This window comes from Vibrio sp. B183 (assembly GCF_000740665.1).
Lineage (GTDB): Bacteria > Pseudomonadota > Gammaproteobacteria > Enterobacterales > Vibrionaceae > Vibrio > Vibrio coralliilyticus.
The window spans coordinates 230686-286646 of record NZ_JPQB01000026.1 but is presented as its reverse complement, the minus strand read 5'-3'; the positions used below and the strand labels follow the sequence as shown (position 1 = coordinate 286646).

At 46.6% G+C, this 55961-nt stretch carries 66 protein-coding genes (2 of these 66 only partly in view); 17 read left to right on the top strand and 49 right to left on the bottom strand.

What is annotated here, in order from left to right; genetic code table 11:
- On the bottom strand, nt 1-192 hold the 5' portion of the coding sequence (gene pspG / locus IX95_RS23345; RefSeq protein WP_006963183.1) for an envelope stress response protein PspG. Its footprint begins 18 nt before the window's first position; only the first 192 of its 210 coding nucleotides appear in the window; it begins with the start codon at nt 190-192; its stop codon lies off the left edge, out of view.
- 170 nt (nt 193-362) lie between these two features.
- Entirely contained in the window at nt 363-1364 is a 1002-nt protein-coding gene (gene dusA, locus IX95_RS23340) for a tRNA dihydrouridine(20/20a) synthase DusA (RefSeq protein ID WP_038164372.1), read from the bottom strand.
- A 1132-nt stretch (nt 1365-2496) separates the two neighbouring features.
- On the opposite strand from dusA, the gene IX95_RS23335 reads away from it, so the two are divergent.
- From IX95_RS23335 to IX95_RS23320, 4 genes are all read left to right on the top strand, one after another.
- Nucleotides 2497-3534 (top strand): response regulator, encoded by a 1038-nt coding sequence (locus IX95_RS23335; protein ID WP_019276764.1) that lies wholly within the window; start codon nt 2497-2499, stop codon nt 3532-3534.
- A 21-nt stretch (nt 3535-3555) separates the two neighbouring features.
- Nucleotides 3556-7173 (top strand): response regulator, encoded by a 3618-nt coding sequence (locus tag IX95_RS23330; RefSeq protein WP_038164370.1) that lies wholly within the window; start codon nt 3556-3558, stop codon nt 7171-7173.
- A 166-nt stretch (nt 7174-7339) separates the two neighbouring features.
- On the top strand, nt 7340-7798 hold the full coding sequence (gene zur, locus IX95_RS23325; protein WP_029236218.1) for a zinc uptake transcriptional repressor Zur: 459 nt from the start codon (nt 7340-7342) through the stop codon (nt 7796-7798).
- Nucleotides 7799-7813: 15 nt separating this feature from the next.
- Nucleotides 7814-8275 (top strand): chemotaxis protein CheX, encoded by a 462-nt coding sequence (locus tag IX95_RS23320; protein WP_006963190.1) that lies wholly within the window; start codon nt 7814-7816, stop codon nt 8273-8275.
- Nucleotides 8276-8325: 50 nt separating this feature from the next.
- Here IX95_RS23320 and cysC read toward each other — a convergent pair whose 3' ends face one another.
- From cysC to cobA, 5 genes are read right to left on the bottom strand one after another with little or no spacing between them, the layout of a single operon-like run.
- Nucleotides 8326-8943, bottom strand: a complete 618-nt coding sequence (gene cysC / locus IX95_RS23315; RefSeq protein ID WP_038164368.1) for an adenylyl-sulfate kinase — start codon at nt 8941-8943, stop codon at nt 8326-8328.
- Nucleotides 8944-8953: 10 nt separating this feature from the next.
- Complete coding sequence (locus tag IX95_RS23310) at nt 8954-10678, bottom strand: SLC13 family permease (RefSeq protein WP_038164366.1); 1725 nt, start codon at nt 10676-10678, stop codon at nt 8954-8956.
- A 23-nt stretch (nt 10679-10701) separates the two neighbouring features.
- Entirely contained in the window at nt 10702-12114 is a 1413-nt protein-coding gene (cysN, locus tag IX95_RS23305) for a sulfate adenylyltransferase subunit CysN (RefSeq protein ID WP_038164365.1), read from the bottom strand.
- A gap of 18 nt (nt 12115-12132) precedes the next feature.
- Nucleotides 12133-13065 carry a sulfate adenylyltransferase subunit CysD gene (cysD, locus tag IX95_RS23300; protein WP_227495665.1) on the bottom strand — a complete coding sequence of 311 codons (933 nt, stop codon included), beginning with the start codon at nt 13063-13065 and terminating at the stop codon, nt 12133-12135.
- Between the two features lie 34 nt (nt 13066-13099).
- Complete coding sequence (cobA, locus tag IX95_RS23295) at nt 13100-13963, bottom strand: uroporphyrinogen-III C-methyltransferase (protein WP_038164363.1); 864 nt, start codon at nt 13961-13963, stop codon at nt 13100-13102.
- Between the two features lie 262 nt (nt 13964-14225).
- Here cobA and cpdB point away from each other — a divergent pair, with 262 nt between their 5' ends.
- The 4 genes from cpdB to IX95_RS23275 all read left to right on the top strand — a co-directional run bounded on the left by cpdB (nt 14226) and on the right by IX95_RS23275 (nt 18266).
- Nucleotides 14226-16187, top strand: a complete 1962-nt coding sequence (gene cpdB / locus IX95_RS23290; protein WP_038164361.1) for a 2',3'-cyclic-nucleotide 2'-phosphodiesterase — start codon at nt 14226-14228, stop codon at nt 16185-16187.
- A gap of 120 nt (nt 16188-16307) precedes the next feature.
- On the top strand, nt 16308-16877 hold the full coding sequence (locus IX95_RS23285) for a Crp/Fnr family transcriptional regulator (protein WP_021455194.1): 570 nt from the start codon (nt 16308-16310) through the stop codon (nt 16875-16877).
- Between the two features lie 70 nt (nt 16878-16947).
- Nucleotides 16948-17400 (top strand): GNAT family N-acetyltransferase, encoded by a 453-nt coding sequence (locus IX95_RS23280; RefSeq protein WP_021455195.1) that lies wholly within the window; start codon nt 16948-16950, stop codon nt 17398-17400.
- 2 nt (nt 17401-17402) lie between these two features.
- Complete coding sequence (locus IX95_RS23275) at nt 17403-18266, top strand: DMT family transporter (protein WP_038164359.1); 864 nt, start codon at nt 17403-17405, stop codon at nt 18264-18266.
- Here IX95_RS23275 and IX95_RS23270 read toward each other — a convergent pair whose 3' ends face one another.
- Complete coding sequence (locus IX95_RS23270; protein ID WP_038164357.1) at nt 18267-18836, bottom strand: LysM-like peptidoglycan-binding domain-containing protein; 570 nt, start codon at nt 18834-18836, stop codon at nt 18267-18269.
- Between the two features lie 234 nt (nt 18837-19070).
- On the opposite strand from IX95_RS23270, the gene IX95_RS23265 reads away from it, so the two are divergent.
- Nucleotides 19071-19691, top strand: a complete 621-nt coding sequence (locus IX95_RS23265; protein WP_006963202.1) for an FKBP-type peptidyl-prolyl cis-trans isomerase — start codon at nt 19071-19073, stop codon at nt 19689-19691.
- Nucleotides 19692-19786: 95 nt separating this feature from the next.
- Complete coding sequence (locus IX95_RS23260; protein WP_038164355.1) at nt 19787-20266, top strand: DUF2780 domain-containing protein; 480 nt, start codon at nt 19787-19789, stop codon at nt 20264-20266.
- Nucleotides 20267-20337: 71 nt separating this feature from the next.
- On the opposite strand, the gene rplQ is transcribed toward IX95_RS23260, so the two are convergent.
- The 30 genes from rplQ to rnr all read right to left on the bottom strand — a co-directional run bounded on the left by rplQ (nt 20338) and on the right by rnr (nt 37663).
- On the bottom strand, nt 20338-20718 hold the full coding sequence (rplQ, locus tag IX95_RS23255; RefSeq protein WP_005383141.1) for a 50S ribosomal protein L17: 381 nt from the start codon (nt 20716-20718) through the stop codon (nt 20338-20340).
- Between the two features lie 26 nt (nt 20719-20744).
- Entirely contained in the window at nt 20745-21737 is a 993-nt protein-coding gene (locus tag IX95_RS23250) for a DNA-directed RNA polymerase subunit alpha (RefSeq protein ID WP_004410407.1), read from the bottom strand.
- A 24-nt stretch (nt 21738-21761) separates the two neighbouring features.
- Nucleotides 21762-22382, bottom strand: a complete 621-nt coding sequence (gene rpsD, locus IX95_RS23245) for a 30S ribosomal protein S4 (protein WP_006963204.1) — start codon at nt 22380-22382, stop codon at nt 21762-21764.
- Between the two features lie 27 nt (nt 22383-22409).
- Nucleotides 22410-22799 (bottom strand): 30S ribosomal protein S11, encoded by a 390-nt coding sequence (gene rpsK, locus IX95_RS23240; RefSeq protein ID WP_001118870.1) that lies wholly within the window; start codon nt 22797-22799, stop codon nt 22410-22412.
- Nucleotides 22800-22817: 18 nt separating this feature from the next.
- Complete coding sequence (gene rpsM, locus IX95_RS23235; RefSeq protein WP_005450559.1) at nt 22818-23174, bottom strand: 30S ribosomal protein S13; 357 nt, start codon at nt 23172-23174, stop codon at nt 22818-22820.
- Nucleotides 23175-23321: 147 nt separating this feature from the next.
- Nucleotides 23322-23435, bottom strand: a complete 114-nt coding sequence (gene rpmJ / locus IX95_RS23230) for a 50S ribosomal protein L36 (RefSeq protein WP_000868186.1) — start codon at nt 23433-23435, stop codon at nt 23322-23324.
- 27 nt (nt 23436-23462) lie between these two features.
- The gene (gene secY / locus IX95_RS23225) at nt 23463-24797 is read right to left on the bottom strand and encodes a preprotein translocase subunit SecY (protein ID WP_006963205.1); all 1335 of its coding nucleotides are present in this window, start codon (nt 24795-24797) and stop codon (nt 23463-23465) included.
- Nucleotides 24798-24817: 20 nt separating this feature from the next.
- Nucleotides 24818-25252, bottom strand: coding sequence for a 50S ribosomal protein L15 (gene rplO, locus IX95_RS23220; RefSeq protein WP_006963206.1), 435 nt, complete (start codon nt 25250-25252; stop codon nt 24818-24820).
- 5 nt (nt 25253-25257) lie between these two features.
- A complete protein-coding gene (gene rpmD / locus IX95_RS23215) occupies nt 25258-25434 on the bottom strand; it encodes a 50S ribosomal protein L30 (RefSeq protein ID WP_006963207.1) in 177 nt (58 codons plus the stop codon).
- A 7-nt stretch (nt 25435-25441) separates the two neighbouring features.
- Nucleotides 25442-25945 carry a 30S ribosomal protein S5 gene (rpsE, locus tag IX95_RS23210; RefSeq protein ID WP_006963208.1) on the bottom strand — a complete coding sequence of 168 codons (504 nt, stop codon included), beginning with the start codon at nt 25943-25945 and terminating at the stop codon, nt 25442-25444.
- A 14-nt stretch (nt 25946-25959) separates the two neighbouring features.
- Entirely contained in the window at nt 25960-26313 is a 354-nt protein-coding gene (gene rplR, locus IX95_RS23205) for a 50S ribosomal protein L18 (protein WP_006963209.1), read from the bottom strand.
- Nucleotides 26314-26322: 9 nt separating this feature from the next.
- Nucleotides 26323-26856, bottom strand: a complete 534-nt coding sequence (gene rplF, locus IX95_RS23200; protein ID WP_004745892.1) for a 50S ribosomal protein L6 — start codon at nt 26854-26856, stop codon at nt 26323-26325.
- A gap of 12 nt (nt 26857-26868) precedes the next feature.
- On the bottom strand, nt 26869-27261 hold the full coding sequence (rpsH, locus tag IX95_RS23195) for a 30S ribosomal protein S8 (protein ID WP_004745890.1): 393 nt from the start codon (nt 27259-27261) through the stop codon (nt 26869-26871).
- Nucleotides 27262-27290: 29 nt separating this feature from the next.
- Nucleotides 27291-27596, bottom strand: a complete 306-nt coding sequence (rpsN, locus tag IX95_RS23190) for a 30S ribosomal protein S14 (protein ID WP_006963211.1) — start codon at nt 27594-27596, stop codon at nt 27291-27293.
- A 17-nt stretch (nt 27597-27613) separates the two neighbouring features.
- Nucleotides 27614-28153 carry a 50S ribosomal protein L5 gene (gene rplE, locus IX95_RS23185; protein WP_004745887.1) on the bottom strand — a complete coding sequence of 180 codons (540 nt, stop codon included), beginning with the start codon at nt 28151-28153 and terminating at the stop codon, nt 27614-27616.
- Nucleotides 28154-28176: 23 nt separating this feature from the next.
- The gene (gene rplX / locus IX95_RS23180) at nt 28177-28494 is read right to left on the bottom strand and encodes a 50S ribosomal protein L24 (RefSeq protein ID WP_004745885.1); all 318 of its coding nucleotides are present in this window, start codon (nt 28492-28494) and stop codon (nt 28177-28179) included.
- A gap of 13 nt (nt 28495-28507) precedes the next feature.
- Nucleotides 28508-28879, bottom strand: a complete 372-nt coding sequence (gene rplN / locus IX95_RS23175; protein WP_004745883.1) for a 50S ribosomal protein L14 — start codon at nt 28877-28879, stop codon at nt 28508-28510.
- A 164-nt stretch (nt 28880-29043) separates the two neighbouring features.
- Nucleotides 29044-29298: a 30S ribosomal protein S17 gene (gene rpsQ, locus IX95_RS23170; protein ID WP_006963213.1), complete on the bottom strand. Its 255-nt coding sequence runs from the start codon at nt 29296-29298 to the stop codon at nt 29044-29046.
- Nucleotides 29298-29489, bottom strand: coding sequence for a 50S ribosomal protein L29 (rpmC, locus tag IX95_RS23165; protein WP_004410456.1), 192 nt, complete (start codon nt 29487-29489; stop codon nt 29298-29300). The genes rpsQ and rpmC overlap by 1 nt, the downstream gene beginning before the upstream one ends.
- Nucleotides 29489-29899, bottom strand: coding sequence for a 50S ribosomal protein L16 (rplP, locus tag IX95_RS23160; protein ID WP_004410459.1), 411 nt, complete (start codon nt 29897-29899; stop codon nt 29489-29491). The genes rpmC and rplP overlap by 1 nt, the downstream gene beginning before the upstream one ends.
- An 11-nt stretch (nt 29900-29910) precedes the next feature.
- Nucleotides 29911-30609: a 30S ribosomal protein S3 gene (gene rpsC / locus IX95_RS23155; RefSeq protein WP_005471060.1), complete on the bottom strand. Its 699-nt coding sequence runs from the start codon at nt 30607-30609 to the stop codon at nt 29911-29913.
- A gap of 19 nt (nt 30610-30628) precedes the next feature.
- Complete coding sequence (rplV, locus tag IX95_RS23150; RefSeq protein ID WP_006963216.1) at nt 30629-30961, bottom strand: 50S ribosomal protein L22; 333 nt, start codon at nt 30959-30961, stop codon at nt 30629-30631.
- Nucleotides 30962-30971: 10 nt separating this feature from the next.
- Entirely contained in the window at nt 30972-31250 is a 279-nt protein-coding gene (gene rpsS, locus IX95_RS23145) for a 30S ribosomal protein S19 (RefSeq protein ID WP_004745876.1), read from the bottom strand.
- A gap of 21 nt (nt 31251-31271) precedes the next feature.
- The gene (rplB, locus tag IX95_RS23140) at nt 31272-32096 is read right to left on the bottom strand and encodes a 50S ribosomal protein L2 (protein WP_038164341.1); all 825 of its coding nucleotides are present in this window, start codon (nt 32094-32096) and stop codon (nt 31272-31274) included.
- Nucleotides 32097-32112: 16 nt separating this feature from the next.
- Nucleotides 32113-32415 carry a 50S ribosomal protein L23 gene (gene rplW / locus IX95_RS23135; RefSeq protein ID WP_004398471.1) on the bottom strand — a complete coding sequence of 101 codons (303 nt, stop codon included), beginning with the start codon at nt 32413-32415 and terminating at the stop codon, nt 32113-32115.
- Nucleotides 32412-33014 (bottom strand): 50S ribosomal protein L4, encoded by a 603-nt coding sequence (gene rplD, locus IX95_RS23130; protein ID WP_006963218.1) that lies wholly within the window; start codon nt 33012-33014, stop codon nt 32412-32414. The genes rplW and rplD overlap by 4 nt, the downstream gene beginning before the upstream one ends.
- A 17-nt stretch (nt 33015-33031) precedes the next feature.
- On the bottom strand, nt 33032-33661 hold the full coding sequence (gene rplC, locus IX95_RS23125; protein WP_006963219.1) for a 50S ribosomal protein L3: 630 nt from the start codon (nt 33659-33661) through the stop codon (nt 33032-33034).
- Between the two features lie 14 nt (nt 33662-33675).
- Complete coding sequence (rpsJ, locus tag IX95_RS23120; protein WP_001181007.1) at nt 33676-33987, bottom strand: 30S ribosomal protein S10; 312 nt, start codon at nt 33985-33987, stop codon at nt 33676-33678.
- 460 nt (nt 33988-34447) lie between these two features.
- Complete coding sequence (gene rlmB / locus IX95_RS23115) at nt 34448-35185, bottom strand: 23S rRNA (guanosine(2251)-2'-O)-methyltransferase RlmB (protein ID WP_038164335.1); 738 nt, start codon at nt 35183-35185, stop codon at nt 34448-34450.
- Nucleotides 35186-35197: 12 nt separating this feature from the next.
- Complete coding sequence (gene rnr, locus IX95_RS23110; protein WP_038164333.1) at nt 35198-37663, bottom strand: ribonuclease R; 2466 nt, start codon at nt 37661-37663, stop codon at nt 35198-35200.
- Between the two features lie 249 nt (nt 37664-37912).
- Between rnr and IX95_RS23105 the strand changes: the two genes are divergently transcribed.
- Nucleotides 37913-39316, top strand: a complete 1404-nt coding sequence (locus IX95_RS23105) for an amidohydrolase (RefSeq protein WP_038164331.1) — start codon at nt 37913-37915, stop codon at nt 39314-39316.
- A 77-nt stretch (nt 39317-39393) separates the two neighbouring features.
- Here the strand turns inward: IX95_RS23105 and motX are convergent, their stop codons facing one another.
- The 7 genes from motX to kefG all read right to left on the bottom strand — a co-directional run bounded on the left by motX (nt 39394) and on the right by kefG (nt 46127).
- Nucleotides 39394-40032: a flagellar protein MotX gene (gene motX / locus IX95_RS23100; protein ID WP_019276779.1), complete on the bottom strand. Its 639-nt coding sequence runs from the start codon at nt 40030-40032 to the stop codon at nt 39394-39396.
- Nucleotides 40033-40304: 272 nt separating this feature from the next.
- Entirely contained in the window at nt 40305-41621 is a 1317-nt protein-coding gene (locus tag IX95_RS23095; protein ID WP_006963225.1) for an adenylosuccinate synthase, read from the bottom strand.
- 133 nt (nt 41622-41754) lie between these two features.
- Nucleotides 41755-42696 carry an isoaspartyl peptidase/L-asparaginase family protein gene (locus IX95_RS23090; protein ID WP_038164328.1) on the bottom strand — a complete coding sequence of 314 codons (942 nt, stop codon included), beginning with the start codon at nt 42694-42696 and terminating at the stop codon, nt 41755-41757.
- 126 nt (nt 42697-42822) lie between these two features.
- Nucleotides 42823-43389, bottom strand: coding sequence for a peptidylprolyl isomerase (gene slyD, locus IX95_RS23085; RefSeq protein WP_038164326.1), 567 nt, complete (start codon nt 43387-43389; stop codon nt 42823-42825).
- 96 nt (nt 43390-43485) lie between these two features.
- Nucleotides 43486-43680: a YheV family putative zinc ribbon protein gene (locus IX95_RS23080; protein WP_029236219.1), complete on the bottom strand. Its 195-nt coding sequence runs from the start codon at nt 43678-43680 to the stop codon at nt 43486-43488.
- A gap of 67 nt (nt 43681-43747) precedes the next feature.
- Nucleotides 43748-45544, bottom strand: coding sequence for a glutathione-regulated potassium-efflux system protein KefB (gene kefB / locus IX95_RS23075; protein WP_019276782.1), 1797 nt, complete (start codon nt 45542-45544; stop codon nt 43748-43750).
- Nucleotides 45534-46127 carry a glutathione-regulated potassium-efflux system ancillary protein KefG gene (gene kefG, locus IX95_RS23070; RefSeq protein WP_038164404.1) on the bottom strand — a complete coding sequence of 198 codons (594 nt, stop codon included), beginning with the start codon at nt 46125-46127 and terminating at the stop codon, nt 45534-45536. Before kefG ends, kefB begins: the two co-directional genes overlap by 11 nt.
- Before the next feature lie 167 nt (nt 46128-46294).
- Here kefG and IX95_RS23065 point away from each other — a divergent pair, with 167 nt between their 5' ends.
- From IX95_RS23065 to crp, 6 genes are all read left to right on the top strand, one after another.
- Entirely contained in the window at nt 46295-48217 is a 1923-nt protein-coding gene (locus tag IX95_RS23065) for an ABC transporter ATP-binding protein (protein ID WP_021455206.1), read from the top strand.
- Complete coding sequence (locus tag IX95_RS23060; RefSeq protein ID WP_038164324.1) at nt 48214-48690, top strand: TIGR02444 family protein; 477 nt, start codon at nt 48214-48216, stop codon at nt 48688-48690. Before IX95_RS23065 ends, IX95_RS23060 begins: the two co-directional genes overlap by 4 nt.
- Before the next feature lie 11 nt (nt 48691-48701).
- A complete protein-coding gene (locus IX95_RS23055) occupies nt 48702-49679 on the top strand; it encodes a hydrolase (protein ID WP_019276786.1) in 978 nt (325 codons plus the stop codon).
- A gap of 39 nt (nt 49680-49718) precedes the next feature.
- On the top strand, nt 49719-49931 hold the full coding sequence (locus IX95_RS23050) for a YheU family protein (protein ID WP_019276787.1): 213 nt from the start codon (nt 49719-49721) through the stop codon (nt 49929-49931).
- A gap of 87 nt (nt 49932-50018) precedes the next feature.
- A complete protein-coding gene (locus tag IX95_RS23045) occupies nt 50019-50888 on the top strand; it encodes a phosphoribulokinase (RefSeq protein WP_019276788.1) in 870 nt (289 codons plus the stop codon).
- Between the two features lie 242 nt (nt 50889-51130).
- Nucleotides 51131-51763 carry a cAMP-activated global transcriptional regulator CRP gene (gene crp, locus IX95_RS23040; protein ID WP_004410522.1) on the top strand — a complete coding sequence of 211 codons (633 nt, stop codon included), beginning with the start codon at nt 51131-51133 and terminating at the stop codon, nt 51761-51763.
- Between the two features lie 127 nt (nt 51764-51890).
- Here the strand turns inward: crp and IX95_RS23035 are convergent, their stop codons facing one another.
- The 4 genes from IX95_RS23035 to IX95_RS23020 all read right to left on the bottom strand — a co-directional run.
- The gene (locus IX95_RS23035; RefSeq protein WP_006963236.1) at nt 51891-52682 is read right to left on the bottom strand and encodes a DUF1338 domain-containing protein; all 792 of its coding nucleotides are present in this window, start codon (nt 52680-52682) and stop codon (nt 51891-51893) included.
- 178 nt (nt 52683-52860) lie between these two features.
- Nucleotides 52861-54318 carry a succinylglutamate-semialdehyde dehydrogenase gene (astD, locus tag IX95_RS23030; protein WP_038164321.1) on the bottom strand — a complete coding sequence of 486 codons (1458 nt, stop codon included), beginning with the start codon at nt 54316-54318 and terminating at the stop codon, nt 52861-52863.
- A 17-nt stretch (nt 54319-54335) separates the two neighbouring features.
- Nucleotides 54336-55355: an arginine N-succinyltransferase gene (astA, locus tag IX95_RS23025; RefSeq protein WP_006963238.1), complete on the bottom strand. Its 1020-nt coding sequence runs from the start codon at nt 55353-55355 to the stop codon at nt 54336-54338.
- Nucleotides 55356-55583: 228 nt separating this feature from the next.
- Nucleotides 55584-55961, bottom strand: the 3' end of a protein-coding gene (locus IX95_RS23020) for an aspartate aminotransferase family protein (RefSeq protein WP_038164319.1). The gene runs 837 nt beyond the window's last position; 378 of the gene's 1215 nt are visible here — the last part of the coding sequence; the start codon falls outside the window, past its right edge; the stop codon is at nt 55584-55586.

Here is a 55961-nt window from a genome sequence, read left to right as displayed (position 1 = left end):
GTAGTTTTTGAAAAACCAAATACCCACAGCAATAACAATCAACCACGGGATAAGTTTAATCACCGCCCCGACCATACCGAGTAAAACCATCACCATCAAAGCAAAACCCGCCGCAGCAAACACCGTGAACATAGTAAGACCCGTCACCAGCAGCGTTGCAATAAAGACCAATACAAAGATGAGTTCAAACATATCTTTCTCCTTAGTTACCTTTCGCTTTGCAGAAAGTAAGCCAAGTTAAAGAAAAACATATAAGCATCTGATTTTAATAAAATAAAAAAGAGACACTTTATAAAGCGTCTCTTTTATTGATTATCTTAGTTGGTTAAATTCACTAACCAAATACTATTAGGTGGTGAAATTTACACATTCAGCTCTTTAGGAATTTTACTCAGCGCCGTCTCTACAACTTCGATACCTGAACCAGGCTTGTGAGCATTCTCACTGATGTAACGACGCCATTGACGCGCCCCCGGCATATTCTGGAACAAGCCCAACATATGACGAGTAATGTGACCGAGATACGCCCCTTTCTCCAGCTGGCTTTCAATATACGGATACATCTCTTCCACAACTTGAGTACGCTTCTTAACAGGCTTATCTAATCCAAAGATCTGCTGGTCAACTTCCGCCAGAATATATGGGTTCTGATAGGCTTCACGACCAACCATAACGCCATCTAGGTGCGTCAAATGCTCTTTGGTGTCCTCAAGTGTCTTAACGCCACCATTAATAGCAATATTAAGGTGCGCAAAATCTTTCTTCAGTTGATAGGCACGCGGGTAATCAAGAGGTGGAATCTCACGGTTCTCTTTCGGGCTTAAACCAGACAGCCAAGCTTTGCGCGCGTGAATAGTAAATTGATCACAGCCACCCTTCTCGGAAACAATCGATACAAAGTCGGTCAGAAACTCATAAGAGTCTTGGTCATCAATACCGATACGGGTTTTCACCGTAACTGGCACATCCACCACATCGCGCATTGCCGCAACACATTCAGCCACCAGCAGTGGCTCTGCCATCAGACACGCACCAAAGCGACCGTTTTGCACACGGTCAGACGGGCAGCCAACGTTGAGGTTGATTTCATCGTAGCTACGCTCTTGTGCCAATTTCGCACACGTTGCCAAATCCTGAGGGTTTGAGCCACCTAACTGAAGTGCCACTGGGTGCTCTTCCTGGTTATAGGCCAGAAAATCACCTTTACCGTGAATAATCGCGCCCGTCGTCACCATTTCGGTATAGAGCAAAGTTTCGCTCGTCAGCAGTCGATGGAAGTACCGACAGTGTCTGTCAGTCCAATCGAGCATGGGTGCAATGGAAAAGCGGTTGGCCGCGTATTTACTAGTATTGTCAGGTTTCATAAGGTGTTACTCGAAATCTTACTACCACAGCTATATATGAATATTCACGCCCACAGATCCTAGCAATCTTGCGCTAATGCGATACTCATCATGGAGTGGTCAAAAATAATCCGGCGATTATACACAGAGAATCAAAAACATTCAGGAAAAAAGAACTCGCTAGAACCTACGGAAATAGAAGGGTTAGAGAGTTCGTACACCCGAGCTCACACCAAAACAATCCGCAGCAAGATACTTACTTCTCGATAGATTTATTGAAGAGACTGATCTGTGGGAAGAAACAATCAGCACATCGTTAGACTGTTTTTGGCTGCGGCGCTGCCAAAGTCGAAAGTCACCATCTAAGAACGAGTAACCTAGTCAAACGCTGTTAGACAAAAAAAAGCTGGCCCAAAAGTGAGTTGGAGGCCAGCACCGTTCCATGAAGCAAATGAAATGATTGACAAATTACCCATAGGGACTTTTATCGTAGATGAATAAAATATGAAATCAATTTCATATTTTATTTTTCCTGTACACATCGCAAGCTTTTGCGTGCCGCCCCTAGGTTTAGAGTAATTAGCCCACACTCACCACTTTCGATATGTGATCTGGTTCAATCCAAACTATGTTTAAAATTCACGCAAAAAAAAAGCTGGCCCTTGGAGTTGGCAGCCAGCGTAAATGTTTGAATTGAAAATGAAAGATACATGAATGTTACAGTTTCATATCGTCCCGGTTAAGGACAGATGCAACCATACGGTAAGGAAAATACTAACTCAAGTGCACATGAGAGGATATTTAGTTCAGAAACGATGTTTTTGCCGTTTTCACTACTCATCACACAAATCAGGTGGTATTTAACTGATTGAAAACATTAGATTAATACAAACAGACTTATCTATTAAGGCCTTGAGAAATAACCACTTTTGAGCTGTTCTCTACGCATTTCGTAAGCTCGAAAATGGGAAATGTACTAATAGGGTAATCTTCCAAACTCTGAACAAGACTTTGATCAGCAAACTTGTACGTACATCACTGTTCAATGATTAGACTCATCTGATTAGCAGATTAACGCTGCAACTATTTATAAATATTCACTATTCTATCTGTTGAAACATATTAAGAGCGCATAGTAGAAGGATTTACGCGTATGGCCTCTGATCCATTAGACAAACCAACCATACTGGTGGTCGATGATATCCCAGACAATATCCATACTTTGTCTGGCATTCTTTCCGATGAATTTAAAATCAAAGCAGCCACCAGCGGCGCGAAAGCTCTCAAGATTGCCAACAGCTCTCCTCGTCCTCATTTGATCTTGCTCGATATCATGATGCCGGAAATGGACGGCTACGAAGTGTGCTCGATTCTAAAGTCCAACCCTTTGACTTCCGATATCCCCGTGATCTTTGTAACAGCCAAGGCAGAAGTGGTCGATGAGCAAAAAGGCTTCGAGATGGGAGCAGTCGACTACATTACCAAACCTGTCAGCCCACCAATCGTTAAGGCTCGAGTGAAAACACACATCGCGCTGTACGATCAAAACTTGGCGTTATCGGTTCAAGTAAAACAAAGAACCGAACAATTGGAGCGCAGCCGCCTCGAAATCATTCAACGCCTAGGCAGAGCTGCTGAGTACAAAGATAATGAGACAGGCATGCATGTTGTTCGCATGAGTCATTACTCGCGCATTCTTGCTGAGCAGCTGGATGTCAGTAAACGTTGGGTCGAACTTGTCTTCCAGGCTTCTCCCATGCATGACATCGGAAAAATCGGTATCCCCGATAACATTTTAGGCAAGCCCGGTAAGCTAGATGGTGATGAATGGACGGTGATGCAAAAGCACGTCAACTTCGGCGCAGACATTATCGGAGAAAGTGATTCACTCCTGTTGCAAATGGCGAAAGAGATTGCTCTTTATCACCATGAAAAATGGGATGGCAGTGGCTACCCTCATGGTACTCAAGGAGAAGCAATCCCTTTAAGTGCTCGCATTGTGGCCATTGCGGACGTGTTCGATGCCCTAACCAGTGAACGCCCATATAAAAAAGCGTGGCCAGTTGAAGATGCCGTGGCACTGCTTAAAGAAGGTGCAGGCGCACATTTTGACCCCAACTTAGTGCCCATTTTCATCAGTCAGCTAGATGAAATCCTCAAAATCAAAGAATCCTTTAAAGACGAATTTTAAGTGCTTCGGCTAAGGTAGAGAATGAATCAAGTACAGAACTACGCGCTCGACTCTAAGCGCATTCTTACCGGCTTTGTTATTGCTTCTGTGATGTTACTGATTGCCGGTAGCATTGGCTGGATGAGCCTTAACCAGCGCTTTAATACAGTCGATCAGTACGCGAGTAATGCCCAGCTATTATCGACCTTAGACAGCGTTAAGATGCTCGAGCAAAGCTATATTCGTCTGCCTCAGGATGAGATCTCTGATGACATTTATCGCCAGATAGATAAAGCTCAGACGATATCAGACGTTGTCATCGCCAATGGTATTGATGCACAGATTACCGACTTGCTTGCGGATTATCGTCAGGACTTTACCCAGTACATAGCGCTCAGTCAGAGTGAAACCACAACTCGTGAAGAAATGACCATCATTGCCGAGGAGGCTGCCGATACCATAGATGTCATTCAGCAGTTGCATGAAGACTTCGTTGAAAACGGTATCATGAGTATTGAGGAGCTTAGAGAGCAAGTAGATGAAGATTCTGATAACGCGATTCGTGCTCACTGGCTTGTGGGATTAATTGCAAACTCACAAAACCACCAGAAATCATACGTGCTTAGTAAAGACCAACAGGAGCTTAACCAAGCACAGTTTGAACTGAAGAAAATCGACCAACTCATCACCTTACTCGATGGCAAGCTGACCGAGCAAACCAGTGTGAATAAACTGATTCTGGTCAACAATGCTAAAAATCGTTATCTCACCTCACTCGTCCAGCTAAGAAGCTGGTCTAATATTGGTGAAAAGCTCCAGCAAAGCATTCTCAATCAAGTAAATCGTTCTGGGGACGAGTTGGCACGCTCAGCCACCGACTTACGTAATCATCTTCAGGATATTCTCCGAGCATCGCAGCAAGCCGTTTCCAGTACTCAAATCGCTATTAGTGAGCGTCTGGCTGTCAGCTCTAATCTACTTGTTCTTCAATCTTCAATCAGTGAAGCACAACAACTCGATCGCGACTATTCACTGTCACTTTCACCAACGCGCCAGCAGGCGATTGCTGACCAAGTAAATGATTATCTGGAATACTCACTGCGCCTTCTCGATAGCCTGTCAGCTCAAGTACCGACCGATGAAGAAAAGATCAATGTCGACAAAATACAAACACTGACTAACAGCTACTACACGCTGTTCAATCAATTAACTTCAGCACGCAGTATTACCTCACAGCAGATCGCCCAGTTGGAAACAACATACGACCAACTACAATCGTTCATTCAACCCGTTTACCAAGAGCAGCTCAATACGGTAGAAAATTCCGGTGCGATTACCAGCTATCTAGCGATTGGAGGCGGTATCTTTGCGGTGACTTTACTGCTGCTGGGGTTGCTAGCCAATAAATCTCACGCAGCGCTGGAGCGTTTTGCCGATAAGCTGGCATTAGCAAGAGATGACGCCGATGCAGCAAACAAAGCAAAGTCAGACTTCTTGGCTAACATGAGCCACGAGATCCGCACACCAATGAACGCCATTATCGGCATGAGCTATCTTGCACTCAAAACGGACCTTTCCAAGGCTCAACGCAATTACATTCAGAAAGTGAAGCTTTCCGCCGATTCCCTGCTCGGTTTGATCAACGATATCTTAGACTTCTCAAAGATCGAAGCGGGCAAACTGGATATCGAAAACGTCGACTTCCACCTAGAGAATGTTCTCGACAATATTTCCAATCTAGTTGGTTTACGCGCGTCTGAACGCGGGTTGGAATTATTGATCCATATTGATCGCGACGTACCAACTGCGCTAGTTGGCGATCCTCTCCGCCTGGGGCAGATCCTAATTAACCTAGCCAACAACGCGGTGAAATTTACTGAACAAGGTGAGATCAAAGTTAGCATTGCTCTGGAAAAGAAAGACGGTAACGATATCACCCTCAAATTCTCGGTGACTGATAGCGGTATTGGCATGACACCAGAGCAGTGTAATAAGCTATTCAACAAGTTTACTCAGGCCGATAGTTCAACCACACGCAAATATGGCGGTACCGGACTTGGGTTGGCGATCAGCAAAGAGCTTTGTCAGTTGATGGGCGGTGACATTGGTGTCACAAGCGAACAAGGTAAAGGATCAACGTTCAGCTTCACCGTTCAATTAGGTGTCAGCCATGCCTTGAAACAAGAACAATTGTTGGTCCCGAAAGAACTCGGTCAGCTGAAAATTCTGGTGGTCGATGATAATGCCAGCGCAAGGCTTATTGTGGAAGATATTCTCGAATCCCTACAGTTTGAAACCACCAGCGTTACCAATGTTGATAGTGCGCTTGATGAGTTAGAAGAAGCCATCACCAACAAACAACCTTATGATTTGGTGATTTCTGACTGGCAGATGCCGGTCAAAGATGGCATCGATTTAGCTGAAATCATGTGGGACAGACTGGCAGAGCGTGAGCAACCAAAACTCTTAATGCTGACGGCTTATGGCCGTGAAGAGCTGACCGATGCCTTTATCAATCGCCAGTTAACGCCACCATCAATCCTAGATAAGCCAGTCACCTCTTCACATCTGTTCGATGCCATAGTGACACTTTATGGCGTTGAGGGCAGTCGCGTAAGCCGGAGCGATGTCGAAGAGCAGACACAACTTGCCAATGCCCAACAACTGGCTGGCGCTCAGTTGCTGCTGGTCGAAGACAATGAGATTAACCAAGAGCTAGCCACTGAGCTACTTGAGGGCCAACAAGTACATGTCACGATTGCTGAAAATGGTCAGGTAGCGATCGACCTGTATAAGAGCCATGACTTCGATGGCATTTTAATGGACTGTCAGATGCCAGTCATGGATGGCTATGAAGCCACGGAATTTATACGTCAAAAACTGGATGATAAACAAATTCCAATCATCGCTATGACGGCTAACGTCATGGAACGCGATAAAGAAAAAGCGAAGAATGCGGGTATGAATGACATCATCGCTAAACCGATTGATGTCGGTGCGATGTTCAGTACTTTGGCGAAATGGATTACACCTAAACATCCACAACAACTGGTGGCAGGAGCGGAACACTCTACTGAGCAAGTCCCCAACATTGCCGGTCTTGATATTACTTCAGGCCTAACCCGTGCGAGTGGTAATGCCGATTTGTACACCAAACTCATTCTGCGCTTTGCCAGCACTTATGCCGATACCAACGCTGTGGAAACCGCTGTCACCGATGAAGACAGTGCTACACGCAAACGCAATATTCACTCTCTCAAAGGGGTTGCGGGCAATATAGGGGCGACTTCGCTGCACGAGCTTTGCCAAGAGCTGGAACACGACAGCACAAATCAAGACTTACGCCAAAGAATGCTTAAATCACTCACCGCACTGGTCGAGAATATCCACGCCAGCGAACTCCACAGTGAAAAGCCTGCGGTATCTTCTGCAAATGGTATTTTCAATCAGGATTTGTTTGATCAGCTCAAACAAGCCATAGATGAAAACGACACTCAGGCACTGTCTATTATGGAAGATATTGCATCAAGCTCTTCGGTTGGGTTGTCTGAATCTGACTTCGCCCAGCTAAATAATGCGTTGGAAGAGTTTGATTTTGACTTAGGGCAGGAGATTTTATCCAACAGAGCGCACAAAGTGAGTAATACCAATGCGCCGTAGCAGTATCGTTTTATTAACAGATAAGGTAACTTATAACACTCAAAGCAGATCCAGTTACCGTAACCGCGATTCGATAGGTTAACTCACTGACTGTATTATCAGAAAATGCCTCTTGATAAACGAAATCCATCAAGAAATGGTATATTATTACTAAAGTCCAATGGTTATGGTGAAAAATTTGGACCACAAGCTAATAAAGCAGATTGAAGAAATGTGTGCAGCGCGGGGAGTAAGACTGACTCCTCAAAGAAAGAGGGTTTTTGAGCTAATTTGTTCCAGCCCTAAAGCATCAAGTGCATACGAATTACTGGAAGAGCTAAAGAAAAGTGAACCGCAAGCGAAACCACCAACAGTGTATCGCGCACTCGACTTTCTCTTAGAGCAAGGGTTTATCCATCGTGTTGAATCCACCAACAGTTTTATTCAATGCAGCTCTTGCAATGCTCATAAGCACTACTCACATTTACTGATTTGCGATAAGTGCAGCAATGTTATTGAACTTCAAGATGATAGTTTGGTAGCCTTACTGAAGAATAATGCTGAAAAACATGGCTTTACGATCACAAACCACGTGATTGAATCTCATGGAGTTTGTCAGTCATGTTCAAATGAACAGACGGAATAAGAATAGAAGAAGATTATGCGCGCTGAATTTGTAAACCCGTTTTTAGCTTCTCTGATGAACGTTCTAAAAACGATGGCTTCTCTGGAATTGAAGCCACAGAAACCTCGAGTGAAGAAAGATGAGATCGCTCGTGGTGATGTTTCAGGTTTAATTGGAATGGTAGGTCAGCAGACACGCGGTTCTATGTCTATCACATTTGATGAAAATCTGGCTCTGGAAATCATGCAGAACATGTTAGGTGAACGCCCTAATGGTCTAAATGACGAAATTACCGACATGGTGGGTGAAATCACTAACATGGTCGCTGGTGGCGCAAAACGTATCCTTTCTGAAAGCGGCTTCGATTTCGATATGGCAACACCAATCGTAGTATCAGGCAAGGGCCACACTATCCGCCACAAATGTGAAGGCGCGATCATCATCATGCCATTCACATCTCAATGGGGTAACGCGTTTATCGAAATTTGTTTCGAATAAGTCGTACCTTGCAAATAAAGAAAAAGCTTCCCTTGGGAAGCTTTTTTGCTTTATGCAATGATGTTTCTTTGCTTGAGCGCGGTTAAGCAATCCTCCACCAACGCATCGATAGATTTCTCACCCGCAAGTAAGTCAATTTCAGGGGCTAGTGGCGCTTCATACTCAGAATCAATCCCAGTGAAATTAGCGATCTCTCCCGCACGAGCTTTTTTGTATAGCCCTTTAGGATCACGCTGTTCACACACTTCCAATGAAGTATTGACGAAGACTTCGAGGAACTCTCCGTCTGGCAGTAAATCTCTTACCAGTTGACGCTCTGCACGATGCGGTGAGATAAAAGCCGACAAAACAATTAAGCCCGCATCAGCCATCAGTTTGGCTAGCTCACCAATACGTCGGATGTTCTCACGGCGATCTTGCTCGGAGAAGCCTAGATCACTACACAAACCATGACGCACATTGTCACCATCGAGTAGATAAGTGTGATAACCCTGCTCTGCCAGTTTGTTTTCCAACGCTCCTGCAACCGTTGATTTCCCTGCGCCAGATAAACCTGTAAACCAAAGCACAACCGGTTTTTGTTGCTTTAGTTCGGCTCTGAAAGCCTTATCAATATTATGCTGATGCCAAACAATGTTTTCATCTTTGGTCGGCGTGTCCGTGGTCATAATTCTATCCTTAAAACGGGAAAAATTGAGGAATCAAAGCCAATACCAGCACCGAGTAAACGATGGAGACTGGAATACCGACTCTGATGTAATCTGCAAGCTTATAGTTACCTACGCTGTAAACGAGTAAGTTGGTCTGATAACCATAAGGTGAAATAAAGCTGGCACTGGCACCAAACAGCACCGCCATAATGAATGGCATTGGGTCGACGCCATACCCCATTGCCATACTGTAGCCAAGCGGAAACGCCAGTGCTGCAGCAGCATTATTGGTCACCAGTTCGGTCAGTATTAGCGTAAAGAGGTAAGTCGCGACCAAAGCTCCAAATGCCCCCCAACCATTGAATGTTTCCATAAACATCGCGCCCAATGTGGCGGACAAGCCAGAGGACATCATCAGTTGGGCAATAGATAAGGCAGAGCCGACGATCACAACGATATCGACAGGAAAACGACGTCTAAGCTCTCCCATCTGGATGACACCAAAAAACAGCGCCGCAAGAAGGAAAACCGACAAACCTTTAATCAGTGGGAAGACGTTCAGCAATGCAGCAGCAATTACGCCTGCAAACCCGAGCAGCACTAGACTAGATTTATTCGCATCAAGGCGAGCGCTCGAATCCAAGTCATTCACCAAAACAAACTCTTTGCGGTGTGCCTTGCGCTCCTGCTCAAAACGTTTGCCTGGTACCAAGACTAAGGTATCACCGGCATTGAGTTCTATATTACCCAATCCACCCTGCAACCTTTCGTGGCCACGACGAATCGCGACCACAACAGCATCAAAGCGATCACGAAAATGGCTGGATTTGAGGGTCTTGTTACAAAAGCTAGCTGAAGAGCTCACCACCACTTCAACAAAGCTCTGGCCGTTAAGGTGGTGCTGACCAAACAGCGTTAGTCCTTGAATTTCCTGCAGTGTGGCTACGCTTTCAATATCACCACAGAACAATAAGCGATCTTTGGCCTGCAAAACAAAATCTGGTTCCACCGATGCCATGGTTTCGCCACCACGTATCACTTCCGCAAGGAACAGTTTTCTCAATGCACGCAGGTTGTTTTCGCTGATACTTCGCCCCACCAAAGGTGAGCCTGGCTCCACAATCGCTTCAAGAAAATAAGGCAACTCTTCCTGATTTTGATCTTCATAGTTCGGAAGTAAATAGCTCAGAGGGATCAAGATCAAAAGACCTGCTACCAGCACAGACAACCCGATCATAGTTGGAGTAAAAAAGCCAAGACTCGGGAGTCCTGCATCTTCTACAAAGCTGTTAATGATCAAGTTAGTTGACGTACCGATCAAGGTCAATGTGCCGCCAAGAATCGCCGCATAAGAGAGTGGGATAAGCAGCTTAGAAGGAGCATGGGACTGGTTACGCTTGATCGCACCGATCAAAGAGACAACCACAGCGGTATTGTTGGTGAACGACGACAGGAATGCCGTCGACAAACCAAGCTTGGCAACCACTGTACCAAGCTTGCCCGTCGATAAAGAACGACTGACCCAGCTGATCAGTCTGGTTTTTTCCAATGCGCTGGAGGCAAGAATCAGCAACACCAGCGTTAACAGAGAGGAATTAGTAAAGTTAGTGGCAACATCGCCAAGTTCAATCATGCCAGCGAGAAACGCTATGAACGCCGCTCCTGCAAATATAAAACTTGGCTTAATTCGTGTTGTGATCAGGCACGTAACGATACCCAACAACACTGCCAACACGAATCCTTGCTGCCACATCATACTCTACCTGCTCCGCTCGGTTAGATTTTCGCATCCCACTCAGGGAAGTGTTTAAGAATCAGAGCTTTTAGCTCAGTTTCAAAAGCACCCATACGCTCCTGAGGAGAACGCTGACGCTCAGCCAGAGCATCACGCACCAAACCTGCACCTACGGTCACGTTAGTCAGGCGATCGATGATGATGAAACCACCTGTATCCTGCACGGCATCGTAGTTGTCAATGGCTACCGACTCATTCAATGTCCACTCACACAAACCAATACCATTCAGCGGTAGCTCTTCTGCTTTGTGCATAGACAGGTTGTTGATGTCGTACTGGTGACGAATGGCTTCAACGCGACCTACAGTCTTCTTGCCCGCAATCTTCACATCGTAATCACGGCCAGCCTGCAATGGCTGCTCTGTCATCCACACCACATCAGCAAGCAGTCGGTTACTTGACTCAACTTGAGCATGTTCAAGTACGATCAAGTCACCACGGCTGATATCGATCTCATCTTCCAATGTCAGCGTCACCGCTAGGCCTGCTTGAGCTTGTTCTAGGTCGCCATCAAAAGTCACAATACGCGCCACTTTCGAACTCTTACCTGAAGGCAGAGCTTTAATGCGGTCACCCACTTTGACATTGCCTGAGGCAATCGTGCCCGCAAAACCACGGAAGTCGAGGTTTGGACGATTGACATATTGGACAGGGAAACGGAAATCCCCCTCTTCTTTAACCTGGTCAACATCGACGTTTTCTAGAAGTTCGAGTAGAGACGGCCCTTCAAACCAACTCAGGTTATCACTCGCCTCCACCACATTGTCGCCCTCTAGCGCAGACAGTGGAATGATCTGAATATCGGTTTCACCTTGGAGGTTTTCTGAAAACGACAGGTATTCGTCACGGATCTCTTCAAAGCGTTGTTGTGAATACTCCACCAGATCCATCTTGTTCACTGCCACTACAAAGTGCTTAAGGCCAAGCAAGTTTGAGATGAAAGAGTGACGACGAGTTTGATCCAATACTCCTTTACGCGCATCAATCAAAATGACCGCAAGATCACAGGTCGAAGCGCCTGTCGCCATGTTACGCGTGTACTGCTCATGCCCCGGCGTGTCGGCAATGATGAACTTACGCTTCTGGGTAGAGAAATAGCGATACGCGACATCAATCGTAATCCCCTGCTCACGTTCAGCCTGCAAACCATCAACCAACAACGCTAGGTCTGGACGTTCGCCGGTGGTGCCGACACGCTGACTATCCGAGTGAACGGCGGCCAACTGATCTTCATAAATTTGCTTTGAGTCGTGGAGTAGACGACCAATCAATGTACTTTTACCATCATCTACTGAACCACATGTGAGGAATCTAAGTAGCGATTTGTGTTGATGCTGAGTCAGGTAACCTTCGATACCAAGTTCAGCTAATTGAGCTTCAACTGCACTGTTCATAATCTTTCCTTAGATCCTTTAGAAATAACCTTGTCGTTTCTTCAATTCCATCGATCCCGACTGATCGTGGTCGATCGCACGGCCTTGTCGTTCACTCGAGGTCGCAACCAGCATTTCTTCAATAATGCCCGTCAGTGTATTGGCGTCTGATTCAATCGCACCGGTCAGCGGGTAGCATCCTAAAGTACGGAAACGGACGTTTTTCTCTTCAATCACTTCACCTGGTTGTAGCTTCATTCGCTCATCGTCCACCATGATGAGCATGCCATCACGCTCAACGACTGGGCGCTTATCAGCTAGGTAAAGTGGAACAATTTCGATGTTCTCTAGATAGATGTATTGCCAGATATCCAGCTCAGTCCAGTTGGATAGTGGGAACACACGAATGCTTTCACCTTTATTGATCTGGCCATTGTAAGTACGCCATAACTCAGGACGTTGATTCTTCGGGTCCCATGTATGGTTCTTGTCACGGAAAGAATAGACTCGCTCTTTCGCACGAGATTTCTCTTCATCGCGACGCGCACCACCAAAAGCCGCATCAAAACCATACTTATTCAACGCTTGTTTAAGACCTTGAGTTTTCATGATGTCAGTATGCTTGGACGAGCCATGTTCGAATGGGCTACATCCCATCGCAAGACCTTCTGGGTTCTTATGAACCAAAAGCTCAAAGCCGTATTTTTCTGCAGTTTTGTCGCGGAATTTGATCATCTCCTTAAACTTCCAGTCGGTATCGACGTGAAGTAGAGGAAACGGGATCTTACCTGGGTAAAAAGCCTTACGAGCAAGATGCAGCATGACTGAGGAGTCTTTACCGATGGAGTACATCATCACCGGATTATCAAACTCTGCAGCAACTTCGCGGATGATATGAATACTCTCCGCTTCTAGCTGCTTGAGATGGGTTAAACGTTCTTGGTCCATGTTAGTGCTTCCTTTGCGGCTCACTGGGAGCGTCTGACAAATTCTAAATAAATGGGCATTACGCGAATTGGCGCTGTTGTAATGGTTCTTGCTGTGTTCCAAACCACGTTAATTTTTCTGATAAAGACACCACTTCCCCAATCACGATCAGTGACGGCGACTCAGCATCTTGAGCAAGAGTTGCCAGCTGTGACAGCTGACCTTTAAAAACTTTCTGACAGGATTGTGTTCCGCGCTCGATGATCGCAATCGGAGTGTCTGGTGAGCGGCCATGCTCAATCAACTGACCTTGAATGTACTCAGACTTCATTAGCCCCATATAAATCACCAGAGTCTGATTACCGCGAGCCAGCGTTGACCAGTCCATTTGATCACTTTCAGCTTTAAGATGACCAGTGATAAACATCGCTGTTTGCGCATAATCGCGGTGCGTCAATGGGATGCCTGCATAGGCGGTAGCACCAGCAGCAGCGGTAATTCCAGGCACAACGTGGAACGAAACGCCCGCATCAGCCAAGACTTCCAGTTCTTCACCACCACGGCCAAAGATAAATGGATCGCCACCTTTAATACGCACAACACGATGTCCTTGTTGAGCAAAGTCCACCAGTAGCTGATTGGTTTTTTCTTGAGGAACACTATGATGGCCAGCACGCTTGCCAACACAGACTAAAATCGTATCGCTCGGTACCAGTGCCATGATTTCATCGGAGACTAAATAGTCGTAAAGTACGACATCCGCCTGCTGTAAAAAGCGCAGTGCTTTGATGGTCAGCAATTCAAGATCCCCCGGACCGGCACCAATAAGAGCAACTTCACCAGAGTTCAATACACTCTTACCAATATTCTCAGTAGAAGACTGCGCTTGTGCTGCTCGCGGGTTATGAAGTGGAAATTGAGAAATTGTATCCTTGCTCGCCATCATGTTGTTCCTTTCCTGTCGTTGAAAGCATTATGGCGCTCTATATATATTACCTGAAATTCTAAAATTTCATTTTTTATACCTTTTTCTGATAAGAGTAGAATGCAATGTGGTTAATGGTTGAACACAGATGAGATCTACTGAGCAGAACGGTATAAAGTAATTGTTCTAGGTCACAGTTTGTTACTGAGCGAAATATCTGTTGCACGGCGTTTTGCTACATTATGCAACGTCTCAAAATAACGCTATCGGAGCTTACAAAATGAAAGTCGCAGTGAAACCCCTTTCGCTTGCTGTACTGGGTGGCATGCTAACTATGGCTGGCCCAGCAATGGCTGAAACGATCAAATTACGTATCGTAGAAACCACGGATATTCACACTAACGTCATGGACTACGACTACTACAAAGATAAACCGACTCAAAAAACCGGTCTGACACGCACAGCTACGCTGGTTAAGCAAGCTCAGGCCGAAGTAAAGAACAGCGTACTGGTTGACAATGGTGACCTTATCCAAGGTAGCCCTATGGGTGACTACATGGCCGACAAAGGCATCAAACCAGGTGAAGTACACCCCGTTTACAAAGCAATGAACCAGCTAAACTACGATGTCGGTAACATTGGTAACCACGAGTTTAACTACGGTCTGGAGTTCCTTGCAGAAACCATCAATGACGCTGACTTCCCATACATCAGCGCCAACGTGTTTGATAAGAAAACAGGCAAGCACTACTTCAAGCCATACATCATCAAAACTCACACTTTCAAAGATGTTGAAGGTGTAGAGCATGAAATTAAAGTGGGTTACATCGGCTTCGTTCCACCACAAATCATGGTATGGGATAAGAAAAACCTAGAAGGTAAGGTATTTGCCAAGGACATCAAAGAGACAGCAGAAGAGCTCGTCCCTCAGATGAAAAAAGAAGGCGCGGATGTCATCGTTGCCATTCCACACTCTGGCGTAGCATCTGACCCTTACAAAGCAGGCGCAGAAAACTCAACTTACTACTTATCAGAAGTCGAAGGCATTGATGCAATCGCCTTTGGTCACTCACACGCGGTCTTCCCGGGTAAAGGTTTTGACAACATCCAAGGTGTCGATAACCAGAAAGGTACCATTAACGGCGTCGCTTCGGTTATGCCTGGACGCTGGGGCAGCCACGTCGGTGTTATCGACCTAGAACTGAAAGAACAAGATGGCAAGTGGTCAGTTGTGAAAGGTCAGGCAGAAGCCCGTCCTATCTACGATAAAGTGGCTAAGAAATCTCTTGCTAAAGCCGATCCTGACATGGTGAAAGCACTAGAAGCAGACCATAAAGGTACGCGCGATTTCGTTAACCAGCCAATCGGTAAAGCAAACGACGTGATGTACAGCTTCCTTGCTCTAGTACAGGATGATCCAACCGTACAAATCGTTAACCTTGCACAGAAAGATTACGTGGAACGCTTTATTCAAGGCGACCCTGATCTGTCAGATATTCCAGTCCTTTCAGCAGCCGCTCCTTTCAAAGCTGGTGGTCGTAAGAACGATCCAGCAAACTTTACTGAAGTCGAATCCGGCCAGCTGACGTTCCGTAATGCAGCAGATCTTTACCTTTACCCGAACACGCTTGTCGCAATGAAGGTCAAGGGTAAGGAAGTAAAAGAGTGGCTAGAGTGTACTGCTGGTCAATTCCAACAGATTGATGTTAACAGCACTGCACCACAGCAGCTTATCGACTGGGATGGCTTCCGTACTTATAACTTCGACGTCATTGACGGTGTTGAGTACCAGATTGATGTAACTCAGCCAGCGAAATACGATGGTGACTGTAAGCTAGTCAACGAAGGCGCTGAACGTATTGTTGGTTTGACTTACCAAGGTAAGCCAATCGATATGGAACAAGACTTCCTGATCGCGACCAACAACTACCGTGCATACAGCAACAAATTCCCAGGCACTGGTAGTGAGTTTGTGGCGTTTGATTCTCCAGACGAAAACCGCTCTGTTATTGCGTCTTACATCAGCCGAGTAAGTAAAGAAAAAGGCGAAGTAACACCAAGCGCAGACAACAACTGGACATTCGCTCCAATTAAGTCTGACAACAAACTGGACATCCGCTTTGAAACCTCACCAAGTGAGAAAGCTGCGGCCTTCATTGAGAAGAAAGGCCAGTATCCGATGAAACAAGTCGCAACTGACGATGTGGGTTTCGCGGTTTATCAGATCGACCTACAAAAGTAGGCATGTGATATAGTTTTTAAGCCGCGATATTTATCGCGGCTTTTTTTTCATCACAAGTTAGCGAATCACACTTGATCGGTTTAGAATTCTAAGCATGTTTTAGTTGATGATAAAAAGTTCATGCAGCCCACCGAACGCTTTATGGAACAGCTCCAAGCCACAGGCTTCAATCACGATGAAATAGCCCAATTGCTTGACTCTGCTCAGCTTATTGAGCTCCCGACCCGACACATATTGCTTCATCAAGGTCAGCTTGCCGAGGAGATATTTTTCCTCATCGAAGGGATTTGCCACTCCGCCTACCTCACTGACAAGGGTAAAGAATTCAGCAAGGAATTTTACTGGGAACACGACTGGATCATCGGCTTTGAAAGTTTAATCAAGCAGCAACCGTCACCCTACCTGCTCGAATCTCTGACCTCTTGTGTGCTCTTCTCACTTCCAGTAGAAACACTTCGTCAGTGGCGCAGTCAAAAACATAGCGTGTATCTGAAGCTGCTCGAAACTCAGTTGATGTACAAAGAGAACAAAGAACGCTTTATGTTGTTGTACACCCCAGAAGAACGTTATGAACTGTTCTGCCAGCATTACCCGCACTTACCTGAAAGGCTAACCGACTATCAGATAGCCGCCTATCTAGGTATTACCCCGATTAGCCTGAGCCGAATTAAAAAGCGAATGCAAAGTTAACATTTGTTAATGCTGCTAGGGTTCATCACTGTTAACTTAGGTCTTCATAAGAACGAAACCGAGCAGCGCTATGATCACCTGGCAACTTCTTCCTTTTGACCAATTGTCTACCCCTCAGCTATACCAACTCCTCAAACTGCGTGTTGATGTGTTTGTCGTCGAACAAACCTGCCCCTACCCTGAACTGGATGGCAAGGATAGCTTAGAGAACGTACACCATTTAATGGGCTACAAAGATGACGAACTGGTTGCTTGCGCGCGACTTCTGCCGCAAAACGTCAGCTACCCTTCAGTCAGTATTGGTCGAGTGGCTACCGCGCAAGCCCATCGCGGTGACGGGTTAGGCCATCAGTTGCTTGAACAAGCGCTATTAGAGTGCGACAAGCTGTGGCCGGGACAAGATATTGAGATTGGTGCTCAGGAGCATCTAGAAACGTATTACAACCGCCATGGTTTTCAGCGCACCTCAGAGATGTACCTAGAGGACGATATTCCACACATCGACATGAAGTTTAGTCGGTAGTTATGACCGGGCTCTCTCCTCAAGCCATTGCTCTGTGGTTACTCATTGCAGGTAATCTCACTGCATCACTGTCAGATGTGATGGTCAAACTGCTTGATGGCAGCGTGAGCCCGTTTCAGTACATATTTATCCGTCAGTTAATCTCAGTCGCGGTGATCTACCCGCTGTGGAGAAAAGAAACACAGGCCACACGCCAACTGAGCTCACCCGGCCTCAATATCTTTCGCGCTCATCTCGTTTTGATTGGCAGTGGTTGCATGGTGGTTGCCATTACTCATATGACATTAGCCAGTGCGAATGCTGTGTTCTATGCCGCACCTTTGTTAATGCTGCCCATTTCAGTGTTGATGATGGGAGAAAAACCTTCTCGTTCCAAAGTGCTCGGCACACTATTAGGCTTTGTTGGTGTGCTGATTGTTCTCAGACCTTCACAATTTCATTGGGCTGCCTTTTTTGCACTCGGTACGGCAACCACGCTGGCGTTGTTTAATGTTTCAGCACGTAAACTTCCCGAGCAACAATCCATGATCAGTACCTTGTTTTGGACTTCACTGCTATCACTTCCCGTTGCAGGCATTCTGGCTGTTTGGTCATGGCAACCAATCAACGCCTCCCAATTGGGACTAATCGCTGCCGGAGCACTTTTGATTCTTGTTTATAATGGTTTGGCTGTTCTGGCTTACCGAAAAGCGCCAGCTGGGGAGATAGGCTTAGCAGAGTATTCTGGATTAGTGTTTGTCACTCTGTTTGGAATCTGGTGGTTTAACGAAATTCCGGATTGGATTACTGCCATGGGTATCATGCTGATCATCGCCCCTTTACTACCAATCAGAAGGCGATTTCGACAGCGTATTGTAAACAGTTAACTACTTACTGCGTCCAAATCCACCATCCGATAGACGGAAGAACATAACGGATTTAGCACTTTTCTCGAGCTGGAGGATATCTAAGCTGCCGTCATCCGCGAGTTTGAAACGAACCAACTGGCCAGCCTTAATATAGCTAAGCGGCTTGTCGCTACCTTCAACGCGCACTAACGCATTCAAATCAGCCATTGCCAGATTATTGTTGCGGAAGACTTGCGCCAAGGTGTCACCTCTCTTCACCGTATATTCCTGCCAGAGCTCCGACTTTAAACTTTCCTGTTGCTGAGAAGGCTGCTCACTCAATCCAGTAGTATTGATATTAACTTGAACGCGCTGTTTTGCTGTTTGAGGGGACGAAGGCTGTTCAACTGTCGGAGCTGGTGTTGGGATAACCAATAAAAGCAAAACCACTGGCACGAGTACCATCAATGCACGCTGATGCAACTTAGGCAGGTGAGCCCAAGCCCGCTTTGCTTGATCGGCGATACCCTTCCAATCTACCTGCGAAAACTTCTGCTGTACCAGTTCTGCATAATCTACCTGTTTTACTTTTCTCTTTCTGCGATTCATTACGCGAGGTCTCCCAGGGTCCACGAATACAAGTATAAAAACGAAGCGCACTGTAGTATAGGAGTTTTCAATGTGTTAAGTGATGTGCAGGTCAAATTTGTCAATCTCCGCTTAAAAGTAAGACGTAAATCTCACATTGCAACACTTGTTGTTGCTTCAAAGCGGGACCATTTCATCCCAGCACTAATACTGGTATCCTGTGCCACCTGAATACATCAAAAATAGAGAGACATCATGTCTGAAGTTAAATTTGAAACTGTAGAACAAAAAGCAAGCTACGGCATTGGTCTACAGATGGGTCAGCAACTGGCTGGTTCTGGTCTAGAAGGCCTGAGCGTTGACGCAATTGCAGCGGGTATCGCGACTGCTCTAGTAGGCGACATGCCAGCTATTGAAATCGACGAAATCAACTCTGCACTTCAAGACCTACACCAACGTGCAGAATCTGCTCGTCAAGAGTCAGCTAAAGCAGCTGCTGCTGACGGTGAAGCGTTCCTAAAAGACAACGCTCTTCGCCCAGAAGTCACAGTCCTTGAGTCAGGTCTACAGTACGAAGTTATCACAGAAGGTACTGGTGAAATCCCTACGTCAGACAAGCAAGTACGTGTTCACTACCACGGTGAACTGACTGACGGCACTGTATTCGACAGCTCAGTATCTCGCGGTCAACCAGCAGAGTTCCCTGTAACTGGCGTAATCAAAGGCTGGGTTGAAGCACTTCAACTAATGCCTGTTGGTTCTAAGTGGAAACTATACATCCCTCAAGACCTAGCATACGGCGAGCGCGGCGCAGGTGCAGCGATTCCTCCATTCGCAGCACTTGTATTCGAAGTAGAACTACTAGACATTCTGTAATTCGAAACGAACCCACAATTCTTAATAAAGCGACGCATTGCGTCGCTTTTTTTGTCTACACTGGTAGTGTTTCGCTTTGCCCTTAAGGAATCACTATGACTAAAGCCCTGACACTACTCCCCCTTCTTCTCTCAACAAGTTTCTCAAGTTACGCGTTTCTCAATCTAGGAAAAGAGAGCCCCGACTCGATCGCGTTAACTAGCATCATCAGCGAAAAGTTATCGAACACACAAAGCCAATCACCACTGACTGACGCATTAACCAGCAACCTGTCGATCAGCGGAGAACAAGCCGCAACAGGCTCGGCAGCGCTGCTATCTTTGGCTCAAAATCAACTACCTGCAGATCAAAGCGAAGAATTAACAGGTGCTATACCAGGTTTATCGAGTTTGTCCTCACTGGGTGGGATAACGGGTCAAGTCCAATCAATGAGTGCAGTGAGTGATATTTTCGCGAAGATAGGGCTAGATCCATCAATGATCAGCCAGTTTACTCCAGTCATACTAGAGTACTTATCGGGACAAGGAGCCAGCTCGGGACTAATGACATCTCTTGAAGAGCTGTGGAAAGAATAATAAGAATTGAATAAACAGCAGATACAAAAAAGCCGAGCTAATGCTCGGCTTTTTTGTTCGTACGAACCTGATTACTCAGCAGCTTCTTCAGCTGCTGGGCGATCTACAAGCTCAATGTAAGCCATTGGAGCTTTATCGCCAGCACGGAAACCAGCTTTTAGGATACGAGTGTAACCGCCCTGACGAGCAGCAAAACGTGGACCTAGTTCGTTAAATAGTTTTGCAACTACTTCGTTGTCACGAGTACGTGCAAATGCTAGACGACGGTTAGCAACGCTGTCAGTCTTAGCTAGTGTAATCAAAGGCTCAACTACGCGACGTAGCTCTTTAGCTTTTGGCAAAGTAGTCTTGATAACTTCATGACGTACTAGAGAGCTAGCCATGTTGCTGAACATCGCTTTGCGATGTGAGCTATTGCGGTTGAGTTGACGACCACTCTTACGATGGCGCATGACCTAATCCTTCTAACTAGTATCGATTAATCTTCAGCGATAGACGCTGGTGGCCAGTTTTCTAGGCGCATGCCCAGAGACAGACCACGTGATGCAAGTACGTCTTTAATCTCAGTAAGAGATTTTTTACCAAGGTTAGGCGTTTTAAGTAGCTCAACCTCAGTACGCTGTACAAGATCACCGATGTAGTGAATCGCTTCTGCTTTCAGACAGTTAGCAGAGCGAACTGTTAGTTCAAGATCGTCTACAGGACGCAGTAGGATCGGATCGAATTCTGGCTTCTCTTCCTTCTCCTCAGGTACACGTACATCACGAAGATCTACGAACGCATCCAATTGCTCAGCTAGAATAGTAGCTGCGCGACGGATTGCTTCCTCAGGGTCTAGAGTACCGTTCGTTTCCATGTCGATAACAAGTTTGTCTAAGTCTGTACGCTGCTCTACACGAGCTGCTTCAACAGAATAAGCAATCTTGTCTACTGGGCTGTACGTAGCGTCAACCAGTAGGCGACCAATAGGACGCTCATCTTCTTCAGTATGGATACGAGCTGAAGCTGGAACGTAACCACGACCACGTTCAACTTTGATACGCATTGCGATCTCAGCGTTGTCATCTGTTAGATGACAAATAACGTGTTCTGGGTTAGCGATCTCTACATCACCATCATGGGTGATGTCACCTGCAACCACAGGGCCCGAGCCTGATTTGTTAAGCGTAATAAACACTTCATCTTTGCCTTCGGCAACGCGCACAGCCAAACCTTTAAGGTTTAGAAGAATTTCAAGAATATCTTCTTGAACACCTTCTTTAGTGCTGTATTCGTGTAGAACGCCTTCAATTTCTACTTCTGTAACTGCGCAACCTGGCATAGAAGATAGAAGAATACGGCGAAGTGCATTACCTAGAGTGTGACCAAAGCCACGCTCTAATGGCTCAAGAGTTACTTTTGCGTGTGTCGTGCTAACTTGTTCGATGTCAACAAGACGTGGCTTAAGAAATTCTGTTACAGAACCCTGCATTGTGTCCTCTCTTTAGTTTAAACCTTACTTAGAGTAAAGCTCGACGATCAGTTGTTCGTTGATGTCAGCAGATAGATCTGAACGCTCAGGCAAACGCTTGAACGTACCTTCCATCTTACCACCATCTACTTCAATCCAAGTTGGTTTTTCGCGTTGTTCAGCAACTTCTAGAGCCGCTTTAATGCGAGATTGCTGTTTAGCTTTCTCACGGATAGAAACAACGTCGTTAGCCGCAACTTTGAAAGAAGGAACGTTTACAACTTTACCGTTAACTAGGATAGCTTTGTGGCTAACTAGCTGACGTGCTTCTGCGCGAGTTGCGCCAAAGCCCATGCGGTAAACTACGTTATCAAGACGACCTTCAAGAAGCTGAAGTAGGTTTTCACCAGTGTTGCCTTTTAGGCGAGCAGCTTCTTTGTAGTAGTTACGGAATTGTTTTTCTAGAACGCCGTACATACGACGAACTTTTTGCTTCTCACGAAGCTGAACGCCATACTCAGATAGACGACCGCGACGAGCGCCGTGTACACCTGGTGCGTTATCAATTTTACACTTGGTATCGATCGCGCGTACACCAGACTTAAGGAATAAGTCAGTACCTTCGCGACGGCTAAGCTTCAGCTTAGGACCCAAATATCTTGCCATGATCTTTCTCCAGTAATCTAAAAAACGTTATACGCGACGTTTCTTAGGTGGACGACAACCGTTATGAGGGATTGGTGTAGCATCAACAATGTTTGTGATGCGGAAACCAGCAGCGTTCAGTGCGCGAACAGTAGATTCACGACCTGGACCTGGACCCTTAACCATAACTTCCAAGTTCTTTAGACCGTACTCTTTAGCCATTTCAGCACAACGCTCAGCAGCAACCTGTGCAGCGAACGGAGTAGACTTACGAGAACCACGGAAACCTGAACCACCGGCAGTAGCCCATGCAAGAGCGTTACCTTGACGGTCAGTGATGGTTACGATTGTGTTATTGAAAGATGCATGGATGTGCGCAACGCCATCTGCAACTTGCTTGCGTACGCGCTTACGAGCGCGAGTTGGTTGTTTAGCCATTGTACTCTACCTTCCCGATTATTTCTTGATCGGCTTACGCGGACCCTTACGGGTGCGAGCATTGGTTTTAGTACGCTGTCCACGTAGTGGTAGACTGCGACGATGACGAAGACCACGGTAACAGCCAAGGTCCATAAGACGCTTGATGTTCATAGATACTTCACGACGTAGATCACCTTCTACAGTGTACTTAGCTACACCATCACGCAGTTGATCGATCTGCTCTTCAGTTAGTTCACTGATCTTAACATCTTCAGCAATACCCACTTCAGCTAGGATAGCTTGAGAGCGAGTTTTACCGATACCGTAGATCGCAGTAAGTGCGATTACAGCATGTTTTTGATCAGGAATGTTAATGCCTGCAATACGGGCCATTATTCACTCCTAGTGTTTCATAAAAGAATTAGCCGCAGCAAAGCCCGTTATGGATACGCTGCGGAATACTACTTCTTTTGCACGCAAAAGGTAGGCCGAGGAATATACTCGACGCTACCTTATATTTCAAGTAAAAATTTCTGCTAATTAGCCTTGGCGCTGCTTGTGCTTTGGCTCACTGCAAATCACGCGAACAACACCGTTACGCTTGATAACTTTACAGTTACGGCAGATTTTTTTAACGGAAGCACGAACTTTCATTGCTAAACTCCGTAAATGAAACCTGAATTAACGGCCGTAGCCTTTCAGGTTTGCCTTTTTCAACACAGAATCATACTGTTGAGACATCAGATGAGTCTGTACCTGTGCCATAAAGTCCATAATTACAACAACTACGATAAGTAGTGATGTACCGCCGAAGTAGAAACGTACGTTCCACGCGACCATCATGAACTCCGGAATCAGACAGATAAAGGTAATGTAAAGCGCACCGGCTAGGGTTAAACGCGTCATTACTTTATCAATATATTTCGCTGTCTGCTCACCTGGGCGGATGCCGGGTACGAATGCACCAGACTTCTTCAGGTTATCTGCTGTTTCACGCGGGTTGAATACCAACGCCGTGTAAAAGAAACAGAAGAAAATAATCGCTGCAGCATAAAGCATTACATACAAAGGTTGACCTGGGCTAAGAGCCAATGACACGTCAGTTAACCAACCGAACGTGCTGCTCTCACCATTCTGACCAAACCATTGTGCCAGTGTTCCTGGGAACAGGATAATGCTTGATGCAAAGATTGCTGGAATAACACCCGCCATATTAATTTTAAGTGGCAAGTGAGTGCTTTGTGCAGCAAATACCTTACGACCTTGTTGACGCTTCGCGTAGTTGACAACGATTCGACGCTGACCACGCTCCATGAAAACAACGAAGTAGATAACTGCAAAAGCAAGTACAACAATCAACAGCAGAAGAAGTACATGCAATTCACCTTGACGCGCTTGCTCGATTGTTTGACCGATTGCAGAAGGCAATCCAGCAACAATACCTGCAAAGATTAGTAACGAAATACCGTTACCAATTCCACGCTCTGTAATTTGTTCACCTAACCACATCAAGAACATGGTGCCGGTTACTAAACTTACGGTAGCAATGAGCGTAAACATGGTTTGGTTGATAACAACCAGATTGTCGACCATGTTTGGTAAGCCCGTTGCAATACCAATAGCTTGGAATGTTGCAAGTACAAGCGTGCCGTAGCGTGTATATTGGCTGATCTTACGACGGCCTGCTTCACCCTCTTTTTTGAGTTCAGCTAACGCTGGATGAACTACAGTTAACAGTTGGACAACAATCGATGCCGAAATATACGGCATGATGCCCAACGCTAATATAGATGCACGCTCAAGAGCACCACCGGAGAACATGTTAAACATTTCTACGATGGTACCTTTTTGCTGTTCGAACAAATCGGCAAGTACAGCAGCGTCAATACCAGGAATCGGCACAAAAGAGCCTGCTCGGAATACTAAAAGTGCACCAATTACGAATAACAAGCGCGACTTTAGTTCACTTAAGCCGCTCTGAGCACTACGAAAATCTTGTCCTGGTTTCTTAGCCATCTGTACCTCGTTCCTCGAGATTATTCCTCGATTTTACCGCCTGCAGCTTCGATTGCAGCTTTAGCGCCTTTAGTCACACGTAGACCTTTAACAGTCACTGCTTTGTTAATTTCACCAGATAGAACAACTTTAACAAATTCGATGTTCTTAGTGATAACGTTAGCAGCTTTAAGGCTGTTTAGATCAACCACGTCACCAGTAACTTTCGCTAGCTCAGCTAGACGAACTTCAGCAGACACTAGGCTCTTACGAGAAGTGAAACCGAATTTTGGTAGACGTTGTTTCAGAGGCATTTGACCGCCTTCAAAACCTGGACGAACTGAACCGCCAGAACGTGACTTTTGACCTTTGTGGCCACGGCCACCGGTTTTACCAAGGCCAGAACCGATACCACGACCTACGCGCTTCGCAGAAGGCTTAGAACCCGCAGCCGGTGATAGAGTATTCAAACGCATTCTGATTACTCCTCAACTTTAACCATGTAGAAAACCTTGTTGATCATGCCGCGTACACACGGAGTATCTTCAAGTTCTACAGTATGGTTGATTTTACGAAGGCCCAAACCCTTTAGGCACGCTTTGTGCTTAGGTAGGCGACCGATTGAGCTTTTAGTTTGAGTAACTTTAATAGTTGCCATGGTGTTCTTACTCCGAAATAGATTCAACAGTTAGACCACGTTTAGCAGCAACCATTTCTGGCGACTTCATGCTACCTAGTGCATCGATCGTAGCACGAACGATGTTGATAGGGTTCGTAGAACCGTATGCTTTAGATAGTACGTTGTGTACACCTGCCACTTCTAGTACTGCACGCATCGCACCACCTGCGATAACACCCGTACCTTCTGCAGCTGGCTGCATGTAAACTTTAGAGCCCGAGTGGCGACCTTTAACCGGGTGGAAAAGAGTGCCTTCGTTAAGCGCGATAGTAGTCATGTTACGACGCGCTTTTTCCATTGCTTTTTGAATCGCTGCAGGTACTTCACGAGCTTTGCCGTAACCGAAACCTACGCGACCGTTACCGTCACCAACTACTGTTAGTGCAGTAAAGCTCATGATTCGACCACCTTTAACCGTCTTAGAAACACGGTTAACTGCGATTAGCTTTTCTTGCAAATCATTCGCTTGAACTTGTTGTTCTTTAGCCATCTTCCAACCCTACCTTAGAATTTCAGACCAGCTTCGCGAGCAGATTCTGCTAGCGCCGCCACTCGACCGTGGTATTGGAAACCAGAACGATCAAATGCAACTGAATCTACGCCTTTTTCAATAGCGCGTTCTGCAACAGCTTTACCCACTGCTTTAGCTGCATCGATGTTACCAGTGTTCTTAACTTGCTCACGGATCGCTTTTTCTACAGTAGAAGCTGCTGCGATAACCTCAGAGCCGTTTGATGCGATAACCTGAGCGTACACGTGACGAGGAGTACGGTGTACTACTAGGCGAGTTGCACCCAGTTCTGCAATCTTACGACGTGCGCGTGTAGCACGACGGATGCGAGATGCTTTCTTATCCATAGTGTTACCTTACTTCTTCTTAGCTTCTTTAGTACGCACATTTTCATCTGCGTAACGAACACCTTTGCCTTTATAAGGCTCAGGCTCACGGTAAGAACGAATGTCAGCCGCAACCTGACCAACTAATTGCTTGTCACAACCAGTGATCACGATTTCAGTTTGGCTTGGACACTCAGCTTTAATACCCGCTGGCAATTCATGCTCAACTGGGTGAGAGAAGCCAAGAGTTAGGCCTACAGCGTTGCCTTTGATAGCAGCACGGTAACCAACACCCTTAAGAGTTAGCTTCTTAGTAAAGCCTTCAGTAACGCCAACAACCATGTTGTTAACTAGAGCGCGAGCAGTACCTGCTTGTGCCCATGCGTTAGCAACACCTTCGCGAGGACCGAAAGTAAGATTATTTTCTTCCTGAGCAACAACTACCGCAGCGTTAAGAACGCGAGATAGTTCGCCTTTAGCACCTTTTACAGTGATTTCTTGGCCGTTTAGTTTCACCTCTACGCCAGCTGGAATAGCGACAGGTGCTTTAGCAACACGAGACATAGTCTACTCCTATTAAGCTACGTAACAGATGATTTCACCACCAAGACCTGCTTTACGTGCAGCGCGGTCTGACATAAGACCCTTGGAAGTTGAAACGATTGCAACACCAAGACCACCCATTACAGAAGGAAGTTGATCTTTCTTCTTGTAAACACGTAGACCTGGACGAGAAACACGTTTAAGTTGCTCGATTACTGGTTTAGCTTGGAAGTACTTAAGAGTAACTTCTAGCTCAGGTTTTGCTTCGCCTTCAACAGCGAAGTCAGTGATGTAACCTTCAGCTTTTAGTAGTGCAGCAATTGCAACTTTAAGCTTTGAAGAAGGCATTTTAACAGCAACTTTGTTTGCTGCCTGACCGTTACGAACGCGGGTCAGCATATCCGAAATCGGATCTTGCATGCTCATATGATTTACTCCAAATGATTAAGTGGCAATTACCAGCTAGCCTTACGAAGTCCTGGAATCTCGCCTTTCATGCAAGCTTCACGAACTTTGATACGGCTTAGACCGAACTTACGTAGGTAACCGTGTGGACGACCAGTTTGGTTACAACGGTTGCGCTGACGTGATGCACTTGAATCACGTGGAAGAGATTGCAATTTAAGAACTGCGTTCCAACGATCTTCTTCAGATGCGTTTACATCGCTGATGATAGCTTTAAGCGCAGCACGCTTTTCAGCGAACTTAGCTACTAGCTTCGCACGTTTTGCTTCACGTGCTTTCATTGAATTTTTAGCCATAACAGTAACCCTTCACCTTACTTACGGAATGGGAAGTTAAAGGCAGCCAGCAGAGCACGGCCTTCCTCATCAGTACCAGCAGACGTCGTAATAGTGATGTCTAGACCGCGTACTCGATCAACTTTATCAAAGTCGATTTCCGGGAAGATGATTTGCTCGCGAACGCCCATGCTGTAGTTACCGCGTCCGTCAAAAGACTTAGCGCTAACGCCACGGAAGTCACGTACACGTGGAAGAGCGATGTTAATTAAACGCTCAAGAAAATCCCACATACGTTCGCCACGCAAGGTTACTTTACAACCGATAGGGTAGCCTTCGCGGATTTTGAAACCTGCAACAGATTTACGCGCTTTAGTGATAAGTGGCTTTTGACCAGAGATCGTTGCCATATCAGCAGCTGCGTTTTCTAGCAGTTTCTTATCGTTGATTGCTTCACCAACACCCATGTTTAGGGTGATTTTCTCGATTCTAGGGACTTGCATGACGCTTGTGTAGCTAAACTGTTTGGTCAGTTCAGCGACTACAGACGACTTGTAGTAATCATGCAGTTTCGCCATAGTAGAACTCCAAATTACTTCTATTAGTTAGAAACGATTTCGTTGTTAGATTTAAAGAAACGAACTTTCTTACCATCTTCAAAACGGAAACCGATACGGTCAGCTTTACCAGTAGCTGCGTTAAAGATTGCAACGTTAGAAGCATCAATAGCTGCTTCTTGTTCAACGATGCCACCTTGTTGACCTAGAGCCGGAACCGGCTTTTGGTGCTTCTTAACAAGGTTGATACCTTCTACGATAACTTTACCAGTTGCTAGAACCTTAGTTACTTTACCTTTCTTGCCTTTATCTTTACCAGCAAGAACGATTACTTCGTCGTTACGACGGATTTTAGCTGCCATTTCTACGTGCTCCTTACAGAACTTCTGGAGCCAGTGAAACGATCTTCATGAACTTATCGCCACGAAGTTCACGTGTCACAGGGCCAAAGATACGTGTACCGATTGGTTGCTCAGTGTTGTCGTTCAACAATACGCAAGCATTACGGTCGAAGCGAATGACAGAACCGTCTGGACGACGAACGCCTTTGCGAGTGCGCACGACAACCGCCTTCAGAACATCACCTTTCTTAACTTTACCGCGAGGAATTGCTTCCTTAACAGTAACTTTGATGACGTCACCGATATGTGCATAACGGCGGTGTGAGCCACCCAGGACCTTAATACACATTACCTTGCGCGCGCCAGAGTTATCAGCTGCGTCAAGTGTACTTTGCATTTGGATCATTGTTAGTGCTCCGCTAAATATTAATAACTAGACCCATCACGGGTCGGGCTGCCTCTTTAAAAGGGACGCGAATTGTACCACCCTTTTTTGTGATTGGGTAGTCAAAAAATAAACGGCCCCAAAATAAATTTGGAGCCGTTTAACATCATAGAATTAGCTAAAGGTTAGCCTTTCGCTTTTTCTACAACTTTTACCAGTGTCCAAGACTTAGTCTTAGACAGTGGACGACATTCACGAATCTCAACAGTATCGCCTAGGCCACACTCGTTGTTCTCGTCATGTGCGTGAACTTTAGTCGTGCGCTTTACGAACTTGCCGTAAATTGGGTGTTTAACCATGCGCTCGATAGCAACAGTGATAGACTTATCAGCCTTGTTGCTAACTACACGACCAAATGAAGTACGAATTTTGTCGCTCATTATGCGCCTGCCTTCTCAGTCAATACGGTTTTCACACGTGCGATATCACGACGTACAGCTTTCAGAGTATGAGTTTGCTGTAGCTGACCAGTTGCAGCTTGCATGCGCAAGTTGAACTGTTCGCGTAGCAAATTCAATAGCTCAGCGTTAAGCTCTTCAACGCTTTTTTCGCGTAGATCTTGTGCTTTCATCACATCACCTGCTTAGTTACAAACGTAGTTTTGAATGGCAGTTTACGCGCCGCTAGACGGAACGCTTCACGAGCCAATTCTTCAGGTACACCACCCATTTCGTACATAACCTTACCAGGTTGGATTTGGGCTACCCAGTACTCAACGTTACCTTTACCCTTACCTTGACGAACTTCAAGTGGTTTTTCTGTGATAGGTTTGTCTGGGAACACACGGATCCAGATTTTACCTTGACGCTTAACGTGACGTGTCATTGCACGACGTGCCGCTTCGATTTGACGAGCAGTTAGACGGCCACGGCCAGTTGCTTTAAGACCGAATTCGCCGAAGCTTACATCAGTACCTTTAGCTAGACCACGGTTACGACCAGTCTGAACCTTACGGAACTTAGTACGTTTAGGTTGTAGCATCTGTCGACTCCTTACTTACGGCCTTTGCGCTGCTTCTTAGGCTTGTCGCCTTTAGGCTCTACAGCGTTAGCTGCTGGCATGCCGCCTAGGATCTCACCTTTGAAGATCCAAACTTTAATGCCGATTACACCGTATTGAGTGTGAGCCGAAGAAGTTGCGTAATCAATGTCAGCACGTAGAGTGTGTAGAGGTACACGACCTTCACGGTACCACTCTGAACGTGCGATTTCAGCGCCGCCTAGACGACCACTTACTTCTACTTTGATACCTTTAGCACCTAGACGCATAGCGTTTTGTACCGCGCGCTTCATAGCACGACGGAACATCACACGACGCTCTAGCTGAGACGCGATGCTGTCACCAACAAGTTGCGCATCTAGTTCAGGCTTACGTACTTCAGCGATGTTAATTTGCGCTGGTACACCTGCAATTTTAGCTACTGCTGCGCGTAGCTTCTCAACGTCTTCACCTTTCTTACCGATAACAACGCCTGGACGAGCAGTGTGAATAGTCACACGGATGCTCTTAGCAGGACGCTCGATAACGATGCGTGATAGAGACGCTTTTTTCAGTTCACTTGTAAGGAACTGACGTACCTTGAAGTCGCCGTCTAGGTTGTCAGCGAAATCTTTGGTGTTAGCAAACCATGTAGCATTCCAAGGCTTAACGATGCCAAGACGAATACCATTTGGATGTACTTTCTGACCCATTGCTTACTCTCCTAGTCTCTTAGCGATCTGCTACAACAACAGTGATGTGGCTTGAACGCTTCAAGATACGATCCGCACGACCTTTAGCACGAGGCATAATACGCTTCATGATAGGGCCTTCATCTACGAAGATCTTTGCGACACTTAGATCGTCAATATCTGCACCTTCGTTGTGCTCCGCGTTCGCGATAGCTGACTCAAGAACTTTCTTAACTAGGTCAGCAGCTTTTTTGTTGCTGAAAGTTAGGATTTCTAGAGCTTGGTCAACTGATTTACCACGGATTTGATCCGCAACTAAGCGAGCTTTCTGAGGCGAAATGCGAGCAAAGTTATGTTTAGCTAGTGCTTCCATCATCTACTCCTTAACGCTTCTTAGCTTTCTTATCCACGACGTGGCCGCGGTAAGTACGAGTTGGTGCAAATTCACCCAGCTTGTGACCGATCATTTCTTCGGTAACGAAAACTGGTACGTGCTGACGACCATTATGGACAGCGATGGTCAAACCGATCATCGTAGGGATGATCATTGAACGACGGGACCAAGTCTTAATAGGCTTTTTGTCTCCGCTTTCCACCGCTTTCTCTACCTTCTTCAGCAAGTGTAGGTCAATAAATGGACCTTTCTTGAGAGAACGTGGCATGGCGATTCCTCTTTATATAGATTACTTGTTACGACGACGTACGATGTACTTGTCGGTGCGTTTGTTCTTACGAGTCTTGAAGCCTTTAGTTGGCTGACCCCATGGTGAAACTGGGTGACGACCACCAGAAGTACGGCCTTCACCACCACCGTGTGGGTGGTCTACTGGGTTCATCACAACACCACGAACGGTTGGACGAACACCACGCCAGCGGCTAGCACCAGCTTTACCAAGTTCACGTAGCATGTGCTCAGAGTTACCAACTTCACCGATTGTTGCACGGCCTTCAGAAAGTACTTTGCGCATTTCGCCAGAACGTAGACGGATAGTTACGTATGCACCGTCGCGAGCAACGATTTGAGCATATGCACCAGCCGAACGAGCTAGCTGACCACCTTTACCAGGCTTAAGTTCAACGTTGTGTACAGTTGAACCTACTGGGATGTTACGCATTGGAAGTGCGTTACCAGCTTTGATTGGTGCGTCTGCACCAGACTGGATAGCATCACCCGCGTTAACACCTTTAGGTGCTAGGATGTAACGACGCTCACCGTCTGCGTACAGAACTAGAGCGATGTTAGCGCTACGGTTTGGATCGTATTCTAGACGCTCAACTTTTGCTGGGATACCGTCTTTAGTACGTTTAAAGTCAATTACACGGTAGTGGTGCTTGTGACCACCGCCGATGTGACGTACTGTAATACGACCGTTGTTGTTACGACCACCATTCTTAGAGTTTTTCTCTAGAAGAGGTGCGTATGGCTTGCCCTTGTGTAGGTCAGCGTTAACAACTTTAACAACGTGACGACGACCAGGGGAAGTCGGCTTACATTTAACAATAGCCATTTCTCAACTACTCCTGTTATTCCGCGCCGCCAACGAAGTCAAGATCTTGACCTTCTTTCAAAGTAACGTACGCTTTCTTAACGTCGCTGCGGCGACCTTGGCGTAGACCTTGACGTTTGGTCTTACCCTTAGTGATAAGAGTATTTACAGACTTAACTTCAACTTCAAATAGCTTTTCTACAGCTGCTTTGATCTCTTTTTTAGTAGCATCTTTAGCTACTTTGAAAACGATAGTGTTCGCTTTCTCAGCTGCCATAGTTGCTTTTTCAGAGATGTGCGGAGCACGTAGAACTTTTAGGATACGCTCTTCAGTGATCATGCTAGCATCTCCTCAACTTGCTTAACTGCTTCAGCAGTAATTACAACCTTGTCGAACGCGATTAGCGATACTGGGTCGATACCAGCAACGTCACGTGCGTCAACTTTGTATAGGTTACGAGCAGCTAGGAATAGATTCTCATCTACTTCGCTAGTCACGATAAGCGCGTCAGTTAGCTCAAGCTCTTTAAGCTTAGCTACAAGCTCTTTAGTCTTTGGTGCTTCTACTGAGAAGTTATCAACAACGATTAGACGTTCTTGACGAACAAGCTCAGAAAGAATGCTCTTCATAGCACCACGGTACATTTTTTTGTTTACTTTTTGGCTGTGATCTTGTGGTTTCGCAGCAAAAGTAACACCACCTGTACGCCAGATTGGGCTACGGATTGTACCAGCACGTGCACGGCCAGTACCTTTTTGACGCCATGGCTTAGCGCCACCGCCAGCAACTTCTGAACGTGTTTTTTGAGCACGAGTACCTTGACGAGCACCTGCTGCATACGCAACAACTACTTGGTGTACAAGAGCTTCGTTAAACTCACGTCCGAAAGTAGTTTCGGAAACAGTTAGTGCATCAGCACCTTTAACCATTAGTTCCATTACTTACTCCTGAGACGTTATGCTTTAACAGCTGGTTTAACGATCACGTTACCGCCAGTTGCGCCAGGGACTGCACCTTTAATAAGAAGCAGGTTGCGCTCAGCGTCAACACGTACGATCTCTAGGTTTTGAGTCGTTACACGCTCAGCACCCATGTGACCTGCCATTTTCTTGCCTTTAAATACGCGACCTGGAGTCTGACATTGACCGATAGAACCAGGAGCACGGTGAGACAATGAGTTACCGTGAGTCATATCTTGAGTAGAGAAGTTCCAACGCTTAACAGCACCTTGGAAGCCTTTACCTTTAGATGTACCAGTAACGTCTACTTTCTTAGTTTCGTTGAACAGTTCAACAGTTAGTTCAGCACCAACTTCAAACTCTTCACCGTTTTCCAAACGGAATTCCCAAAGACCGCGACCAGCTTCAACACCTGCTTTCGCAAAGTGGCCAGCTTCTGGCTTAGAAACACGGTTAGCTTTCTTAGCACCAGTAGTTACCTGGATTGCTGCGTAGCCGTCAGTTTCAAGTGTACGAACTTGAGAAACACGGTTAGCTTCAACCTCAACAACTGTTACTGGGATAGAAACGCCTTCTTCAGTAAATACGCGGGTCATACCCACTTTACGACCGATTAGACCAATCATTCTTCTAATCTCCCTTAACCTAGGCTAATTTGTACGTCAACGCCCGCAGCAAGGTCTAGACGCATCAGAGCATCAACAGTTTTGTCTGTTGGCTCAACGATGTCGATTAGACGTTTGTGAGTACGGATTTCGTACTGATCACGAGCATCTTTGTTAACGTGTGGAGAGATAAGAACTGTGAAACGCTCTTTACGAGTAGGTAGTGGGATTGGACCACGAACCTGTGCGCCAGTGCGCTTAGCTGTTTCAACGATTTCCGCTGTAGAAGCATCGATTAGTTTGTAATCGAAAGCTTTTAGGCGGATACGGATACGTTGGTTCTGCATGAGACAGAGCTCCAATATTAAAAATTACACAAACAATATCGCCACTCACACTCGCAAAAGCGAGAGAATGCCGATTGATTTATGTGAAACCGTAACTTCCAAGATTAGGAAGTATTGTCAGTTAATTTTCGATTAACTACCCCTACATGCCAGAATCACGTCTGGGGATAGTTATTCCGAAGAATAAGTAGCTAATTGTATTAACCGCGAACATAAGCTGAGTCTACATTACCTGAAATATCAAAGAGATAAATCAGCTCCTCTTCGCTCATTGGTTCACAACTGGCTTAACCAGTGCGCTGCATTATACAGATCACAGTTTGACATGCAAGGGCTGTGTGAAAAATAAACGAAGAGAGCTCAAGCTTACTCATTTGTCATGCTGTGGCTTACTGCCAAATTAAAAAGCGCAGGCTGAACAAACAGCCTGCGCTTCATGTCAATCAAACCAAATGACTAACTAAGCCAGTCTCTGGCGAACGGCCTCAAACAGACACACACCTGATGCGACTGACACATTCAAGCTCGACACACTACCTGCCATTGGGATCTTGATTAGATCATCACAGGTTTCACGTGTCAGGCGGCGCATGCCATCACCTTCAGCTCCCATAACGATAGCAAGAGGACCAGTTAACTTAGCCTGATAGATGTCATGTGTCGCTTCGCCGGCCGTACCAACAAACCAGATCCCCTGCTCTTGCAACGCACGCATAGTGCGAGCAAGGTTGGTTACACGAACCAAAGGCACCGTTTCTGCTGCGCCACATGCGACTTTGCTTACCGTAGCCGTAATGTTTGCGGATTTGTCCTTAGGAACAATCACCGCAGCCACACCCGCTGCATCAGCATTACGTAGACACGCGCCTAGATTATGCGGATCAGTGACTCCATCCAATACCAGCAATAATGGTGCGGAATGTTGACCAAGGATGTCATCGAGGTCATTTTCATTTAGCTGCTTGGCAGGCTTCACCTTGGCCATAATGCCTTGGTGGTTAGCACCACGAGCTTTGTCATCCAGAGTCTTACGTGTCATTTGCTGAATCGACACGCCACACATCTGGAGTTCATTTAAGATCGGCATTAAACGGTCATCTTGACGACCTTTTAATACAAAGGCTTCAACAAAACGCTCTGGCTCTTTTGCCAGTACCGCTTTTACTGCGTGAATGCCGTAAATAAATTCATTACTCATTAATTTATCCGATTACTGTTTTTTACCACGCGCTTTCTTCGCTTTATTACGTGTTTTTTTCTTACGCGCTTTATCTGAAGGTTTCTTCGAGGCTTTGCTGCCTTTACCTTCTTCCTGGCTACCATCCGGGCGTTTAGTTGGTTCGACCATAGGCTTAGCTTTGTCTACTGAACGTCGACCATTCGCTGCCGCGTTTTTTTTCGCCTTAGCTTTTTTCTGTGCCTCGGCTGCGCGTTTTTTGGCTGTTTTTCCTTTGCCGCGTAGCTTACGACTAGTTTCGACTAATTCAAAGTCAATTTGTCGATCATCTAGATTTACAGACAGCACTTTCACTTTCACTGCATCACCTAGACGATAGATGGCACCGAAGCTTTCACCGATCAATCGCTGTCCAATTGGGTCGAACTGGTAGTAGTCGTTTGCCAATGTAGAAATATGCACTAGCCCGTCAATATGCAGTTCGGTTAATCGAACAAAGAAGCCAAAGCCAGTCACATTAGCAATCACACCTTCCAGCTCTTCGCCTACATGATCTTGCATGTACTCACATTTGAGCCAATCAGACACTTCCCGCGTTGCATCATCGGCACGACGTTCCGTCATCGAACACTGCTCACCGTAGAAATCCATGTCATCAAAGGAATAGTGGAAGCCGCCCGTAGGCGTCCAACGGTCTTTCAGCGTGCCGTTCTCTTTTGCGATTAAATATTTGATCGCACGATGAAGCAAAAGGTCCGGATAACGACGAATAGGTGAAGTAAAGTGCGCATAGCGTTTCAACGCTAGACCGAAGTGACCACAGTTATCGGCGTTGTACACCGCCTGCTTCATTGAGCGAAGCAGCATAGTCTGGATCAATTCTTTATCTTGGCGTTGGCCAATCTGTCTAACTAAATCGGCGTAATCTGTTGGTGATGGCTCCAAGCCTCCTTTCAGGTCTAACCCAAGCTCACTGAGAAAATCACGGAACCCGGTCAAGCGCTGTTCGCCTGGAGATTCGTGAATTCGATATAGTGCCGGCTCTTTGGCTTTTTCAACCAAAGACGCTGACGCGATGTTAGCCAGAATCATACACTCTTCAATGATCTTATGAGCGTCATTGCGAATCACTGGTTCAATACTGTCGATCTTACGCTCTGCATTGAAGATGAATTTGGTTTCAACAGTTTCAAACTCAATGGCGCCACGGTTGTCTCGCGCATGCTTAAGCACTTTGTACATCTTGTGCAGTTCTTCAAGATGAGGAACCAAAGGTTGGTATCGCTGACGCAGTTCTTCGTCACCTTCAAGAATATGGTGCACTTTGTTGTAGGTCAGACGCGCATGCGAGTTCATCACTGCTTCGTAATGCTTATATCCGGAGAGCTTACCTGACTCAGAAATGGTCATTTCACACACCATACACAGGCGGTCAACTTGTGGGTTTAACGAACACAAGCCGTTAGACAGCACTTCCGGTAACATTGGCACCACTTGTGATGGGAAATACACCGAGTTACCGCGATTGATAGCTTCCTTATCCAACGCAGAATCTGGGCGGACGTAGTAACTCACATCGGCAATCGCAACCCAAAGGCGCCAGCCACCACTTTTCTTCGCTTCACAATAGACCGCATCATCAAAGTCACGCGCATCTTCACCATCAATAGTGACAAGCGGAAGCTCACGCAAATCGACACGACCTTGCTTGGCCTCTTCCGGTACTTCTTCACCTAGCCCTTCGATTTGCTTATCCACTTCTTCAGGCCACTCGTGAGGAATTTGGTGAGTGCGAATCGCGATCTGTGTTTCCATTCCCGGCGCCATATTCTCGCCCAGAACTTCGATCACTTTGCCCATCATGCCACGCGAACGAGAACCGCGCTCGGTGATTTCAATAACGACGACATTGCCCATTCGAGCACCTGCACGCAGCTCATTGGGGATGAGAATATCTTGGCTGATACGAGAATCATCTGGCACAACGTAGGAATAGCCATACTCCATAAAGAAACGACCCACGATTTGCGTCTGACGCTCCTCAAGTACCCGAACTAAACGACCTTCTTTTCTTCCTCGCTTCGAGTTCGGTGTTGGCTGGACTAAAACATAGTCACCATGCAGAACACTTTTCATCTGATGGTGAGGCAGTACTACATCGTTATCTTTGCCCACACTCCCTTCAGGTCGCACCCAGCCATGACCATCTTTGTGTCCGATAACGTAACCTTTCACCATTTCGAGTTTTTCTGGCAAGGCATAGCACTGACGACGCGTGAACACCAGTTGACCGTCACGCTCCATCGCTCTTAATCTGCGGCGTAAACCTTCATACTGCTCTTCACCTTCTAGATGTAGAGCTTCAAACAGATCATTGCGATTCAAAGGAACACCAGCTTGTTCAAGAAATTCAAGAATGAACTCTCGACTTGGAACAGGGTTTTCGTAGTTCTCTGATTCGCGAGCTGCAAATGGATCGTTTGGGGTGCTTTCTGACATAGGCGCGCCTAATTAAACAAGGAAGGTAATTAAAGCTAGTATATCCGACTCACTTACTAAGCTACAGGAGAGTTAGATTAAAAAGCCAAATTCTAGCTCTATTTTCATAACTTACCATCTATGGTCACAATCTCTTACAACGTACGCTAAAGGTCACACATTAGTGAAAATGACAAAGCAAACGATTGCAATGGTAAAGTTTAACTTTATTATTCAGTCAAATTTTACTTTCCATATTTAGGTTTCGTTATGAGTATTAAACGTTCTTTACTCGCTGCCACAATCGCGGGGTTATGTTCTTTGTCTGTTTCTGCGGCTGAAAAAGTCGATTTAATGATCACAGATGCGATGGTTCTGACCATGAACCAGGAGAAGCAAGTGTTCGAGAAAGGTACGGTTGTCATCAAAGGTAACCAGATCCTAGCCGTTGGTGACCAGTCGCTTGAAAAACAGTACCAAGCAAAGAAAACCCTCGATGTGGATGGCGACATTGTGATGCCAGGGCTAATCAACACCCATACCCACGTTTCAATGACGGTGTTCCGTTCACTTGCGGATGATGTACCCGATCGCCTGCACCGTTATATCTTCCCGCTGGAAGCTAAGCTCGTTTCTCGCGATATGGTACGCATTGGTGCCAATCTCGGTAACGTCGAAATGGTCAAAGGGGGCGTAACAACCTATGCCGACATGTACTACTTTGAGGATGAAGTGGCTAAGACTGTCGATAAAATCGGTATGCGAGCCATTCTTGGCGAGACAGTGATTAAATTCCCTGTTGCTGATGCGGCCAATGCAGAAGAAGGGATTCAATACGCACTCAACTTTATTGAAGAGTACAAAGACCACCCACGTATTACACCTGCTTTTGCACCGCATGCGCCTTACACCAATACAACAGAGACTCTGCAGAAGATTGCCAAGCTGTCCTTGGAGAAAGATGTACCGGTCATGATTCACCTCGCAGAATCGCATCGTGAAGAAGAAAAAATTGCAGAGCGAGCTGAAGGCATGTCTCCCGTTGAGTACATGGATAGCATTGGTGCGCTTAACAAAAACTTGGTTGGCGCACATATGATTCTGGTCGATGACAAAGACATTGAACTGGTTAAGCAGTCGGATATGGGCGTTGCCCATAACATGAGTGCCAACATCAAGTCAGCGAAAGGCGTATCACCAGCGCTTAAGATGTACGATGAAAATGTTCGTATCGGTCTAGGTACTGACGGCCCAATGTCAGGCAATACTCTAAGCACGATTGATGAGTTCAACCAAGTTGCTAAGGTTCACAAGCTGGTCAACAAAGACCGCGCCGCTATGCCACCGATTAAAGTCATCGATATGGCGACCATGGGCGCAGCGAAAGCACTGCATATGGAAGATAAGATTGGTTCTCTAGAAGCGGGCAAGCTGGCAGATATCATCGTTGTCGATACCAAAGCACCGAATATGGTTCCAGTCTACAACCCATACTCTGCCTTGGTTTATTCAGCGAACTCAGGCAACGTTCGTCACACCATCGTTGACGGGAAAATCCTGATGAAAGACCGCTACATGCTCACAGTCGATGAAGACGCGATTCGCAAAGAAGCGCTGGAGTTTACCAAAGTCGTACGTGAAACCGTGATTGAATCAGGTGAAGTGGTTCAATAATCACCTGCTCCAAAAATAACAACGCCCAGCATATGCTGGGCGTTGTTGTATAACCTGAGTGCAGTCAGATTACCGCTTTACCAGAAAGTATCGCGTTTTTTGGCTCTGGCGATAATATTCTGTGGCATTCGCCGCTCTAGACCCTGCCGCAGAATTGAAATTCGTTTGTGCGTGCGCTGATCCGCCGTCACCGAGTTATACAGCCAGCGATACGCATCTTCATAATCCAACGGGCTACCATAATCACGTAGCAGCAGTTCCGCCAAATGAATGCGAGCATTCAGGTTACCCATCGCAGCCGCTTCACGCAGGTATGGGATCGCGCGCTCTTTGTCCTGCTGAACTAAGGTTCCGCGCGAGTAATAGCGACCAAGCTGCTCCAACGCTGCAGGTAACCCTTGGTGCGCCGCATTTTCCATATAGTACAAGCCCAGTTCGACATCCTGCTCGACACAGACCCCCCACGCCAGCATGTCACCGTACAAAAACTCGTAGGATGGCAGGCTGATCCGGGTCGCACGAGCGACGATATCTTCAACTAATTGGCAACTGTCTGCTTTAACTTGTTCTAAATGTTTGTTTTCGTTGATCAGTTTTATCAGTTCAGCTTCGGTATATATGGGAATAGGCTCACCGATCTCAGCAAGCTCATTGGCATTAGCCATAGAAGCCCCAAACAAAAATACCATCGAAGCAGCTAACTTTCTTAGCTTCATTGTCTGCACTCTTTGACTTCGATAATGTCTCCACCTGTCTACTCACCAAGACAGGTTATACAAGCTGGGTTCTTAGCAACCTGTATCTTTAGGATTAACCGCATAAACGGCAATCTTGATACCTGTATCGGCAACGGCTGCTAACTCTTTAATCAAAATTGCCGACGACTGGCAAAAACTTGCCACTGTCAGTATAGATAATGCATGAAAATTGAGTATAAAAAAACCAGCGCTAATGCGCTGGTTTTTACAATCATTGATAACAATCAGAATTAAGCTTCGTAAGGGTGAACCTTGATGATTGTTTCGTTACGGTCTGGGCCAGTAGAGATAATATCCACTGGAACACCCGTTAGCTCTTCGATACGTTTAATGTAGTCTAGAGCTGCTTGTGGAAGCGCGTCGATAGACTTAGCACCAAATGTTGTCTCAGACCAACCTGGCATTGTTTCGTAGATTGGCGTTGCTTCTTCGAATGACTCAGCTGCCATTGGAGAAACTTCTAGGATAGCGCCATCTTTCATCTTGTAACCAGTACAGATCTTGATCTCTTTCAGACCATCAAGAACGTCTAGTTTAGTCAGACACATACCTGTTAGTGAGTTGATTTGGATTGCACGGCGCATTGCCACTGCATCAAACCAACCGGTACGACGTAGACGACCAGTTGTTGCGCCAAACTCGTGGCCAACATCGCCTAGGTGTTTACCTACTGGATCTTGCTTGTCTTGACCATCGTAAAGCTCTGTTGGGAAAGGACCTGAACCAACACGAGTACAATACGCTTTAGTGATACCAAGGATGTAACCGATATGACGAGGGCCAAAACCAGAACCTGCAGCAACACCACCAGCCGTCGTGTTAGAAGACGTTACGTATGGATAAGTACCGTGGTCGATATCGAGTAGTGTACCTTGAGCGCCTTCGAACATGATCTTGTCGCCGCGCTTACGTGCTGCGTCTAGTTCGTCAGTTACGTCCATTACCATTGAAGTAAGAAGGTCTGCGTAACCCATGCACTGCTCAAGTACTTCTTCGTAGCTTACTGTTTCTGCTTTGTAGAAGTGCTCCAGCTGGAAGTTATGGAATTCCATCACTTCTTTTAGTTTCTCAGCGAACATTTCTTTATCGAAAAGATCACCAACGCGTAGACCGCGACGAGCCACTTTATCTTCGTAAGCTGGACCGATACCACGACCCGTTGTACCGATAGCTTTCGCGCCACGAGCGATTTCACGCGCGTTGTCGATAGCGATATGGTACGGAAGAATTAGAGGACAAGCTTCAGAAACGAAAAGACGCTCGCGTACTGGAATACCGCGCTCTTCAAGAGGCTTCATTTCTTTAAGGAGAGCTTCAGGCGATAGAACTACGCCATTACCGATAACACATTTTACATTATCGCGAAGAATACCTGATGGAATTAAGTGAAGAACGGTTTTTTCACCGTCAATGACTAGAGTGTGACCTGCGTTGTGACCGCCTTGGTAGCGAACCACGTATTTTGCATCTTCAGTTAAAAGGTCTACGATTTTACCTTTACCTTCGTCACCCCATTGGGTGCCCAGAACGACTACGTTATTTCCCATCTTTCCAAGTCTGATTGCTAGTTAAAAATGGATTCTAGCACTGAATCACACTTCTTGCAGTCATTTTTTAATCATAGAAGTGTAATGAAGCACTAACCCTTTGTTAGTGCTACTATTAGGGGTCGTTTTGACCCTACTCATCGGCATAAATCTTCACTAGCAGGCTGCCATCTGTGCCAATGCTCGCTCGGTACATACCACTGCTGTTCATTGCAAAGTGAACACGTCCATCACCATCAATGGCGATCAGCCCCCCTTCGCCACCCATGGCCTTCAACTCGCCTTGGACCACAGTCTCGCAGGCCGTATGCACATCTTCCTTGAGATAACGCATCCGTGCTGCCACATCACTCGCGACAGTCTTGCGAATAAAGTATTCCCCCATTCCGGTGGTCGATACCGCCACGTTACCATTTTCGGCAAACGTACCCGCGCCAATGATGGAAGAATCCCCCACTCGACCGTACTTTTTGTTGGTCACACCACCAGTACTGGTGGCTGCCGCTAAATTGCCTTGCTTGTCTAGAGCAACAGCGCCGACTGTGCCGTATTTCTTGTCATCCGGGTATTTCGACTCGGATAAGGCAAATAGGCCTTTCTCTTTCATCGACTGCAACTGGTCATAGCGTCGATCAGTGAAGAAGTAATCTTGTTCGGTGTATTGATGGCCCTGCTCAAAGGCAAACTCTTCGGCCCCTTCTCCGATCAACAGCACATGGTTACTGTCTGTCATCACATCACGAGCGAGCTCAATCGGGTTACGAATATGGCGCACGCCAGCCACTGCGCCTGCATTTGCTTCTTTACCGTGCATGACAGAGGCATCCATCTCAACAATTTCCTTGTGCGTTAACACTGAGCCTCGACCAGCGTTAAAGTTGACCGAATCCTCCAGCACCTTCACTGCGGCAACGACGGCATCCAAAGCATCACCGCCACGAGCAAGAACCTCATGACCAGCACGAACGGACTTTTCTAAATCGTTGAGAATGTCCGCCTTTAACTCGTCACTCATCTGTTCACGTAAAATTGTCCCTGCGCCGCCATGAATCGCGATTGAAAATGGTTTGCTCACGTCCTACTCCTTTGCAGTGTGCTTTGCTCCCATCACACCTTAGATAAATAAAAAGCGCAAGCTAATCACTTAGCTTGCGCTTTAAAATCAACACCTGAGCACAGTACTCAGGTGGTTTTTTCTCTGTTAGTGAGAACCGCAGCTACCGCCACCGCAGCAGCCGTCTTTCTTCTCTTCAGCGTGGTCATGGTCGCCGCCACAACAACCGCCTTCGTGATCGTGTGAGCCAGCTTGGTGAACATGGCCGTGTTCGATCTCGTCCGCTGTCGCTTCACGTGTTGCAACAACTTCAACGTCGAATGTCAGCGTTTGGCCTGCAAGCATGTGGTTGCCGTCAACCACAACTTCATCACCGTCAACTTCTGTCACTTCTACTGGGATTGGACCTTGGTCTGTATCCGCTAGGAAACGCATGCCCACTTCAATCTGGTCAACACCCTGGAAAACATTCGCTGGTACACGTTGAACAAGCGCGTCGTTATGATCGCCGTACGCTTCTTCTGGAGACACTGTTACTGAAAACTGAGCGCCCGCTTCTTTACCTTCCAGTGCAGTTTCAAGACCTGTGATCAGGTTGTTGTTGCCGTGTAGGTAATCCAGTGGTGCTTCTGCTGTTGACTGATCAACCACTGCGCCATCTTCCAGTTTCACCTGGTAAGCAAGGCTTACTACTACGTTCTTTTCAATTTTCATAATGACTCCAAGGAGATAAAGAAACGGAGCAATTGAATTGCTCCGAATAACAATTTTTTATGTAGGGTATTATGGGGATCAAATAAAGAAACTCAATCAATCCGGCTTAAAAATACCGATCATCTCTTGTTGCGAGTGTTCAGTTTTCTCCACAGACTGCGGTTTGCGCTGATCCTGATATTCACATTCAACACACTCAACTAACTCAATATTATTTTCTATCCACCAGCGTAAGGTGTCTTGCTGAGAACATTTTGGGCAGCTCGCTCCAGCGATAAATCTTTTTTTCATTTGTTCATTCCACAACATAAACCTTCACCAGCGTTAAATGTTTACCATGCTCGGGGAAGGTTTGGATTTAATCCCAGAAGTTCTTTGATTGCTGATCTTTTTCCATCTCGCGACCAAAGATTTCTTCCAGTTCTTTTCGGGCTTCTTTGGCTCTCATGGCCAATTGCTTGTCTTCATGATGCTGAGGCAGTAATTCTTTCAGCATCGCATTATCTAACTTTCTAAAGTGTGCTTCGGCTCGCTTGGCTTGATATGGGTGCATACCGAGCTCAGTTAACGCTTGACGGCCTAGGTCCAACGCCCCAAGGAAAGTTTCCCTTGAGTAGTTATCTACCCCGTGGCTCAGAAGCTGATAGGCTTCAACCCGACTTCGTGCCCGCGCCAGTAATTTAAGATGCGGGAAATGGTACTGACACAAATCGACGATCTTCATGATCTCATCCGGCGAGTCAGTACAAATCACCATAGCTTCCGCTTTATCCGCTCCAGCAGCGCGCAGTAAGTCTAGCTGCGTGGCATCACCATAAAATACCTTGTAACCATACTTCCTAAGTAATTGGATCTGACTGGCGTCACTTTCAAGTACCGTCACTCGAATTTTGTTGGCGTACATCAGTCGGCCAACAATCTGACCAAAACGACCAAATCCGGCAATAATCACTCTTGGTTCACGGTTAACGACATCGGTGCGCAATGCCCCTGATTCATCAAAGTTCAAACCACGGGCATACCACTTGCTTTGCGCCATCAATAATAACGGAGTGGTGACCATAGACAAACTCACCACAACCAGTAGGAAAGCGGTTTGTTCCTGTGCCAATAAGCCTTCCGCGCTTGCTGCGGTAAAAATGACAAAGGCAAACTCACCACCCTGACTAAGAATGGCCGCCATCTTACTACGAGCTTTGGGTTTACTGCCTGCCAAACGGGCTAAGAAGTAAAGAATGACCGCCTTGACAGCTACTAGCCCGAACACCGCCATCAATACATTCCATGGCTCCAGTGCGAGCAAGCCTAAGTTCACCGCCATACCGACCGCAATGAAGAATAAACCTAACAGTAGCCCTTTGAACGGCTCGATGGCAATTTCCAGCTCATGACGATACTCACTCTCTGCAAGGAGGACACCAGCAAGGAAAGTACCCAGTGCCATGGAAAGGCCGAGTTGCTGCATCAGCAGTGCAATTCCGATAACTAACAGCAGTGCTGCAACGGTAAATAGTTCACGAACTCCACTTAGCACTACATAGCGGAATAAGGGGCGAAGTAAGAAGTGACCGCCGACCAGAAGGCCAATGACTCCGCCGAGCATCCACATCGCATCGAGCCAGTCGCCTGCGGTGTTTCCTGCCAGAACGGGGAGAATTGCCAACATGGGGATGACCGCAATATCTTGAAACAGCAGAACGGCAAACCCTGACTGCCCCGCTTCACTGCCTGCCAAGCCCTGCTCTTCAATCACTTTCAGAGCAATAGCAGTCGACGACAGAGCCAGCCCCATACCAATCACTAAACTGGTTTGCCAATTGACTCCTGCTAGATTGGTTACGCTCGCCAATACCGCGGTGGTAATCACAACTTGCGCACCGCCGAGCCCAAGAATAGGCCCTTTCATCTGCAATAACTTTTTAGGGTTCAGTTCTAAACCGATCAAAAACAGTAGTAGAACGACACCAAATTCCGCAAAGTGAAGAATCGCTTCAACATCGCTTATAAGGCCTAGCCCCCATGGGCCGATAATAATGCCTGCCAGCAAATAACCCAGTACTGAGCCGAGACCTAAGCGTTGGGCTAATGGCACTGCAACGACTGCTGCGGTAAGAAAGATCACGCTGCTCTGAAGAAAATCATTTTCAAGTGCCATGAATTTCTCCTGAGGTTGAAGTCATAGTCGGGTTGAGCAGCCACTGGCGATACTTCTCTGCGTGCTGATAACGATCCATATCAGAAACATTGCGGGCCCAGTAGAGCACCAGCGGCTCAATCCACGCCATCTGACATAAGGCTGCAGTCAACTCAAACGGTTGTAAAATTTCTGCCAATGGATACTTGTTGTACCCCTCACTGCCAAAAGCTTCTTCATTACCGCCCGTAGTAATCACACTGCGCCAATATTTACCCTTCAATGCTTCGCCCTTTCCATAAGCGAACCCCTTACCCAATACGCGGTCCATCCACTCTTTAAGTAGCGCTGGGCAAGAATACATATATAAAGGATGCTGAAAAACGATCACATCATGATCAAGTAGACGCTGCTGCTCGGCATCCACATCAATAAAAAAGTCTGGGTAATAAGCATAGAGATCATGCACAGTGACGTGATCAAGCGCAGTTATCTTCTTAATCATCACTTGGTTCGCGACAGAGCTTTGCGATTCAGGGTGAGCATAAATCACAAGCACTTTCGGTTTTTCAGGCGACTCAGTATTTAAATCGTTTACAGCCATTCCGTAAGCAGCCATCCTTTTGTTTTCAATACCTAAGTAGGCGTTAGGTATAATTTTATCGTTATCGGTTTGTTATACGTTGTTGTTAAGCATAACGCAATGATCGACATTTTATCTCATTCCCCCTACTATTCGACGCGATACGAGCAAGAATAAAGCGCAAGATTATGATTACCTTTTCTGACATCCAGCTGTTGCGTGGCGGTAAGCCACTACTGGATCAAACCTCAGCAACCATTCAACCGGGCGACAAAGTCGGCTTAGTGGGAAAAAACGGCTGCGGTAAATCTACCCTGTTCGCATTAATTAAAGACGAATTGTCGATTGATGCCGGCAACTTCAGCAAACCTTCACATTGGGAGATGGCCTGGGTAGCACAGGAAACACCAGCACTGGAACGTCCGGCGCTGGAATACGTCATTGATGGTGATCGAGAATATCGTGCACTAGAAGCACAGCTCCTCCAAGCAGAGCAAGCCGATAACGGTACACTGGTTGCCGAATTACACGGCAAGATTGAAACCATTGGGGGCTATAGCATTCGCGCTCGCGCGGCAGAATTACTTGATGGTTTAGGCTTTAGTCAGGAACAGATGAATTGGAATCTGACTCAGTTTTCAGGTGGTTGGCGTATGCGCCTCAACCTTGCCCAAGCACTTTTATGTCGCTCAGATTTATTGTTGCTCGATGAGCCAACCAACCACTTAGATCTTGATGCCGTGATGTGGTTAGAGCGCTGGCTGCAAAACTACCCGGGCACACTTGTTCTGATCTCGCACGACCGTGACTTCCTCGACCCAATCGTTGGCCGCATTATTCATATCGAAAATGAGCAGATGAATGAGTACACCGGCAACTACTCCTCGTTTGAAGACCAACGTGCCCAGAAACTGCTCCTGCAACAAGCGCAATTTCAGAAACAGCAGAAGCAAATGGCGCATATGCAAAAGTATATCGACCGTTTCCGTTACAAAGCCTCCAAAGCCCGCCAAGCACAAAGCCGCATAAAGGCACTGGAGAAAATGGAGAAGGTTTTGCCTGCGCAATTTGATAACCCGTTCAGCTTCGAGTTCCGTGACCCGGATGCGTTGCCCAACCCAATCATTATGATGGATGAGGTCTCAGCGGGTTATGGAGACAACCTGATCTTAGAGAAAATCCGCCTCAATCTTGTCCCCGGCAGCCGCATAGGTCTACTCGGACGTAACGGCGCGGGTAAATCAACTCTGATCAAACTGCTTTCTCGTGAGTTGAACCCGCAAGGTGGCGACCTGACTTACTCTCAAGGAGTAAAGATTGGTTACTTTGCTCAGCACCAGCTAGAAACCTTGCACCCAGAAGAAACGCCCCTCCAGCATATGATGCAAATTGCGCCAGACAAGAACGAACTTGAGCTGCGTAACTATCTGGGCAGTTTTGGATTCCAAGGTGACAAAGCGCTGGAAAAAGTGGCTCCTTTCTCCGGGGGCGAGAAAGCTCGCCTCGTGTTGGCGTTAATTGTCTGGCAAAAGCCAAACTTATTGCTGCTTGATGAACCGACCAACCACTTAGACTTGGACATGCGCCAAGCCCTGACGCTGGCGCTACAAACATTCGAAGGCGCAATGGTGATTGTCTCGCACGACCGTTACTTGCTGCGTGCGACCACTGATGACCTCTATTTGGTGCATGATCGTCAGGTCGCACCGTTTGATGGCGATCTCAATGATTACTACAAATGGCTGACAGAGCAGCAGAAAGCTGAACGCCGCGAAGCACAATCTGTGCAACCAGACAAGAGCACTACCAACAGTGCTGCCGCCAAGAAAGAGCAGAAGCGTCGTGAAGCAGAATTCCGTAAACAGACTGCTCCTGTTCGTAAAACACTCACCAAGCTTGAAGCTAAGATGGAGACCCTAGGTCATCAATTAGCGGAAGCAGAAACGCAATTATCTGATAACTCACTGTATGAAGCGGAAAATAAAGCTAAACTTAATCAGGTATTAACTGCTCAGAGTCAGGCTAAAGCCGAACTGGAAGACGTCGAAATGGAATGGATGGCACTGCAGGAAGAGCTGGAGCAGATGGAACAGGAGTTTAACGGTCAATGAGCTCAAAGCACGTATCAGTTTCGCTAACTCTAGAACGCTTATGGCAGTTCAGCCTGCAATATTACAGTGTTCGAGAAGTGAAAGATGCGTGCCTCAATTTACAAAACCAGTTCAAAGGTAATGTTAACCTGCTGCTGCTACTCAAATGGCTTGATGAGCAGCAGGCTGCCTTTCTCGATGAAGACTGGCACAAAGTCGAAGAGTGTCTAGGTCGTTCAGAAACTCTGTTACACAGCTATCGAGACCTACGCCGTAAACTCAAATCCCATGTACCGGATACCCTCTACAGAGAATCCTTACAGTTCGAATTACAACTTGAAAAGCAACAACAGTCTGATCTGGTCGATTGCATCAACAGTATAGAACTACAGACTAACCAAGCTGAACCGCTGACGTTGAGATATTGTCGTCAGCTTGGCGGAGAACATTTGCACGACGTTTTTGCCCATTCCATCGATGGCCTCACCCACTGATAGGCGTTCTTATGACTCAATTTATTGCTGCCAAAGGATTAGCCAATCCGCATCTGCAAACTCTGGCACCGCGTTTCATTCGTAAGAAAGCACTGTTTGAACCGCTTTGGCAGACCCTGAATACTCCGGATGGTGATTTTCTCGATCTAGCTTGGAGTGAAGACTGGCAAACTGAGCAGGCTAAGAAAAAACCTGTTTTTGTCTTGTTTCATGGACTAGAAGGCTGCTTTTACAGCCCTTATGCCAATGGCCTGATGCACGCTTTTTCTCAACATGGCTGGCTGTCTGTGATGATGCATTTTCGCGGCTGCAGTGGTAAACCAAACCACCGTGCACGTGCGTATCATTCAGGTGAAGTAGAAGATGCACGTTTCTTCCTTGAGCAGCTAAATCAACAGCTACCAAATCAAACCAAAGTCGCAGTAGGGATTTCTCTTGGTGGCAACATGCTGGCTAACTATCTGGCGCAGTACAATCAAGAGCCACTACTTTCTGCAGCGACCATCGTCTCGGCACCGCTCGATCTATCGGCCTGTTCAGAGCGCATCGAGAAAGGCTTTTCCAAGGTGTACAAAACATACCTACTCTCATCTTTGAAGAAAAATGCTCTGCGTAAACATCACCTGATCAAAGGTGAACTCGATGTCTCTTACCAAAGCATTAAGCGTGTCACCAAACTGTTTGAATTTGATGACTTGATTACCGCTCCTTTACATGGATTTAAAGACGCACAAGATTATTATCAGAGGTGCTCCGGTATTCATCGACTCAAAGACATTCGCATACCGACACAAATCATTCATGCCAAAGACGACCCTTTCATGACAGATGCCGTGATCCCTAAGTATGTCCTCCCTGACAACATCGACTATCGACTGTTCGAACAAGGCGGACACGTAGGCTTCTTAACCGGCAGCGCGCTCAAACCGAGATTCTGGCTAGAAGAAGCGTTACCAGCCTACTACCAAAGTCTGGCGGTTTCTGGATAATAGCCGTCAACTTTTCGAGCATAAAAGACAGAGGTATTTATGATCGTTCCATGGCAACAAATTGACCCAGACACACTGGACAACCTGATTCGTGAATTCGTCCTGCGCGAAGGCACGGACTACGGCGAACTGGAAATTTCCCTGCAAGACAAAGTCGACCAAATCAAAAACCAGCTCGAATCAGGTGAAGCTGTTGTGGTGTTTTCTGAGCTTCACGAGACCGTCGACATTCAGCTCAAACAAAAGTTTTAATTTAAAGCACATCATACCGTGCCCTTCCAATAAAGCATGTTATAGTGACATGCAACAAGGGACAGTTATTTACAGACAAGGTTTGTCATGTCAGCAAAACATCCAATCATTGCCGTCACCGGTTCTTCTGGTGCAGGCACCACAACGACATCTGAAGCGTTCCGCAAAATGTTCAACATGATGAACGTGAAGCCCGCTTGGGTAGAAGGTGATAGCTTTCACCGCTTTACTCGCCCAGAGATGGATGTCGAAATTCGCAAAGCCCGTGAACAGGGGCGTCACATCAGCTACTTTGGTCCACAGGCGAACGACTTCCCAGCACTCGCTGAGTTTTTCCGCAAATACGGTAACGAAGGGACAGGCCAGGTACGCCGTTATCTGCACACGTTTGATGAAGCCGTACCTTACAATCAGATGCCGGGTACCTTTACTCCATGGCAAGAACTGCCAGAAAACTCTGATGTACTGTTTTATGAAGGCTTGCACGGTGGCGTAGTTGATGGTGATGTGAACGTTGCTCAGCACGTCGATTTTCTGATTGGCATGGTACCCATTGTTAACTTGGAATGGATCCAAAAGTTCGTTCGAGATACCCGAGATCGTGGTCACTCTCGTGAGGCCGTGATGGACTCCATTGTCCGTTCGATGGACGACTACCTTAACTACATCACTCCCCAGTTCTCGCGAACTCATATCAACTTCCAGCGCGTTCCAACAGTCGACACATCTAACCCACTCAACGCCAAAGGCATACCGAGCCTAGATGAAAGCTTTGTCGTGATTCGCCTGCGCGGAATTAAGAACGTCGATTTCCCTTACCTACTGGCAATGATTGATGGTTCGTTTATGTCTCGCCACAACACGCTCGTGGTGCCGGGCGGCAAAATGAGTTTCGCGGTCGAGTTGATTGTTCGCCCGATCTTGCAACAGTTAATCGAAACCGGAAAAATTGGCTAAGACTCGCGTTATAAACACGATTACTTTTCATACCGTGATCATGTGCACATTTTTGCGTACAAAATCGTAAGGTGTACCCGATTAAAATCAAGAAATCGATTTCAAAAAAAGATACTATTTGAAACCGAAACAAAGATGGCTTGCAGCATTTGAAAAGTGCTCTTATCCTAGTAGGTCTTGATTCAAGGCTTAGCTAAAACATGGAAAGCAGCAAGCGTACCCTGCAGAGGAAGTGAGATATTATGGTTCTAGGTAAACCTCAAACCGATCCAACATTAGAGTGGTTCCTTTCACACTGTCATATTCATAAGTACCCGTCAAAAAGCACGCTGATCCACGCGGGCGAAAAAGCAGAGACTCTTTACTACATTGTTAAAGGTTCTGTTGCAGTACTTATCAAAGACGAAGAAGGTAAGGAAATGATCCTTTCTTACCTAAACCAAGGTGACTTTATCGGTGAACTTGGTTTATTCGAAGAAGACCAAGAGCGTACGGCATGGGTTCGTGCGAAATCTCCTTGTGAAGTAGCAGAAATTTCATTCAAGAAATTCCGTCAGCTAATTCAAGTTAACCCTGACATCCTAATGCGCCTGTCTGCACAAATGGCAAGCCGTCTACAGGTAACCAGTCAGAAAGTGGGTGACTTGGCATTCCTAGACGTAACAGGCCGCATCGCACAAACACTGCTTAACCTGGCAAAACAGCCGGATGCAATGACGCACCCAGACGGCATGCAGATCAAGATCACTCGTCAAGAAATCGGTCAGATTGTTGGCTGTTCTCGTGAGACAGTAGGTCGTATCTTGAAGATGCTAGAAGAGCAGAACCTAATCTCTGCCCACGGTAAGACAATCGTTGTTTACGGTACTCGTTAATTTCGATTAACCGCTAAAATTTTAAAAGCCACCAATGGAGACATTGGTGGCTTTTTGTTTATATCGGATCCGGGAATCGGAAAGGACTTCTCGACTCCATCGGGTGAGAAGCCCGTTCTCGTCTATCTTATCCGTTAGTACTTTCGAAAATCTTATCAGCGGAAGCTGCAACAAACCCAGGGTAAAGTTCACCGTTGCTCATTGGGTAACGCTTAGCAAACTCATAGAAGCCACCAGGAACCATCTCAGTACCTTCAGTGAAGGTCACTGGCACTTTATCCGCCATCGTAGAAGATTGCTCAAGCAGCACATCCGGCGAGCCTTTCACTTCACCGCCTGATTCATTGATCGTAAAGCCAGCTTCACGTAGGTGGTCATTAACACCTTTCACTTCTTCAAACGCATCAAGCTGATTCACGCTAACCGTAAAGTGGTTAGCACCGTAGCCGTGTGCCGCTAGCCAAGAAGCGTATTCACTCTCTTTTGCTAGTAACTGATAATCAGCAAAACTCAGATCCCATAGACGCCCACCAGACAAGAACTCATGACCTTTTAGCTTATCGGTATCCAATTGCTCAACCAGCTTGGCAACAATGGCCTGAAGCTCTGGAGAACACTCGTTCACTTTTAGTTCACTGATAAAAACTTTTGGCTGTTTCGGGTCTGGATGCTCAAAGTGCTTCGCCACTAACTTCTTGCTTTCGAACTCGTAATCACCGCACGGCTTATAGCCAGCGTCGATAAACGGTTTGGCCAGTGTCTCAATCCCCAAAGGTGCGACATTAAATGTACGCAGCGCAATGTGGTCATTGATCAATGGCTCATTTTCCTGAAGCAGATGGTGAACTTTATCAGCAGAGGGACATAAGCGTTGAATATAGTCATTCCATAACGACTGGAATAAAACTTGTGGCGTCATAACGCCTCCTTGTTTGGGTTTGTCTACGTTAACGGAGTTATATTTATTGTTTATTTAATTTTATAAATGAGGCTATCTGACCAAATTTGTCCAGAAATCTGATCAGATAGCCTTCAACCTGTGACGTTTAAAAACCTCCCCCAAAAGGGAGGCGGTAAGGGAAACCCTTAAAATATTTTTATAACTCAACACCCGGGCTCAATGTGGCAGGTAGTAGAGTTTCACCACCTTCCATTGATGCCATTGGGTATGCGCAGTAATCTGCTGCGTAGTAAGCGCTTGGGCGTAAGTTACCCGAAGCGCCTGGACCACCGAATGGTGCATCACCGCTTGCGCCAGTTAGCTGACGGTTGCGATTGACGATACCAGCACGGATGTGGTCAACAAAGTAATCCCACTCGCTGTCATCGGTTGAAACCAGACCTGCCGACAAGCCGAAGCGCGTATCGTTTGCCAGTTCAACGGCTTTCTCCAAGCCTTGGTAACGCACCACTTGTAGTAGTGGCCCAAAGTACTCTTCATCTGGCAGATCAGCGATTGGCGTTACGTCGATGATGCCCGGAGAAACGAACGCCGCTTCACCCGCTTTCGCTTCTAGTAAGCTCACGCCGCCAAGGCTTTGCAAGTTTGTTTGCGCATTAAGAATAAAGTCAGCCGCTGCTTTAGAAATCTGGGGGCCCATAAATGGCGCAGGTTCAGCAAATGGCTGATCAACACGAATCTTCTCAGTTGCTTGAACAAGCTTGCTGACCAGTTGATCACCTTTCTCACCAACAGGAACGTACAGACGACGGGCACAAGTACAACGTTGACCTGCACTGATGAAAGCAGACTGAATAATGGTATACACGGTTGCATCCAGCTCGCCGTAGTTCTCAGAGATCACCATCGGGTTGTTGCCACCCATTTCTAGCGCCAACATTTTACCCGGCTGCCCTGCAAACTGGCGGTGCAGGATGTGACCTGTGTTTGCACTACCCGTGAACAATACGCCATCAATGCCTTTCGAATCCGCCAGCGCAACACCCGTTTCCTTCGCGCCCTGAACAAGGTTGATTACGCCTGCTGGTAAGCCTGCTTGTTGCCATAGTTTCATCGCGAACTCGCCAGTGAGTGGCGTTTGCTCTGAAGGCTTAAACACGACCGTGTTACCAGCAAGCAGTGCCGGAACAATGTGACCGTTAGGCAGATGACCAGGGAAGTTATAAGGGCCGAATACCGCCATCACACCCAGAGGGCGATGACGCAGAACAATCTGGTTGCCTGCCGCTTCGCGCGTCGCTTCACCAGTACGCTCATGGTAAGCACGGATAGAGATCGCAATCTTACCAGCCATAGCTGCCGCTTCAGTGCGCGTTTCCCAGATTGGTTTTCCGGTTTCTTTCGCGATAATTTCAGCGATTTGCTCGCTGTTCTCTTTTACTTTCTCAGCAAACGCCAGCACAACAGCTTCACGCTCAGCGTAAGTCAGCTTTTTCCAGCTCAAGAAAGCGTTTCGAGCCGCGCTCACTGCCGATTCAACCTGCGCAGGTGACGCACTGTCGCCCTGCCAGATCACTTCATTGTTGTATGGGCTGATCGAGTTCATCGATTCGCCCTGACCCGCAAGCCACTCGCCTGCAATCCAATGTGTCATGATTCTATTCCTTTCGATTACTGAGCCAGCATGCGAACGTATTCGCCTTCATTCACTTCCAGTGCTTTAGCAACATCAGGTGCCAGAATCACAGATTCAGAGGCCTGGTCATACGCGGCTTTAGCGGCCACGGCACGGAAGTTTTCAAACGACGTGTTTGAGATAAGGTAATCTTGCGAGCTGGTGTGCTCAGCAATGGTGATTTTCGCGCGGAATGAGTGGCGGACCGACTCAATGTTACGCACATCACACTCTACCGACGGGCCGCCATCAAAGATGTCGACGTAGTTACGGCAAGTGAAGCCTTCTTTCTCAAGTAAGCGCAATGCAGGCTTGGTATTTTCATGTACCTGACCAATCACCGCCTGAGCTTCTTTGCTCAGTAAGTTAATATAAATTGGTAGCTTAGGCATTAGATCGGCGATAAAGCCTTTCTTGCCGATACCCGTCAGGTAATCAGCCATAGTGAAATCAATCGAGAAGAAATGCTCTTGCAGCCATTGCCAGAATGGTGAGTTACCTTCTTCATCTGACACGCCACGCATTTCAGCAAATACCGTTTCTGAGAAACGATGCGGGTGTTCCGCCATCATCAAGAAACGACACTTCGACATTAGGCGACCATTCAGTCCGCCACGGAAATTCGGGCGCAAGAACAAGGTACAAATTTCACTACAACCCGTGTAGTTATTGCCAAATGTGAGCAGCTTAACCACATTATTCACCCCCAATTTTGGAGATGAATGCACAATAGTGCTGATGTGGTAAGAATAAAATGGCACATCCCAGCCAATCGAAGCTTCAATGCCTGTACAACCGGCGACTTCGCCAGTCTCACTATCGAAACCGACCATCAGGTAACCTTCGTCACCGGGTTCAGTCACTTCATTTTTGGCAAAGCTGTACTCAGAATGAGTAATACGGTTGGTTAACAGTTCTTCGTTAACCGGAAGAGATGTGAATCCATGACCCGATTCAACCGCACAGGTGTGCAGCGCATCGTAGTCCGACATTGCTATAGGGCGAACAACCAGCATCGATACTCCCTCCTGATGCAGGATACCAATGCTATCGGTCATCTATTCGTTGTTGCTGGTTAAAATCGCTAATCACTACGTTGTAGCTTATGAAGTTAGGCCCGCTAGCTTGCTGCAAGCTACGCCTTGTTCTAAGCAATTTTTCCTGCGCAGGTACTCAAACACATGACCGATAGCACTGGTATTGGGAGAACTGTTGCAATACAGCTCTCCCAGTTTGTTTATTTATTATTTAACTAGAGTGGCAAGTGCTTTATCTAGTTTTGCTAATCCTTCTGCGATTTCTTCTTTGGTGATAACCAGTGAAGGCGTAAAGCGAACTACATTCGCGCCTGCCACTAACACCATCAGACCTTCTTTACCTGCTGCAACCAGTACGTCACGCGCACGGCCTTGCCACTCATCGTTAAGCGCAGCGCCTAAAAGAAGGCCTTTGCCGCGAACTTCCGCGAACATGTTGTACTTATCATTAAGTTTAGCTAAACCGTCACGGAACAGAGCTTCGCGCTCTGCAACGCCAGCCAGAGTTTCTGGTGCGCTTACAATGTCGACGACCGCTTCTGCAACCGCACACGCAAGTGGGTTACCACCGTACGTTGAACCATG

Excerpts from the sequence above, each read along its gene's own strand:
- dusA (WP_038164372.1), bottom strand. The coding sequence starts at position 1,364 with ATGAAACCTGACAATACTAGTAAATACGCGGCCAACCGCTTTTCCATT.
- IX95_RS23335 (WP_019276764.1), top strand. The coding sequence starts at position 2,497 with ATGGCCTCTGATCCATTAGACAAACCAACCATACTGGTGGTCGATGAT.
- IX95_RS23330 (WP_038164370.1), top strand. The coding sequence starts at position 3,556 with ATGAATCAAGTACAGAACTACGCGCTCGACTCTAAGCGCATTCTTACC.
- zur (WP_029236218.1), top strand. The coding sequence starts at position 7,340 with ATGGTGAAAAATTTGGACCACAAGCTAATAAAGCAGATTGAAGAAATG.
- IX95_RS23320 (WP_006963190.1), top strand. The coding sequence starts at position 7,814 with ATGCGCGCTGAATTTGTAAACCCGTTTTTAGCTTCTCTGATGAACGTT.
- cysC (WP_038164368.1), bottom strand. The coding sequence starts at position 8,943 with ATGACCACGGACACGCCGACCAAAGATGAAAACATTGTTTGGCATCAG.
- IX95_RS23310 (WP_038164366.1), bottom strand. The coding sequence starts at position 10,678 with ATGTGGCAGCAAGGATTCGTGTTGGCAGTGTTGTTGGGTATCGTTACG.
- cysN (WP_038164365.1), bottom strand. The coding sequence starts at position 12,114 with ATGAACAGTGCAGTTGAAGCTCAATTAGCTGAACTTGGTATCGAAGGT.
- cobA (WP_038164363.1), bottom strand. The coding sequence starts at position 13,963 with ATGGCGAGCAAGGATACAATTTCTCAATTTCCACTTCATAACCCGCGA.
- cpdB (WP_038164361.1), top strand. The coding sequence starts at position 14,226 with ATGAAAGTCGCAGTGAAACCCCTTTCGCTTGCTGTACTGGGTGGCATG.
- IX95_RS23285 (WP_021455194.1), top strand. The coding sequence starts at position 16,308 with ATGCAGCCCACCGAACGCTTTATGGAACAGCTCCAAGCCACAGGCTTC.
- IX95_RS23280 (WP_021455195.1), top strand. The coding sequence starts at position 16,948 with ATGATCACCTGGCAACTTCTTCCTTTTGACCAATTGTCTACCCCTCAG.
- IX95_RS23275 (WP_038164359.1), top strand. The coding sequence starts at position 17,403 with ATGACCGGGCTCTCTCCTCAAGCCATTGCTCTGTGGTTACTCATTGCA.
- IX95_RS23270 (WP_038164357.1), bottom strand. The coding sequence starts at position 18,836 with ATGAATCGCAGAAAGAGAAAAGTAAAACAGGTAGATTATGCAGAACTG.
- IX95_RS23265 (WP_006963202.1), top strand. The coding sequence starts at position 19,071 with ATGTCTGAAGTTAAATTTGAAACTGTAGAACAAAAAGCAAGCTACGGC.
- IX95_RS23260 (WP_038164355.1), top strand. The coding sequence starts at position 19,787 with ATGACTAAAGCCCTGACACTACTCCCCCTTCTTCTCTCAACAAGTTTC.
- rplQ (WP_005383141.1), bottom strand. The coding sequence starts at position 20,718 with ATGCGCCATCGTAAGAGTGGTCGTCAACTCAACCGCAATAGCTCACAT.
- IX95_RS23250 (WP_004410407.1), bottom strand. The coding sequence starts at position 21,737 with ATGCAGGGTTCTGTAACAGAATTTCTTAAGCCACGTCTTGTTGACATC.
- rpsD (WP_006963204.1), bottom strand. The coding sequence starts at position 22,382 with ATGGCAAGATATTTGGGTCCTAAGCTGAAGCTTAGCCGTCGCGAAGGT.
- rpsK (WP_001118870.1), bottom strand. The coding sequence starts at position 22,799 with ATGGCTAAACAACCAACTCGCGCTCGTAAGCGCGTACGCAAGCAAGTT.
- rpsM (WP_005450559.1), bottom strand. The coding sequence starts at position 23,174 with ATGGCCCGTATTGCAGGCATTAACATTCCTGATCAAAAACATGCTGTA.
- rpmJ (WP_000868186.1), bottom strand. The coding sequence starts at position 23,435 with ATGAAAGTTCGTGCTTCCGTTAAAAAAATCTGCCGTAACTGTAAAGTT.
- secY (WP_006963205.1), bottom strand. The coding sequence starts at position 24,797 with ATGGCTAAGAAACCAGGACAAGATTTTCGTAGTGCTCAGAGCGGCTTA.
- rplO (WP_006963206.1), bottom strand. The coding sequence starts at position 25,252 with ATGCGTTTGAATACTCTATCACCGGCTGCGGGTTCTAAGCCTTCTGCG.
- rpmD (WP_006963207.1), bottom strand. The coding sequence starts at position 25,434 with ATGGCAACTATTAAAGTTACTCAAACTAAAAGCTCAATCGGTCGCCTA.
- rpsE (WP_006963208.1), bottom strand. The coding sequence starts at position 25,945 with ATGGCTAAAGAACAACAAGTTCAAGCGAATGATTTGCAAGAAAAGCTA.
- rplR (WP_006963209.1), bottom strand. The coding sequence starts at position 26,313 with ATGGATAAGAAAGCATCTCGCATCCGTCGTGCTACACGCGCACGTCGT.
- rplF (WP_004745892.1), bottom strand. The coding sequence starts at position 26,856 with ATGTCTCGTGTTGCTAAAGCACCTGTCGCTATTCCAGCTGGCGTAGAG.
- rpsH (WP_004745890.1), bottom strand. The coding sequence starts at position 27,261 with ATGAGCATGCAAGATCCGATTTCGGATATGCTGACCCGCGTTCGTAAC.
- rpsN (WP_006963211.1), bottom strand. The coding sequence starts at position 27,596 with ATGGCTAAAAATTCAATGAAAGCACGTGAAGCAAAACGTGCGAAGCTA.
- rplE (WP_004745887.1), bottom strand. The coding sequence starts at position 28,153 with ATGGCGAAACTGCATGATTACTACAAGTCGTCTGTAGTCGCTGAACTG.
- rplX (WP_004745885.1), bottom strand. The coding sequence starts at position 28,494 with ATGGCAGCTAAAATCCGTCGTAACGACGAAGTAATCGTTCTTGCTGGT.
- rplN (WP_004745883.1), bottom strand. The coding sequence starts at position 28,879 with ATGATCCAAATGCAAAGTACACTTGACGCAGCTGATAACTCTGGCGCG.
- rpsQ (WP_006963213.1), bottom strand. The coding sequence starts at position 29,298 with ATGAGCGACAAAATTCGTACTTCATTTGGTCGTGTAGTTAGCAACAAG.
- rpmC (WP_004410456.1), bottom strand. The coding sequence starts at position 29,489 with ATGAAAGCACAAGATCTACGCGAAAAAAGCGTTGAAGAGCTTAACGCT.
- rplP (WP_004410459.1), bottom strand. The coding sequence starts at position 29,899 with ATGCTACAACCTAAACGTACTAAGTTCCGTAAGGTTCAGACTGGTCGT.
- rpsC (WP_005471060.1), bottom strand. The coding sequence starts at position 30,609 with ATGGGTCAGAAAGTACATCCAAATGGTATTCGTCTTGGCATCGTTAAG.
- rplV (WP_006963216.1), bottom strand. The coding sequence starts at position 30,961 with ATGGAAGCACTAGCTAAACATAACTTTGCTCGCATTTCGCCTCAGAAA.
- rpsS (WP_004745876.1), bottom strand. The coding sequence starts at position 31,250 with ATGCCACGTTCTCTCAAGAAAGGTCCATTTATTGACCTACACTTGCTG.
- rplB (WP_038164341.1), bottom strand. The coding sequence starts at position 32,096 with ATGGCTATTGTTAAATGTAAGCCGACTTCCCCTGGTCGTCGTCACGTT.
- rplW (WP_004398471.1), bottom strand. The coding sequence starts at position 32,415 with ATGATCACTGAAGAGCGTATCCTAAAAGTTCTACGTGCTCCGCACATC.
- rplD (WP_006963218.1), bottom strand. The coding sequence starts at position 33,014 with ATGGAACTAATGGTTAAAGGTGCTGATGCACTAACTGTTTCCGAAACT.
- rplC (WP_006963219.1), bottom strand. The coding sequence starts at position 33,661 with ATGATTGGTCTAATCGGTCGTAAAGTGGGTATGACCCGCGTATTTACT.
- rpsJ (WP_001181007.1), bottom strand. The coding sequence starts at position 33,987 with ATGCAGAACCAACGTATCCGTATCCGCCTAAAAGCTTTCGATTACAAA.
- rlmB (WP_038164335.1), bottom strand. The coding sequence starts at position 35,185 with ATGAGTAATGAATTTATTTACGGCATTCACGCAGTAAAAGCGGTACTG.
- rnr (WP_038164333.1), bottom strand. The coding sequence starts at position 37,663 with ATGTCAGAAAGCACCCCAAACGATCCATTTGCAGCTCGCGAATCAGAG.
- IX95_RS23105 (WP_038164331.1), top strand. The coding sequence starts at position 37,913 with ATGAGTATTAAACGTTCTTTACTCGCTGCCACAATCGCGGGGTTATGT.
- motX (WP_019276779.1), bottom strand. The coding sequence starts at position 40,032 with ATGAAGCTAAGAAAGTTAGCTGCTTCGATGGTATTTTTGTTTGGGGCT.
- IX95_RS23095 (WP_006963225.1), bottom strand. The coding sequence starts at position 41,621 with ATGGGAAATAACGTAGTCGTTCTGGGCACCCAATGGGGTGACGAAGGT.
- slyD (WP_038164326.1), bottom strand. The coding sequence starts at position 43,389 with ATGAAAATTGAAAAGAACGTAGTAGTAAGCCTTGCTTACCAGGTGAAA.
- IX95_RS23080 (WP_029236219.1), bottom strand. The coding sequence starts at position 43,680 with ATGAAAAAAAGATTTATCGCTGGAGCGAGCTGCCCAAAATGTTCTCAG.
- kefB (WP_019276782.1), bottom strand. The coding sequence starts at position 45,544 with ATGGCACTTGAAAATGATTTTCTTCAGAGCAGCGTGATCTTTCTTACC.
- kefG (WP_038164404.1), bottom strand. The coding sequence starts at position 46,127 with ATGGCTGTAAACGATTTAAATACTGAGTCGCCTGAAAAACCGAAAGTG.
- IX95_RS23065 (WP_021455206.1), top strand. The coding sequence starts at position 46,295 with ATGATTACCTTTTCTGACATCCAGCTGTTGCGTGGCGGTAAGCCACTA.
- IX95_RS23060 (WP_038164324.1), top strand. The coding sequence starts at position 48,214 with ATGAGCTCAAAGCACGTATCAGTTTCGCTAACTCTAGAACGCTTATGG.
- IX95_RS23055 (WP_019276786.1), top strand. The coding sequence starts at position 48,702 with ATGACTCAATTTATTGCTGCCAAAGGATTAGCCAATCCGCATCTGCAA.
- IX95_RS23050 (WP_019276787.1), top strand. The coding sequence starts at position 49,719 with ATGATCGTTCCATGGCAACAAATTGACCCAGACACACTGGACAACCTG.
- IX95_RS23045 (WP_019276788.1), top strand. The coding sequence starts at position 50,019 with ATGTCAGCAAAACATCCAATCATTGCCGTCACCGGTTCTTCTGGTGCA.
- crp (WP_004410522.1), top strand. The coding sequence starts at position 51,131 with ATGGTTCTAGGTAAACCTCAAACCGATCCAACATTAGAGTGGTTCCTT.
- IX95_RS23035 (WP_006963236.1), bottom strand. The coding sequence starts at position 52,682 with ATGACGCCACAAGTTTTATTCCAGTCGTTATGGAATGACTATATTCAA.
- astD (WP_038164321.1), bottom strand. The coding sequence starts at position 54,318 with ATGACACATTGGATTGCAGGCGAGTGGCTTGCGGGTCAGGGCGAATCG.
- astA (WP_006963238.1), bottom strand. The coding sequence starts at position 55,355 with ATGCTGGTTGTTCGCCCTATAGCAATGTCGGACTACGATGCGCTGCAC.